Below are 57,110 nucleotides of genomic sequence, written 5' to 3' on the forward strand. Positions count from 1 at the left end.
CCGCGATGCGCAAGAAGGGCTGGGAAATCCCCGCCGAGCTCGCCCACATCGAAAGCTCGGGCAGCACCCGCCAGGAAGCCAGCTCACTGCTCGCGGCGCATTCCTGACCCCTATTCCAAGACCTCCCAGCCAAGGGCCGGCACCGGAGTCATCCGGTGCCGGCCCTTGGCCGTCCATCACGTAGAATTAAGGCACTATGGCGAATTCCCCTGATCCCAGCAACTCCAGCCCGGCTTCCGATGCTCCGAAGCGCGGACCTTTCTCCCGCAAGCCCAAGGCAGCAAAGGCCCAGAAGCCGAGCCGGCTGAAGCAGATCGGCGAAGTCTTCCAGATGACCCGCCGCCACGATCCCATGGTTCCGTGGCTGATGTTGCTGGCCTTCCTGGGTGTTGTTGCGGTCAGCCTCCTGGTCGGGTTCCTGCTCGAAAACTGGATCACCGGCCTGATCATCGGCATCGCGCTGGGTGCCCTTGCGGCCACGCTGATCCTGTCCCGCCGGGCCGAGCGCGCCGCGTTCGCGCAGATCGAGAACCAGCCGGGCGCTTCCGGTGCCGCACTGGGCACGCTCAAGCGCGGCTGGATCACCGAGGACCAGCCCGTCGCCGTGAACCCCCGCACCCAGGACGCCGTCTTCCGCGCCATCGGCCGTCCCGGCGTCGTGCTCGTCAGCGAAGGCCCGAGCAACCGGGTCAAGCCGCTGGTCGATGCCGAGCGCAAGCGTCTTGCCCGTATCCTCCCCAATGTCACGATCCACGTGATCGAGAGCGGCCGCGGCGAAGGCCAGGTGCCCCTCAGCCAGATCGCCAGGAAGATGAACAAGCTCAAGGGCGAGCTGACCAAGACCGAGGTCAGCGCCGTGTCCAAGCGCATTTCGTCGCTCGGCGGCCGCCTGCCCATCCCGAAGGGCATCGATCCCTACAAGGCCCGTCCGGACCGCAAGGCGGCCCGCGGACGCTAGGCCCTGCCCGCAGCGCCGCCCAGTAACGCAGAAACGCCCCGGTTCACGGCCATTCCAGGCCGCCAGCCGGGGCGTTTCCATTAGGCCCGGCATCTACCCGACGGATGCCAGGAACCAGGAGAACCGCATGACATTCCCCCCGACCGCCATCATGATCCGCATCTTCCGGGCGCTGGCGATCGCCGAAGCGTTCAGCTGGGCGGCGCTGCTGGTCGGCATGGTGCTCAAATGGGTGAGCCGGACGACGGAACTTGGCGTGGAGATCGCCGGCCCGATTCACGGCGCGATTTTCATCGGCTATGCGGTCGCGGCGTTGAGCCTGTGGGCGAAGCTTCGCTGGCCGTTCCGGGTTGCCTTGCTCTCAGGCCTGTCCGCCGTCTTCCCTTTTGCGACCGTCTGGTTTGAACGCTGGGCCGGGCGCCGCGGTCACCTCAATGCCGCCGGCGCTGCGGCAGGGACACAGGATAGCGAACAGGCCAGCGAACTGGCAGCAACACCGGACCGCGACGACGACGCGGTATCCACCAGGGTCTGACTGGGGTCTGGCCGGGCGCTGACCAGCACTTACCGGGACGGTCCTCCGCCGACTGGCGGGGAGCCGCCGCCGCGCATCGGGCGAAAGCTTCCTACATCCGGACGAGCACGGTATTCATGGCCTTGTCGTGGAGGCCGCGCTGGTCCGGGTCGAAGATGACGGCAGGGATAACGAGGCACAGCAGCACCGTGCGCACCAGGGCCGCGAGCGGGCCCGCCCGCCCTCCCCCCAGCCGGACCACGTGGATCCCCACGATCCGGTGGCCGATGCTGTAGCCGAGGGTGCCGATCAGCAGGATTTGCTCGATGGCAAACACGGCAAGAGTGGCCCAGGAATCGCCGCCGAAGGCGAAATTGCTGATCAGCAGCGCGATGCCCCAGTCAATGCAGATCGCCAGGATGCGCCGGCCGGCACGGGCGATCGATTCTGAGCCGACGTCGGGCAATCCAAGCCGCTCCCCCGGGTACCTGGAGATGCCGGATGTGTCCGGCCCGGTGAGCCATGAACCAATATCTTTGCGATCAACCACCCTCCAATCTTATCCGCTCTGGCATGTCCACAGTGTGGGCGGCAGGGTGTCACACTGTGGACCGTATAGGCCGCAGTGTGGACCGACGGCTAGCGTTTACGTGTCAGGGCATTCTGTAACCTCCCCGAAACAATGCGGACACTGCGGGGAAATCCCACGTCCTTAGGGTGGTAACAGTTGCTAGCGACTGCGAAGCGGGGAACTTTTTTGCCTTCCCCGCTTGTTGGACTGCGCTGGACCAATGTGCCTGACGGCCAGATCTTTCATATGCGTAAGGAGCATAGATGTTCAAGACTGCGGACGAAGTCCTCAAGTTCATCAAAGACGAAGACATCAAATTCGTCGATATCCGCTTCACCGATCTCCCGGGCGTTCAGCAGCACTTCAACGTGCCCGCTAAGAGCGTTGACGCCGACTTCTTCGTCAACGGCCAGCTGTTCGACGGATCTTCCATCCGCGGCTTCCAGGGCATCGCCGAGTCTGACATGCAGCTCATCCCGGACGTCACGACGGCGTTCATCGACACGTTCCGCATGGAGAAGACCCTTGCGCTGAACTTCTCGATCGTGAACCCGCGTACCGGTGACCCGTACCACCGCGACCCCCGCGGCGTGGCCGAGAAGGCAGAGGCCTACTTGGCTTCCACCGGCATCGCCGACACCGCGTTCTTCGCCCCCGAGGCCGAGTTCTTCGTCTTCGACAACGTCCAGTACCAGTCCTCGCCCCAGGGCAGCTTCTACAAGATCGACTCCGAGGAAGCGCACTGGAACAGCGGCCGTGAAGAAGAGGGCGGAAACCTCGGCTACAAGACCCCGGTCAAGGGCGGTTACTTCCCGGTCTCCCCCACCGACAAGCAGGCCGACCTGCGCGACGCCATGTGTGTTGCCCTGGACGAGGCCGGCCTTGAGGTCGAGCGCAGCCACCACGAGGTCGGCTCCGCCGGCCAGGCCGAGATCAACTACAAGTTCACCACCCTGACCCACGCGGCTGATGACCTGCAGAAGTTCAAGTACGTCATCAAGAACACCGCCGACGCCTGGGGCAAGTCTGTGACCTTCATGCCGAAGCCGGTCTTCGGTGACAACGGCTCGGGCATGCACTGCCACCAGTCGCTGTGGACCGGTGGCGAGCCGCTGTTCTACGACGAGAAGGGCTACGCCGGCCTGTCCGACACCGCCCGCTGGTACATCGGCGGCCTGCTGAAGCACTCCTCCGCCGTCCTGGCCTTCACCAACCCGACGGTGAACTCCTACCGCCGCCTGGTCAAGGGCTTCGAAGCTCCGGTCAACATGGTCTACTCGCAGGGCAACCGCTCCGCCGGTATCCGCATCCCGATCACGGGCTCCAACCCGAAGGCCAAGCGCATCGAGTTCCGCGCACCGGACCCCTCCTCCAACCCGTACCTGGCGTTCGCCGCCCAGCTGATGGCCGGCATCGACGGCATCCGCAACCGGATCGAACCCCCGGCTCCGATCGACAAGGACCTCTACGAGCTCCCCGCCGAAGAAGCCAAGGACATCCCCAAGGCTCCGGGCACCCTCGAGGAGGCCCTGGATGCACTGGCCGAGGACAACGAGTTCCTCCAGGCCGGCGGCGTCTTCACCCAGGACCTGATCGACACCTGGATCGAGTACAAGTACGAGAACGAGATCCGTCCGCTCTCACTGCGCCCGAACCCGTTCGAGTTCGAGCTCTACTACGGCGTCTAGCCAGGTCAGGTCCTAAAAGACCTGCACGACGGCGGCTCCCACCTCGCGGTGGGGGCCGCTCGTCTTTAAGCCGGCTCCTTTTGGCCGGCGCGGCCGGACCCGCACTGCCGCGAAGGCTCAGCGCTTCCCGTACTTCCGCGGCGTCAACGAAAGTTGACCCTCGTGCCCATCATGAAGTTTCCGGGGCACCTTCGAGGAGCCGGCGCAACGCACCCGCCGGGTCAGGAATCTCCGCCCCGTGGCCGACGAGCATCCGGTCGGGCTCCAGCAGGCTCAGTTTCCGGAGCGACTCCTCGGCCTGCACAGGGTCTGCCGTAAATGCCCCCGGCGGCCGTTTCAATGCACCCGCATCGGTGAACACCGCGTCTCCTGCGAACAGGATCCCGTCCTCGAGCAACAGGCAGATGTGCCCCGCAGTGTGCCCGGGGGCCGCCACGACCTGAAGATTGCGGACGTGGTCTCCGTCCGCCAGCGCGCGGAGCGGCACGGTGGACGTTATGTCCTTGCAGTCCGCGGCACCCGCCCAGACCACCGCCCCTGGACAGCGGGCAGCGACGTCCGCAAGGCCGCTGACATGGTCCGGATGGGAATGCGTCAGGACGACGTCGGTGACGTCACCCCAGCCTGCCCCGACGCGGTCCAGTGCTGCCCCTATGGCATCGGCGCTGCCCGGACCGGTATCGATCAACAGCAGCCCGGCCGGATGGGACACGAGGAAACAACGTACGTCCATCGTCACCTCGTCCGGCCCGGCAATCCCGGCCGGAATGCGGAGCTCCTGGACGACCGGTTCTACCAACATCTCGGAGTGGACCATCGTCGTGCACCTTTCTCAAAGGCGAATCAGAACCCAATATCGGCGCCCCGGCCGCCCCAGTCAAGATGCGGGGTTTCAGAAGGCCCGGTACATGGTCCGTTGCGGGCCGGAGCCGCCGCCGAGGTACTGCCCCCGGTCCTCGAAACCGGCCTTGCTGTAGGCAGCCTGTCCGGCTGGATTGCCTTCGTTGACGGAAAGCACCACGCCGGCCTGGCCGCTGCCCAGGCCCGCCGTCAGTTTGGCTGCCTCCCGCACTGCGGCCTCCGCGGCGAGGGTGCCGAGGCCGTTGCCCTGCTGGCGCCGGTCGATCAGGAACCCCCGCAGGAGCCAGGCGGTGTCGTCGTCGGGCCAGCCGGCCAGGGTCGCGGCACCGGCCTGGAGCGTCAGCACGCCGACGGCGGTGCCGTTCTCATCCACGGCGAACGGGTGTCGGGACTCCTCTTCGAGCGCGATCAGCATCATTCGCAGCGGCTCGCCAACGAACTTCTGCTGCCCCTCACCGCGTTCCAGCAACGCGATCTCCCCAAGCTTGACGGCCCGGGCGTCGTCGTCGATGTTCTTCAAGGGCAGCAGCCACACGTGTCCAGACATGTAGACAGCGTACCCGCGCCGGCGGCGGCTGCCGCCAAGAGGAAAGGGGCTAGAGCGCAGCGTCCTTGGGCGGCCCAGCCGGATCCATCCAGAAGACTTCCCAGAGGTGGCCGTCCGGGTCCTGGAAGCTGTGCGTGTACATGAAGCCGTAGTCCTGGGCCTCCTCCGATGCCGTTCCCCCGGAGGTCAGTGCGGTGCGGATGACCTCGTCCACGGCTTCGCGGCTCTCCAGTGAGAAGGACATGATGGCCTCGGCGGTGTCAGCCGTAGCGGCGACGGACTTCGACGTGAAGGTCTTGAAGTAGGACTCGACGAGCAGCATCACGAACGCGCCGTCATTGACGATCATGCAGGTGGCGTTCTCATCAGTGAAGTCAGGGTTGAAGGAGAACCCCAACGCCGTGAAGAACTCAACGGTCTTATCGAGATTTCGGACGGGGAGGTTCACAAAAAGTTGCCTGGCCATCCGCCCAAGGTAGCACCGCGCGGCGGCACGTGTCAGTAGGGCGTTTCAGTAGCCGGTTGGCAGCCGCCGGGCGCTACTGGCCGTAGAAGACCCGCTCGAAAACTGCCCGGGCACGCCGGCTGAGCCGCAGGTAGTCCTCTTCCAGCGCCGCGGCGTTGCCCTGTCCGTAGCCGCACCAGCGGGCCACCGCCTCAAGGTCGCGGCGGGAGGAGGGCAGCAGGTCCGAGGACCGGCCGGTCCAGATGACGTTGGCCGAACGGATCCGGCTCGCCAGCCGCCAGGCCCGGAGCAGGATTACGGTGTCCTCAGCGTCCATCAGTTCCAGGGCCGTGGCCGCCTCGAGGGCCTCCACGGTGGACGTGGTCCGCAGCTCCGGATGCTGGCCGGCGTGCTGAAGCTGGAGCAGCTGGGCCAGCCATTCGACGTCGCTCAGCCCGCCCCGGCCAAGTTTCAGGTGCCGGGCGGGATCGGCCCCGCGCGGCAGGCGTTCCGCCTCGACCCTGGCCTTGACCCGCCGGACCTCCCGCACGTCCTGGTCAGATAACGACTCCGGGTACCGGATTGTATCGATCAGGGCCACAAAATCCTCTGCCAGGGCATCGTCGCCGGCCATTGGTCGTGCCCGCAGCAGCGCCTGGGCCTCCCATACGAGGGACCAACGGCGGTAGTACTCGGCATAAGACTCCAGGGACCGCACCATGGGCCCGCTCTTGCCCTCGGGGCGCAGGTCGGCGTCCACTGCCAGCACCCGTTCGGCCAGGATCGCCGGTTTGAGCGGCTGGGTCAGCAGGCTGGAGAGCTTGCCTACTATCTGCAAGGCCTGCGCCTGCGCCTCCTCTTCCGGCACGCCGGGGAGTCCGCGGTGGACGTACATGACGTCGGCGTCCGAGCCGTAGCCGATCTCCCGGCCGCCCTGGCGGCCCATCGCAACCACCAGCACGTGCGTCTTCAGCGGTTCCTCGGCGGTGATGATCGTCTCCGCCACGCGCAGCGCCCCCAGGACGGCTGCCCGGTCCGTATCGGCGAGAGCTGCGCCCACCTGGTCCTGGTCCAGCAGGCCCTCACTGTCCGCAATGGCGACCCGCAGGATTTCCCGGCGCCGGATCAGCCGGATCAGCCGCATGGCGCTTTCCGGGTCCGCGTGCCGGGACATCTTCGAGGTGATCTCAAGCCATTGGGATTTGAAGCTAAGCGGCACCAATTCCTTGTCCGTGCCCAGCCAGGCCACGGACTCGGGCGAAACCTCCAGCAGGTCCGCGATCAGCCGGGAGTTGGCGAGCACGTGGCAGAGCCGCTCGGCCGCTGCCGTCGAATCCCGGAGCATGCCCAGGTACCAGTGTGTCGTGCCAAGGGCCTCGCTGACGCGCCGGAAGGCGAGCAACCCGGCGTCGGGGTCCACGCCGTCGGCGAGCCAGTCCAGCAGGATGGGCAGGAGCTGGCGCTGGAGTGCGGCGCGCCGGCTCACGCCGCCGGTGAGTGCCTCGATGTGCCGCATGGCGCCGCGAGGATCGAGGTAGCCCAGGGCCGCGAGGCGGCCTTGGGCGGCTTCCGGGGTCAGGCGCGCCTCTTCGCTGCTCAGGGTGGCGACGGTATTGAGCACCGGGCGGTAGAAAATGCGTTCGTGGAGTTCCCGCACGGAGCGCTTGGTCTTTCGCCAGGCGGCGACCAGGGCATCCGGCTTGGGCCGCTCGGCGGAGAACGGTCCCAGGACGGCCTTGGCGAGGGAGCGCAACGACGCTTCGTTGACCGGCATGAGGTGGGTCCGGCGTAGCTGGAACAGCTGGATCCGGTGTTCGAGCAGGCGCAGGTAGCGGTAGTCGCGGTCGAACTCGGCGGCGTCCGAGCGGCCGATGTACCCGCCGGCGGACAGTGCGGCGATGGCCGAGGTGGTGTCCCGGCAGCGCAGCGATTCATCGGACTTGCCGTGCACGAGCTGGAGCAGCTGGACGGTGAATTCGACGTCGCGCAGTCCGCCGCGGCCCAGCTTGATCTGCCGCTGTTCCTCATCGGCTGGAATGTGCTCGGTGACGCGGCGGCGCATGGCGCGGACGGATTCGACAAAGCCTTCCCGTCCGGCCGAGGACCAGATCAAGGGCATCACGGCTGCTTCGTAGCGGGCCCCCAGGGCGGTGTCGCCGGCAATGGTCCGGGCCTTCAGGAGGGCCTGGAATTCCCAGCTCTCGGCCCAGCGCGCGTAATAGCTTTCGTGTGAGGCGAGGGTCCGGACCAGCGGCCCGGACTTTCCCTCGGGCCGGAGGTTCGCATCCACTTCCCACAGCCCGGGTTCGCGGCTCGTGGACATGATCGCCCGCGAGATGCCGGAAGCCAGGACCGTGCCGATGGTAGTGGCCAGGGTCTCCTCCAGCGCGCCGGAATCGATCACGTAGATGACGTCGACGTCGGAAATGTAGTTCAGTTCGCGGGCACCGCACTTGCCCATGCCGATCACGGCGAGACCGACGTCGGCCACCTCCGCGGCGTCGAACTTCTCCGCCGCCTCGGCCCTGGACACGGCGAGGGCCGCTTCGAGGGCGGCGCCGGCGAGATCGGCCAGTTCCGCACCCGCAGCCGGCATGAAGTCCAGCGGATCGGCTGCGCACAGGTCCTTGATGGCGAGTTCCACGAGCCCGCGCCTGTAGGCGGTCCGCAGGGCGGCGTAGGCAACCTGACCGCTAAGGGCCGCCACCGGCCGGGCAGACGTGGGGTCGGCCCGCACCGACTGCAGCAGCCGGGCCCTCAGGGCCACGGCGTCCGCGGCCAGCGGTTCCGGGCTGACCCGCACCTCGAAGGCGTCGAGGTGCTCGGGGTGGCGGATGAGGAACTCACCCAGCGCTTCGGAGGCCCCCAGGACCCGGTACAGCGGTTCGCTGCTTTCCGGGTCCGCGACGGCAAGCTTGCGCAGCTCCGGGTGCTTCTCGATCAGCCGGACCAGGGACTGCAGGGCCGTGTCCGGGTTTGCCGCCAGCTGCAGCCCCGTGAACAGGGCGTCCTGGTCGAGCCCCTCCAGTTCCCGGGCCGCCAGGAACCGCTCGCCCTTGTCGAGATCACTGAAGCCGGCGGCAATGAGGCGTCGTGCCAGGCTCATTGGGGCAGTCTACAGAATGCCGAGATTGCGTTGCAGCTCGTAGGGCGTCACCTGGAGGCGGTAGTCCTGCCATTCTGCACGCTTGTTGCGCAGGAAGTGCTCGAACACCTGCTCGCCGAGGATCTGCGGCATGAGTTCGGAATCCTCCATGGTCCGGATTGCGTCGTGCAGGCTCGCCGGCAGCGGGTCGTGGCCCATGGCGCGCCGTTCCGCCGAGCTCAGCGACCAGATGTCGTCCTCCGCCGCCGCCGGGAGTTGGTAGCCCTCCTCGATGCCCTTGAGCCCAGCGCCAAGGAGCACGGCGTAGGCCAGGTAGGGGTTGGCGGCGGAGTCGATGCCACGGTATTCGATCCGCGCGGACTGGCCCTTGCCGGGCTTGTACAGCGGGACGCGGACCAGCGCGGAGCGGTTGTTGTGGCCCCAGCTCAGGTAGCTCGGCGCCTCTCCCCCGCCCCAGAGCCGCTTGTAGGAGTTCACGAACTGGTTGGTCACTGCCGTGAATTCGGGTGCGTGCTTGAGGATGCCGGCAATGAACTGGCGCGCCGTCTCTGAAAGCTGGAACTCTGCGCCGGCCTCGTAGAAGGCGTTGGTGTCTCCTTCAAAGAGCGAGAAGTGCGTGTGCATGCCGGAGCCCGGGTGGGCGGTGAAGGGCTTGGGCATGAACGTGGCGTAGGCGCCCTGCTGCAGCGCGACTTCCTTGATGACAGTCCGGAACGTCATGATGTTGTCCGCGGTCTGCAGCGCGTCCGCGTAGCGCAGGTCGATCTCGTTCTGGCCGGGGCCGGCCTCGTGGTGGCTGAATTCCACGGAGATCCCCACCGATTCGAGCATGGTCACGGCGGTCCGGCGGAAGTCCTGCGCCACGCCGCCCGGGACGTGGTCAAAGTAGCCGCCCTCGTCCACGGGGATGGGTGATCCGTCCGGGCCAGGCTCCTGGGACTTGAGCAGGTAGAACTCGATCTCGGGGTGGGTGTAGCACGTGAAGCCCATGTCAGCGGCTTTGGACAGGGTGCGTTTGAGGACGTTGCGCGGATCGGCGGAGGAGGGTTCGCCGTCGGGCGTCAGGATGTCGCAGAACATCCGCGAGGTGGCCTCGGTCTCGCCGCGCCACGGCAGGATCTGGAACGTGGCCGGATCCGGCTGGGCGAGCATGTCGGATTCAAAGACGCGGGCCAGGCCCTCGATCGATGATCCGTCGAATCCGAGTCCTTCCTCGAAGGCGCCTTCCACCTCGGCTGGGGCCAGGGCCACGGACTTGAGCGATCCCACGACGTCGGTGAACCAAAGGCGCACGAACCGCACATCGCGCTCTTCGATCGTCCGCAGGACAAACTCTTGCTGGCGGTCCATACTGGCCTCTTTCCGGTTCTTCCATCCGCCCCAGGCCCGCCTTTCATGGGCCCCGCGGTTGCTCACGGTTCACTTTACTAAGCATTCCCACCGATTGCTGAAGCCGGACCCCCGCGTAACACACCGTTAACACAAAGGCGGACGATTTCGCGGCGTACGGCGGCGCTGCGCTGTCATATGGCCCGCACCTGTGACGTGATTCACTGGCAACGGGGGCGTTCCCCGGTAGCTGCGGCACTTCGTATCGCATTACGCTCGTGGCATGGCCACACGTAACAGCTCTGATTCCAGCACGCCCGCAGAACTTGCGGCCCCCTACGGTAACGGCCCCGCGGCTTCCGCGGCGGACGGCACGGGGAACAGTGCGGGGCCGGCGGATGCGTCCCGGAAACCGGCGGCCAGGATCCGCACGCATCATCTGCACCAGGCCAAGGTCAACGGTGAGCGCTTCGCGATGCTCACCGCCTATGACCAGTACACCGCCGAGATTTTTGACCAGGCAGGCATCGAGGTGCTCCTGGTGGGCGATTCGGCCTCCAATAACGTCTTCGGCAACGAGACCAGCCTTCCCGTGACGGTGGACGAGCTCCTTCCGCTGTGCCGGGCCGTCGCCCGCTCCGCGCGGCGGGCCCTGGTGGTCGCTGACCTGCCCTTCGGCAGCTACGAGGTCTCAGCCCAGCAGGCGGTTGCCACCGGCGTGCGGTTCCTCAAAGAGGGCCTGGCTCACGCGGTCAAGATCGAAGGCGGAAAATTCTACGCCGAGACCGTCCGCGCCATGGTCCAGGCCGGCATCCCCGTCATGGCGCACATTGGCTTCACCCCGCAGAGCGAGCACGCCCTCGGCGGCTACCGCGTCCAGGGCCGCGGCGATGACGCCCAGCGGTTGATCGACGACGCCGTCGCGCTGGCCGGCGCCGGCGCGTTCTGCGTGCTCATGGAAATGGTCCCGGCCGCCACGGCGGCCGCGGTGGATGCCGCCGTCGAGGTTCCCACCGTCGGCATCGGCGCCGGCAGCGCCACCACAGGACAGGTCCTGGTGTGGCAGGACATGGCGGGCCTGCGCGGTGGAAAGATGGCGAAATTCGTCAAGCAGTACGCGGACCTGCGCACCTCGCTCGGCGACGCCGCGAAGGCCTACGGCGAGGACGTGCGATCCGGCCAGTTCCCCGGCCCGGAGCACTCCTTCTAGCGGCGCCTGCGGGCCTCGGTCCCTCCGGATCCGGGAAACAGCCCGTCGGCCGGCGCCCCCACCTCATCCTTCGCGGGCGATGCGTTGCGGCGTCAGTGCGGGCAGGCTGACCATTAAGGTCTGCATTAGGACCTCAAGATGTTCCGCCGGCCCGGACGGTTTCATGCGCTAAGCGTTGGGTCCGGCTCCGGCGGACACGATTCGAGGAGTATCGATGAACACGAATAGCTTCTGGGACGTCCTGCTGTGGAGTTTCTGGTTCTTCATCTGGATCGCCGCGCTGATGGTGTGGTTCCGCTGCCTGATGGACTTGTTCGGCGACCACACGCTCAGCGGCTGGGGCAAGGCCGGCTGGGTTATTTTGCTGATCTTCGTTCCCTGGCTCGGCGCCCTCATCTACCTGATCGCCCGGGGCCGCAGCATGGGCGAACGTCAGATGAAGGCACTGGCCGAGCAGCAGGCTGCCCAGCAGGAGTACATCAAGCAGGCCGCGGGCACGACGTCCAGTCCCGCCGGCCAGATCGCCGATGCCAGGGCGCTCCTCGATTCCGGAGCCATCAACCAGACCGAGTTTGATTCCCTGAAGGCAAAGGCCTTGGCCTGACGCGACAAGGCTGCGCCCGGCATGAGAATCACCTGGCTTGGTCACTCCACGGTGGTTCTGGATCTCGACGGCGTTCGGGTCCTGACCGATCCGTTGCTTCGTCCCCATGCCGGGCTGCTGCGGCGTCTGGCACCGCGGCCGGACCCGGCGTCGTGGAGCCGGCCGGACGTGGTGCTCCTCTCCCACCTGCACCACGACCACGCCGAGTTGCGCTCCCTGCGCATGCTGCGCGGGGCAGCGCTGATGAGCGCTCCGGCGAACGCTGCCTGGTTGCGTCGCCGAAAGCTGATGCACACAGTTCCCTTGGGCGACGACTGGACCCCGGCAGGCAGCGGGGTCCAGGTCCGCCAGGTCCCGGCCGAGCACCGTAGCCGCCCCATGCCGCACCGTCCCAACGACGCCAATGGCCAGCTCGTGCGGGGCCCATCGGGCATCGTCTGGATCGCCGGTGACACGGGGTTGTTTCCGGAGATGGCCGCGATCCCGGCCATGGCGGGAGGGCCTATCGATGTCGCCCTGGTGCCGGTCTGGGGGTGGGGACCGAGGCTCTCGGCGGGACACCTGTCTCCGGAGAGCGCCGCCCGGGCCGTCGCGATGAGCGGCGCGCGATTCGCCGTACCGGTGCACTGGGGAACGCTGCACCCCCCATTCGTCACACACTTTGCCCGCAGCTGGTTCGAGCAGCCTGGGCACCGGTTTGCCGACGCGGTGGCGGAGCAGGCCCCTGGCTGCACGGCAATCGTCCTCGCTCCCGGCCAGTCCTGGGTGGCGCCGCCCGCGTAAGTCACTCTCAACCCAATCGCTCAACCACCCAATCGCTCAACCGCGGGACGCCGTCGTGGCTCGCTGGCCGCAGGACTCGAGCATCGCCACCAGCACCCGGTGGAGTTCTCCGGCGCCTTCGATCCGCTCGGGCAGCCCCACCATGAGGTCGGTCGGGCCGATCAGCACGGCGCGGTCCTGCCAACCGCCGAGGCCCCCGTGGGAGCCGACGAGGCCTTCAAACGCTGAGACGTCGTCGGTGACGGGATCGACCGTGCTGTTGACGTATAGATCCGGCGCCTCCGGGTGCAGCAGCGCACGGGCGAGCAGCCGCGCCGCGTGGGACCCGAAGCTGGCCAGCGGATCGGTGCCTTCAACCGCCCCGCTTGCGATGTTGAGGCGCCCACCGCTTCCGATCGCCCACGCCCGGCCCTCTTCATCAATGCCCGCGACAAACCCGACGCCGGGATGGCTTGCCAGGCCGGGGATCAGGGCTGGCCACTGGCTCTCGAGCGCTTGGAGCGTCAAGCGCCGGTCACCCCGCACGTAGACCAGGCCCAGATTGCCTGAGCCCAACACGACCACCGGATCCTCGGCGTCACCGGGAGCCGACGTCTGCTGTGCCTTGGTCAGCACCTTGTCGGCACGGCCGGCCAGTTTCCCGGTCATCCCGCCAGTCGAGATGTCGCCGGCGATGGAGTCCGCGCGCCCGAGCCCTTCGACGGACGCGTCCACGTTCTGAACGTTTTCGTTCATGAGTTCCGCGCACAGATCGCCGAGCGTCTGGCCATACCGGTCGGCGAACGGGGTGCCTTGGGACTGGCCGTGGTCCGAAAGCACCACCAGCCGATAGCGGCGCGGCGCGGACCCGGCGAGCTGGGCCAAGGATCCGAGCGTGCGGTCCAGGCCATCCAGGGCGGCGAGCGATTCGGGCCGGAACATGCCTGCGTGGTGGGCGATCTCGTCGTAGTCAACGTAGTCGACATAGATGCTTTTCGTGCCACGACGCAGCTCCTCCGCCACCAAGGCCGTGTTCAGGTCCCGCAGCAGGCCGTTGGTGACTGCTCGCAGCAGGGCGAAGGTCCAGTCTCGATGCACACGCGGGTTGAGGTCGCGCTTGACCTGCCTCCGGGCCTGCCAACGCTCCTTGAGGATCTCCCCGACTGTCCGCGTGAAGCTGCGCATGAATCCGTTCGGCGAAGCGAAAAACCAAGCGAACGCACGACGGGTTTCGGTGGAGCCGCGCCGGACCTCCACCCGGCTCATCGTCAATAGCGATCGGGGCGCGTCACCGGTGAACAGGTTCGAAATGGAGACGCCGTCGTCGCAGAGCAGGCCTTGGCCCGTGCTGTGCCTTTCCTCGATCACCCGGGCGTCTGCCGGACGGTTGGCCACCAGGACCCGTTTGAGCTCACGGTCATACCACCGGAAGGCAGGGATCCCGTCTACGGTGCCGTGCAGAATACCCAGCTGGCTCGCCGGCGTGGTGCATGGCAACTGCGGAGTCCATTCACGGAACTGGTAATCCCCCGAAGTCAGCCAGCGCCGGATATGGGGTAGTGCCCCGGACTGCACCGCCCACTGCAGCACCGGGAAGGGGACGCCGTCGAGCTGCACGAACAGGACGCCATCAACCTCCGGATCGGTCACCGTTTCCTGCCGGCGTGCCCTTCCGGCCAGCGAGGTGATGAGTCCGTCATCAGTTCCGGCCGTGGTAGCCCACGAGATGAGCGTGCCTACGACGGCACTGACCCAGGTTGCGACAAAAGCGGTCCATGCCGTCGACTCGATGCCGGGCACCAGGCGGATGGCGACATACATGATCAGGGCCTGCCCGATCAGAGCGATAAGAAGCACCGCCAGCCAGCCCACCCTGGCGGAGATCTCGACCAGCGCGGGGCGGAGGACCAGACCCACGATGCCGGCCACCGCTGCAACGGCGGCGTAAGCCCACCAACTCGTTGCTGAGAACCCCGGCAGCAGTTCGCCGGTGATAATGAGGGCCACAGTCGAGGCAGCCCAGGCAACGGCCAGCCTGGCCAGGTCGGTGACTCGGGCACCGCGGGTGGGGACAACGCTCGTCGGCATTTTCTCAGTATGGCTGTCCGTAACCGGCTGGCACTCACCCGCACAGGGTGAGAATGACAGTGAGAAGATCAGTCCCCGTGCGGGGTGTCCGGTCCGCGATTGCCAGGAGATGCCCACACTGGCGCGGCAGGCGGAACGGGCCTAGTCGTCCTCGTCCTTTTCCCACGCCTCGTTACGCGCCTTGACCTTTTCCAGGGCGTGTTCGGCTTCCTCGCGGGTCTTATACGGTCCGATCAACTGACTCCAGTCGGACATCGCGTCTTCCTCGATCTCGTGAGTGTTGACGTTGTACCAGTATTCGGGCATCGGGGTTCCTTCACTGTTTGTCCGGCCGTTTTCCTGCGGTTTTTCCTGCTGTTTCCGGATGTATTTTCCGGGCCCTCTTTTCCGGCTCGGTTTTCCGGGCTCTGTTTTCCGGCTCTGTTTTCCGGCTCGGTTTTCCGGGCAAAGCCCAGCAGCTTATATGATCAATCTATGCCTTCTCTAGCCTCAACTGCACCCATCGGCACGCTTGTCCCGGGGACAGTGAGCCCGCAGCTTCCCGTACCGCCGTCCATCCCGCGTCCGGAATATGTGGGCAAGCCGGCTCCGGCAAAGTTCACAGGCTCAGAGGTCAAGTCGGCGGAGATCATTGAAAAGATCCGGATCGCCTCCAAAATAGCTGCCCAGGCCATCGTGGAGGTCGGCAACCACATCGAACCAGGCGTCACCACCGACCATCTGGACCGGGTAGGCCACGAGTACCTGCTGGACCACAACGCGTACCCTTCCACCCTCGGATACCGGGGCTTTCCGAAGTCCCTGTGTTCCTCCCTCAACGAGGTCATCTGCCACGGGATCCCGGACAACACGGTGGTCCAGGACGGCGACATCCTCAACATCGACATCACGGCCTTCGTCGGCGGCGTTCATGGCGACACGAACTACACGTTCCTGGTCGGTGATGTCGACGAGGAATCCCGCCTCCTCGTCGAGCGCACCCGGGAATCGCTGAACCGCGCTATCCGGGCCGTAGCTCCGGGACGGGAAATCAACGTGATCGGCCGGACCATTGAGTCCTATGCCAAGCGCTTCGGCTACGGCGTGGTCCGCGACTTTACCGGACACGGAGTCGGCGAAGCTTTCCACACCGGGCTGATCATTCCGCACTACGACGCCGCGCCCGCATACAACACCACCATGGAAACCGGTATGGTGTTCACGATCGAGCCAATGCTGACCCTGGGAACCGTTGACTGGGACATGTGGGCCGATGAATGGACCGTCGTGACCCGCGACCGGAAGCGCACTGCCCAGTTCGAGCACACCTTGCTCGTCACGGAGTCCGGCGCCGAGGTCCTCACGCTGCCCTGACCGACCGCTCCACATGCTATTTCGCTGAACATCCCGCTCTTTCACCCGCCGGCCCGTCCGGTCACCACAGCCCGCCCCTGCCACGAACGGAACGACATTGGCCAAGAAGGACGAAAAGTCGAAGAAGAATGCACCCCTGATCGGCATTGACATCGGCGGAACCGGTATCAAGGGCGGGATCGTGGACCTGAAGAAGGGGAAGCTGATCGGCGACCGCGTGCGCTTCCCCACGCCGCAGCCCTCCACCCCCGAGTCCGTGGCCGAAGTCGTCGCCCAGGTTGTCGCCGAGCTCACGGCACGTCACGACGCCCCCGACGCCAGCAGCCCCGTGGGAGTCACCTTCCCCGGCATCATTAAGCACGGCGTGGTCCACTCGGCCGCGAACGTGGACAAGTCCTGGCTGGAAGCCGACATCGACGCCATGCTTACGGCACGTCTGGGCCGCCCCGTAGAGGTTATCAACGACGCCGACGCCGCCGGCCTCGCCGAGGCCCGCTTCGGTGCCGGCGAGGGGATCGACGGCACCGTCCTGGTAATCACCCTTGGCACCGGCATCGGTTCAGCCTTCATCTTCGACGGCAAGCTGGTCCCCAACGCCGAACTCGGCCACCTGGAGATCGACGGCTTCGACGCCGAGACCAAGGCCTCGGCCGTGGCTCGTGAGCGCGAGGGCCTCAGCTGGGAACAGTACAGCGTGCTGCTGCAGCGCTACTTCTCCCACGTGGAGTTCCTGTTCTCCCCCGAACTCTTCATCGTCGGCGGCGGCATCTCCAAGCGCTCCGACGAGTACCTGCCGCACATGAAGCTGCGCACTCCGATCGTCCCGGCCGAGCTGAAGAATGACGCCGGGATCGTGGGCGCGGCCATTGAGATTGCGCTGAAGCACAAGCTGGCCAAATAAAGGCCCATTGAGCCGTAAAAGCCAATTGAGCTATCACTCCGGGTCGTTCTGAACGCTGGGAACGACCCGGAGTGATAGCTCAACTTTTTTGGTGGAGCCGGTGGTGGCCGCGGCTTCCCCTCCGCTGCCACCACCGGAGTCTGTGGTGGACCCTAGGACACAGTAACTAGGACAAAGAATCACAAAAACTACGACGGCGCCTGAAGCGGGCGCTTGTCCGGGCTCTTGCCGTCCCGGCCCTTGGACTCGGCCTCATGGCGAAGCAGGGAAATCGCCGATTCGAAGTCCTCCAGCGATTCGAAGGCCTGGTAGACGCTCGCGAACCGCAGGTAGGCGACCTCGTCGAGACGCTGCAGCGGCTCCAGGATCGCCAGCCCGACTTCGTGGGCATCGATTTCGGCGGCGCCCGAGCCCCGGATCGTCTCCTCGACTTCCTGCGCCAGCAGGGCGAGATCGTCTTCGGTGACCGGACGGCCCTGGCAGGCCTTGCGGACGCCGTTGATGACTTTGCTGCGGCTGAATGGCTCGCCGACGCCAGAGCGCTTGATGACGGTCAGGCTGGTGGTTTCCACTGTGGTGAACCGCCGGCCACATTCGGGGCACTGGCGGCGGCGCCGGATGGCGGAGCCGTCGTCGGCGATCCGGCTGTCCACCACGCGCGAATCAGGGTTTCGGCAGAACGGGCAATACATGTCGGTTCCTCCCCTGTCGCAATCCGCCGTGTCAGTGCTGTATTCGTTCAGTATTAGTGCAGTGCTGTATGAGTGCAGTGCTGACTTTAACGCAGTCAGCGCTGCCCTGTGTCCCCAGTTTACGACTAGATGTAGCTGAATAACAAGCCTGTAATTACTACATGTAGTGGTCTGGCCCCCGGCTACCGGGCGGCGAACCGCACCGTGACAGCCTCGCCGTGTGCGGGCAGGTCCTCCGCGCCGGAGAGGCTGACGATGTGGCCGCTGACCTGCTCCAACGCGGAGCGGGTGTAGTTGATGACCTGGATGGCGCGCAGGAAGGTGGTCACGTTCAATCCGGAAGAGAAAGCCGCCGTGCCGCTGGTGGGCAGTACATGGTTGGAGCCGGCGCAGTAGTCGCCCAGGCTCACGGGGCTGTAGTCCCCCACGAAGATCGCGCCGGCGCTGCGGATCCGGCCGGCCACCCGGGCGGCATCGGCGGTCATGATCTCAAGGTGTTCCGCGGCGTAGGCGTCGCAGGCGGCGATGCCCTGCTCCAGGTCCTCGACCAGCACCACTCCGGACTGCGGGCCAGAGAGTGCCTCGCGGACGCGGCTGGAGTGCTTCGTGGCAGCTGCCTGTCGCTCAAGCTCCACGCGGACGTCGGCGGCGAGGACCTCGGAGTCGGTGAACAGAACCGATGCCGCCTTGGGGTCGTGCTCTGCCTGGCTGATGAGGTCCGCGGCCACGAGGGCGGGACTGGCGGTGGAGTCGGCGAGGATCGCAATCTCCGTGGTGCCGGCCTCGGAATCGATCCCCACAACCCCCTTGACCAGCCGCTTGGCAGTCGCCACGAAGATATTGCCCGGACCGGTCACGACATCCACGGGGTCGATCCCGGGGAGATTGCCGCCGCCGGACGCGTCCGCCGGGATGCCGTAGGCGAAGGCGGCGATGGCCTGCGCCCCGCCGATCGCGTAGACCTCCTCGATGCCCAGCAGGCAGGCTGCCGCCAGGATTGTGGGGTGCGGGAGGCCGCCGAAGTCCTTTTGCGGCGGCGAGGCCAGGGCAATCGATTCGACGCCGGCGGCCAGGGCCGGGACCACGTTCATGATCACCGAGGACGGGTAGACGGCCAGGCCGCCCGGGACGTAGAGCCCGACACGCGCCACCGGCACCCAGTTCTGGCTGACGACGGCGCCTTCGCCGAGTTCGACGTCGATGTTCGCCGGGCGCTGGGCGTCAGCGAACGCGCGGGCCCGCTTGATGGACTCCTCGAGTGCCGCGCGCACGGCGGGATCCAGGCCCTCAAGGGCCGCACGCAACGCCCCGGCCGGGACGCGGGGATGCGCCTGCTCGACGCCGTCGAAGGCCAGGGCCAGCTCCCGGAGTGCGCCGAAGCCGCGCGTGCGGACGGCGGAGATGATGTCCAGAACCTTGCCCTCGGCGTCCGCCACGGTGCCGGACTGCGCCCGGGGCACGGCCGCACGGAGTCCGGCGAGGGACAGTTGCGCACCGCGCACGTCCACCGTGCGGAAGTTAAGGGCGGCGGTCATCGGGGTCACGGGGCTGTCAGGAGTTAGGCTCACCCAATCATTTTACGTGCCCTGCCGCGGCGGGCCGCACAGGCGTCAGCGGCGGGATTTGCCGCCGGAGCCCGGGAAGAGGCTGTTCAGGAAGACGGCCAGGGCGATCGCCGCAGGCCAGATGGCGAGGACCGCATAGGAGCGCAGTGAGAAGGCGACGCTGGCGCTGGCCGAGGTATCCGCCGGCGCTCCCCACCATTGGGCGCTGAGCACGCCGGTCCACCACGCGATGAGCGCGCCGGCAACGCCGGCCAGGACCACCAGGATGACGGTGCCGGGGCCGGGCTGGTGGTGCTTGGTTCCGGCGACGAACGACCCGGCGATGCACCCTGCGAGCAGGCACAGCCCTGCCAGCACCAGGTCCCTGGGCAGCCAGGTTGCGGTGTTGGTGCCGGCGGCGAGGTCCGGGTCTCCCGTCAGGAGATTCAGGCCCGACGGCGCCAGAAGCCACCAGAGCAATCCCACCGGGACGCCTGCGGCCGCGATGACCGCGGCCTTCCGCCACAGGGTCCCGCCGGGCCCGGGCTGCTGCTCGGGATAAGCGGGTCGTACCGGCTGCGCGGACTCCCCGGCGTGGTGGGCGGGGCCGTCTATTGCGGGCTGTGTCATGCAACAAACGGTAACAAGGATTCCGCCGGCACATGACGCAGCCCGGCGGCACATGACAGCGGGAGTAATCAAAATGCCGTACTCGATTCCCCTGCGCAATACGCTGGCAGAGTAGGAACTACGACACGCACGTGCAGCAGGGAGTTGAATCGCAGTGGCCACAGATGAAGGAGCCTTCGAGGGGACGTTCAAGGAAATGTTCCGCCGGCACGCGGCGGGCGTGGCCATCATCACGGCCAACTACAACGGCGTCCCGTTCGGATTCACGGCAACCTCAGTGGCCTCGCTGTCCGCCAAGCCGCCGCGCTTCACGTTCAACATGGCCAGGACCTCCAGCTCCTGGCCGGCCGTGGCGAACACGACCTACATTGGCGTGCACATGCTCGGGCTGGAAAACCAGGAGCTCGCCGACCGCTTCGCCCGGGCCGGCAACCGGTTCGACGGCGACCACTGGGAGCTCGGACCCCACGAGGTGCCCGTGCTCAAGGGAGTCAGCGGCTGGCTGATCGGCAAGGTCCAGATGCGGCTCTCCTTCGAGAACAACGCCGTTGTGGTGGTCGAGGTGGTGGAGGGCCAGGTCGGCGACGACGGCACTCCCCTGCTCTACCACTCCGGGGCTTACAGCCAGCCCGTTCCGCTCGACTACGAGATCTAGGGACGGCCGACCGGCCCGCCACTGGTGACCGGGGCTAGTGGCCCGCACCAGCGGCCGGCGCTAGCTGCCCGCACTAGTAGCCCGCGCTAGTTATCCAGGCACGTCGGGCCGAGCAGCACCTTCAAATCGCCGAACAGCGACGGGCTCGGGTTGACGCGCAAATGCACCGGCAGGCCCATGACCTCCACCCGGGTGTCGCCTTGCAGGTGCAGGCGGACCTCGGAGTTTCCGCGGTGGGTGCGCAGCACGTCGCCCAGCTCAGTGACCACGGCCTCGGTGGCCTTGTGCGTGGCCATGGTGATCACCACGGGGCCGTTCTGGCTGTCGCTGAGGTCCGGCACGGACAATTCCATGCAGTTCAAGGTCACGGCGCCGTCGTCGCGCCGTTGCAGGCGCCCCTTGACCACCACGATCAGGTCCTCCGCGAGCACCGAGGCGATGGGGCCATAGACCTGGCCGAAGAACATGACCTCCATGGAACCGGCGAGGTCCTCGATCTCGGCACGGGCGTAGGCGTTGCCGCTTGCCTTGGCGATCCTTCGGCTGAGCGAGGTGATCATGCCCGCGATGGTCACGATCGCGCCGTCCTGCGGGCCGTCTTCGGCGATGATGGAGGTGATCGACCGGTCGGCGTGCTGGCTCAGGAGCCCTTCCAGCCCTTGCAGCGGGTGGTCGGAGACGTAGAGGCCGAGCATGTCGCGCTCGAACGCCAGCTTGTCCTTCTTCTCCCATTCCGGCAGGTCCGGGATTTCCGTGCTGAGCGAAGCCTCGGGCTCCTGGTCCTCAAAGCCGGCGAAGAGGTCGAACTGGCCGATCGCTTCGTTGCGTTTGAGGGTGATGACGGAGTCGATCGCCTCTTCATGGATCATGGCCAGGGCGCGGCGGTGATGGCCCAGCGAGTCGAAGGCACCGGCCTTGATCAGGGATTCGATGGTGCGCTTGTTGCAGACCACCGCGGGGACCTTCAGGAGGTAGTCCTTGAAGGAGGTGTAGGCGCCTTCTTTTTCGCGCGCCACCACCATGGCTTCGACGGCGTTCACGCCGACGTTGCGGATGGCGCCCATGCCGAAGCGGATGTCGTTGCCAACAGGGGTGAAGTTGAGGGCGGACTCATTGACGTCGGGCGGCAGCACCGTGATGCCCATCCGCCGGCATTCGTTGAGGTAGATCGCCGACTTGTCCTTGTCGTCGCCCACCGAGGTCAGCAGGGCAGCCATATACTCCGGCGCGTAGTGCGCCTTCAGGTACGCGGTCCAGTAGGAGATCACGCCGTAGGCGGCCGAGTGCGCCTTGTTGAAGGCGTAGTCGGAGAAGGGCAGCAGGATGTCCCAGAGGGTCTTGACCGCGGCCATGGAATAGCCGTTGTCCTGCATGCCCTGGGAGAAGCCGGCGAACTGCTTGTCCAGCTCGGATTTCTTCTTCTTGCCCATGGCGCGGCGCAGGATGTCGGCCTGGCCCAGGGTATAGCCGGCGAGCTTCTGCGCCACGGCCATGACCTGCTCCTGGTACACGATCAGCCCGTAGGTCCCGCCGAGGATTTCGGACAGCGGTTCCTCGAGTTCCGGGTGGATCGGGATGACCTCTTGGATCTTGTTCTTGCGCAGCGCGTAGTCGGTGTGCGCGTTGGCGCCCATGGGTCCGGGCCGGTAGAGGGCCAGCACGGCGGAGATGTCTTCGAAGTTGTCAGGCTTCATCAGCTTGAGCAGCGAGCGCATGGGTCCGCCGTCGAGCTGGAAAACGCCCAGCGTGTCTCCCCGGGCCAGCAGCTCGTAGGACGCCACGTCATCCAACTCAAGGGTTTCAAGGTCGAGGTCGATGCCGCGGTTCATCTTGATGTTTTCCAGGGCATCGGAAATGATCGTCAGGTTTCGCAGACCAAGGAAGTCCATCTTGATCAGGCCGAGGCCTTCGGACGTTGGGTAGTCGAACTGGGTGATGACCTGGCCGTCCTGGAAGCGGCGCATGATCGGAATCACGTCGATGATGGGGTCCGAGGACATGATGACGCCGGCGGCGTGCACGCCCCATTGCCGCTTCAGGCCCTCAATGCCCAGCGCCGTCTCGAAGACCTTGGCGGCCTCCGGGTCAGTGCTGATCAGCTGGCGGAAGTCCCCCGCCTCGCTGTAGCGCTTGGACTGGGGGTTCTGAATGTCGGCCAACGGAATATCCTTGGCCATCACGGCCGGCGGAAGGGCCTTGGTTAGCTGCTCGCCCATGCTGAACGGGTAGCCCAGCACGCGCGAAGAGTCTTTGAGGGCCTGTTTGGTCTTGATGGTGCCGTACGTGACGATCATCGCCACTCGTTCGTCGCCGTACTTGCGCGTGACGTAGTCGATCACTTCGGAGCGGCGCCGGTCATCGAAGTCGACGTCGAAGTCAGGCATGGAAACGCGGTCCGGGTTGAGGAAGCGCTCGAAGATCAGGCCGTGGTGCAACGGGTCAAGGTCGGTGATGCGCATGGCATACGCCACCATGGAGCCAGCACCGGAGCCACGCCCGGGACCCACCCGGATGCCGTTGTTCTTGGCCCAGTTGATGAAGTCGGCCACCACGAGGAAGTAGCCCGGGAAGCCCATGGAGGTGATGACTTCCAGCTCATAGTCGGCCTGCTTGCGGACCTTGTCCGGGATGCCCTGGGGATAACGGTATTGGAGTCCCTTGTCGACTTCCTTGACCAGCCAGGAGGTTTCGTCCTCCCCCTCCGGGCAGGGGAACCGGGGCATGTAGTTGGCGCCGGTGTTGAACGAGACTTCGCAGCGCTCGGCGATCAGGAGCGTGTTGTCGCACGCCTCCGGGTGGTCGCGGAACAGCTCCCGCATTTCCTGCGGTGACTTCAGGTAGTAGCCGCTGCCGGAGAAGGCAAAGCGCGAGCCGCCGTTGTCGTAGGTCGGCTCCAGGAGGGTGGAACCGGACTGGATGGCCAGCAGGGCCTCATGCGCCTTTGCGTCGTGCTCGTGGGTGTAGTGCAGGTCGTTGGTGGCCACGAGCGGCAGGTTCAGGTCCTTGGCCAGGCGCAGCAGGTCGCCGGTGACGCGCCGCTCGATGTCCAGGCCGTGGTCCATGAGCTCGCAGAAATAGTTCTCCGCGCCAAAGATGTCGCGGAACTCGGCCGCGGCCTCAAGCGCTTCGCGGTACTGGCCCAGCCGCAGCCGGGTCTGGACTTCGCCGGACGGGCAGCCGGTGGTGGCGATGAGCCCCTCCGAGTACGTGTTCAGCAGCTCACGGTCCAGCCGGGGCCATTTGCCGAAGACCGAGTCGAGAGAGGCGATCGAGGAGGCCCGGAAAAGATTCCGCATGCCCACGTTGTTGTAGCTGAGCAGGGTCATGTGCGTGTAGGAGCCACCGCCGGAAATGTCATCCTTGCGCTGGTGCTCCTCGCCCCACCGCACACGGGTCTTGTCCGTGCGTGCGGTCCCGGGAGTCACATACGCTTCGACGCCGATGATGGGCCTGATGCCCTGGTCGGTTGCCCGCTTCCAGAAGTCGAAGGCGCCGAACAGGTAGCCGTGGTCCGTCGTGGCGAGGGCCGGCATGCCGAGCCGCTCGGTTTCGTCGAACAGCTCACCGAGCCGGGCGGCACCGTCCAGCATCGAGTACTCGGTGTGGTTGTGGAGATGGACAAACGAGTCGTTGCTGGAAGTCACCGCACCATTCTAGTGCCGAGCCACGACGGCGGCGTGCAACCACGACGACGGGAACGGAACCCGCCGGACAGACCGGCGGGATCCGGCGGCCGCAACCAGGAGCAAGACTAAGAGCCGGAGTGGATCTGGCCGCCCCGGGCCGGACGGCTCAGGCGTTCCCGGACTCCAGGACCTCGAGCGCATACCGCAGGTCCTGCGGGTACTCGCTGGTTACGGTAACGCGCTCCCCCGTCCGCGGGTGGTCGAAGGAGAGTTCCCGGGCGTGCAGCCACTGCCGGGTCAGTCCGAGGGTGGCGGCCAGCCGCGGGTCTGCGCCATAGGTGAGGTCACCGGCGCAGGGGTGCCGCAGGGCCGCAAAGTGCACACGGATCTGGTGGGTGCGGCCTGTTTCGAGGTGTACCTCTACCAGTGAGGCTTTTCCGAAGGCTTCCAGGACCTCGTAGTGCGTCACCGAATCACGGCCGTCCTCGATCACGGCGAACCGCCAGTCGTGGCCCGGGTGGCGGCCAATAGGCGCGTCGATGGTGCCCGCCAGGGGATCGGGAAGGCCCTGGACGACGGCGTGGTAGACCTTGTCCACGGTGCGTTCCTTGAAGGCCCGCTTGAGCACGGTGTAGGCGTTTTCGGTCTTGGCGACTACCATGACGCCGGAGGTCCCGACGTCGAGCCGGTGGACGATGCCGGCGCGCTCGGGGGCGCCCGACGTCGAAATCCGGTAACCGAGACCGGCGAGGCCACCCACCACTGTGGGCCCCACCCAGCCTGGCGAGGGGTGGGCTGCCACGCCCACCGGTTTGTCGATGACAACAAACTCGTCATCGTCCAGCAGGATCAACAGGTCGTCCACTACTTCCTCCACGATTTCCAGGGGGTCCCTGCGGTCGGGCACTACGACCTCGAGCACGGTTCCGGGGGTGAGCTTGAGAGACTTCCCGACCTGCTTGGCATTGCTGGTGACGTTGCCCTCGGCGATCAGGGCGGCCGCCTGGGAGCGCGAGATGTCCATCAGCCTGGCCAGGCCGGCGTCCACGCGGGAGCCGGCAAGGTCCTCCGGGACGGTGAAGCGCCGGTTCCCGGCAGTTGTAGCGCCAGCTTCGCCGGCAGCATCTGCCGCCACGTCCTCGGCAACGTCGTCTTCGATGCTGTCAGCGACGTCCGACGCCAGCCCCTGCGGCAATTCCTCCGCGCGTCCTACGGCGTTTCCTGGGGTAGTTTCAGACATCTTTGGCCACCGTATCCTTCGTGTGGCGCGAGCCGTCCAGGGAGATTCCGCGGAGGGTGAGCAGGCAGATAATCACGACGGCGGAGACGACGGCGGAGTCGGCGATGTTGAAGATCGCGAAGTTTGGGAGCTGGATGAAGTCCACCACGTGGCCCATCGCGAACGACGGCTCGCGGAACAGCCGGTCCGTCAGATTGCCGAGGGCGCCGCCGAGCAGCAGCCCCAGCGCCAACGCCCACCAGAGCGAGCCGAGCTTGCGCAGCTGCAGCAGGATCGCGACGGACACGGCCGCCATGATGATCGTGAACACCCACGTGACGTTCTCGCCGATCGAGAACGCCGCCCCGGAGTTGCGGATGTAGAACCAGTGCAGCAGCGGCGGAAAAACGGGGATCCGTTCGCCCTCGGTCATGGTGCTCGTGACCCAGAGCTTGGTCAGCTGGTCGAACACGTAGGCGACCACCGCGAAGGCAGCGAACAGGGCAAACAGCTTCGCCCGGCGCGGCCGGGCGTGCACGGGCTGTGCCGCCTCGACAGGCTGCATGGCGTCTGGTGATGGTGCGTCAGTCATAGGGCTTTCGTTCGGGAGCCAGTGCGGAGACCGGGGTCGGGTACCCGGCGGGCGCCGGGCACGGGACCCGTGGCGCACGTTACGGGAAAATGAAAAGCCGGCGGCCGAGGAAACCTCAGCCACCGACTTTCAGAATACTTGGCTTTTTGCCTAGCTATTGGCTTCGACCTCAGGGGCCGCAACGGAGCCGCGGGCATCGAGGTCACGGAGCTGGCCTTCGATGTAGGCCTTCAGGCGTGAACGGTAGTCACGCTCGAAGCCGCGAAGCTGCTCGACCTTGCGTTCCAGGACGGAGCGCTGCTGCTCGAGGGCACCAAGGATCTTGCGGGACTTTTCCTGCGCATCGTTGACGAGGCTGCTGGCCTCGATCTGGGCTTCGGCGATGATCTTGTCCCGCTGCTGCTCGCCGTCGGCGACGTGCTTGTCGTGCATCTGCTGCGCCATGGCAAGCAGGCCGGCGGCGGACTCGGAAGCCGGGGTGGCTTCGGTACGTGCCGGTTCGACTGCCTGGGCCTTGGCAGCCTGCTCGGCTTCCTTCTTCTTGGCAGCTTCTGCGGCCGCCTTTGCCTTGGCCTCGGCCTCGGCCTTGGCGGTGTCTTCCTTCTCGGCCTTGACGGGCGCCGGGACCTTTTCCACCACGGGTGCGGCGGCTGCGGAGCTGGCAGGCGTGCCGGCGCCGGATTCGGCGAGCTTCTTGCGGAGCTCGTCGTTCTCCTGGTTCAGGCGCCGAAGCTCGACGACGATCTCGTCCAGGAAGTCATCAACCTCGTCCTGGTCGTAGCCTTCGCGGAACTTGGTCGGCTGAAAGCGCTTGTTGACAACGTCTTCTGGCGTCAAAGCCATCTGGTCACCTCGTTGGTCTAGTTAGTCAGTAGGCCTTCCGGCCGTCAAAACTACGGTACCTAAATATGGTCTGGTTCCTCTAATTCAACACCGCAGTGTCAAACCGGAGTTTCTTTCGGTCTGGCCCCGGGGCTGGGCCCGGGCAGGCCGGCTGCGGCGGCTCATGCTGCGATCGGCTGGGCGTACACCAGGCCCTTGACCACCCACATCGCCACACTGACGGCCACGAACAGCAGCAGGAAGCCGATGTCCAGCGACATTCCGCCCAACCGCAGCGGCGGTATGAGCCGGCGGAGCAGCTTGAGGGGCTTGTCCGTGATCGAGTACACAGCATGGGCCGTCACGAGTGCCACACCGCGCGGCCGCCAGCTTCGGGCAAACATCTGCACCCAGTCGTAGACCAGGCGGATGATCAACGCCACGAAAAAGAGCAACAGAGCGATATAGACGAGCCCGAAAACAATTCCCATGAGCTAACTCATATCTCCATGTTCATTCCGGATACCGCAGTGTCCTAAGGAAAGTGTCACTTCTATTTCAACACGGATAATTCGGCACGGATGCCAGGCAGGTGTCCCCGCCTGGCATCCGTACCGAATTTTCGGGCCTAGCTTTGGTTGAAGAAACTTGCCTGAGTCTCGCTGACCTTCTTATCATCGCCAATGACCTCGATGTACGACGGCGAGAGCAGGAAAACCTTGTTCGTCACCCGTTCGATGCTGCCGCGGAGGCCGAAAACGAGTCCGGCGGAGAAGTCCACGAGGCGCTTGGCGTCAGCCTCGCCCATGTCGGTGACGTTCATGATGACGGGGATGCCATCGCGGAAGCTTTCACCAATGAGTTTGGCGTCGTTGTACGACCGCGGATGGATGGTAGTGATCTGCCGGAGTCCGGTGGTCTCTTCGCGGCTCGATGCCGCACGCTTGATGGGTGTCACAGGTGCGCGATATTCCTCTTCAGCGGCGTGAGGCTCTTCCCGGGGGACCTCGCGGACGGGCGCCGGCGCACGTCGTTCCTCGCGGTCCTGCTCCATGGATTCGTCCTCATCCTTGTGCGGTGTGGGGTGCTCAGACTCGTAGTGTTCGTCGCCGTCGGCGAGCCCAAGATAGATCATTGTCTTGCGCAGAGCGCCAGCCATGGTCGACTCCTAATCTTGTCCGTAAGCGGGCCGCTTAGTGACTAGACAGCCTTGGAATCCCCGCCATTACCTTCCAATACGTCGAACTTACCGCAGGGCCGGACGCGGACCGAGAATATCGGAGCCAATGCGCAGGTGTGTCGCCCCGAAGCGTACGGCCTCTTCGAGGTCCTGGCTCATTCCGGCGGATATCCCCGAGGCGTCCGGAAATTGTTCAGTCAGCCGCCCGGAAATGCCTGCCAGCTTTTCGAAGGCAGCGGCCGGATCCACCCCGAGCGGGGCCACGGCCATGACGCCGGCGAGCCTCAGCCCGGCAGCGCCGGCCAGCTGTTCGGCCAGCGCGGGGACCTCGTCGGGGGCTGCGCCGCCGCGGTGGGCCCCGGCGTCCTCGTCCAGGCTGACCTGGATGAAACAGTCCAGGGGCGGGCGCCCGGTGCGTTCGCTTTCGGCGGCCATCGCTTTGGCGAGTGCGGAAGCCAGGGCCTCCCGGTCCACGGAGTGCACGGACGCGGCGTACTTCACCACGGACTTGGCCTTCTTGCTTTGGAGCTGGCCGATGAAGTGCCAGCTCAGGCCGAGGTCTTCGAGGTGCGCCGCTTTGTCCGCGGCCTCCTGGTCCCGGTTTTCGCCGACGTCGGTGACGCCCAGCGACGCCAGCCGCCGGACGTCCTGCGCCGGATGGAACTTGGTGACGACGATCAGGCGTGGTGGCGTCGCCTGGCGGCCGGCGGCGGCCACGGCGGCGTCGATCCTGCGGCGGACGGCCGAGAGGTTCGCGTCCAGCTGGGCAAGCCGCGGGCCCTCCAGCGCGCCCTCCCGGTTCTCCCCCGGCACCTTGACCGGCTTGATCGTCCCTGTCTCCGGTACGTTCACCGGCTCAGTCATGGCTGTGCGCCCTGGCCCCATGCGTCCCGTTCGTCCATACCAGCCCGGCGAAGCGGCCGGTGTGGCCGTCACGGCGGTAGGAGAAGAGGGTGCCGTCCTCGAGGGTGCAGCCTCCGGAGTATTCGATCACGACGCCGGCTGCTTCCAGCTGGCTCCGGACACCTGCGGGCAGGTCCAGGCCGGGGGCGCCGGTGGACGTGGTGCACCAGGTGGCCGGTACGGCGGCGGCAACGTCTGCGCGCAGGTCTTCGGGGACCTCGTAGCAGCGGCCGCAGACCGAGGGGCCAACCCAGGCGCTGATGCTGTCCGCGCCGAGCTCCCGCAGGCGGGCCACGGCGGCCGGCACCACTTCGGCGGCAACGCCGGGCCGTCCGGCGTGGACGACGCCGATGACAGGCGCCCCGGCCGCGTCCTCGCCGACCAGTACCACCGGTACACAGTCCGCCACGAGGACGGCCAGCGGCTCGGTCAGGGAGACCAGGGCATCGGCCGTGGGGGCAGCAGGCACGTGGCCCGCGGCGTCCGCCGCCGCTGTCGCCGTCGTGGCCCCTGTCGCCGTCGCGGAGCCAACGATGGTGGCGACGTCATTGCCGTGGACCTGGTTCATGTACCGGAAGGAGCGCCCGCCGAGCCCGGCGGCCGCTTCGAGCCCCGCGCGCCGGCGGCGGACCGCCGCGGGGTCATCGCCAACATGCAGTGCCAGGTTCCCGGCTCCGGCGTCGGTGAAGGCCACCCACACGCCCGGCCGGACTTCAGACCGCCAGCAAAACAATCACAACACCGCCATCGACATGTCCGGGATATCTACGTTCATACAATCCACCGTAACCCGCCGCAAAGCAGCATGGCACCGCCGGACGGCGGTGCCATGCTGAAGCGGAACGATTTACTTGAGGAAGTCCGGGACATCCAGGTCATCGGAGTGCCGGCCGGACAGGTCCGGCTCCACGACGGCCGGGAGGTCGACGTCGAAGCCCGAGTCGGCCGGAACTGCAGAGGGACGCTGCTGGCCCCAGCCGCCGTAGCCGGAGGCGCCGACGGCGGCGTGCAGCGGCTGGACCGGGGCGGAGGCGGGCGCCTGCGCCGGAGCGGGGGCGGCGGACGCGGGCCGCGGCGGCGCGGCCGGCAGGGACTGGTCCATGGACGGCGAGGTGGCCTTGACGTCGTCGAAGCCGGCGGCGATGACGGTGACGCGCGCCTCGTCGCCGAGGGCGTCGTCGATCACGGCGCCGAAGATGATGTTGGCCTCCGGGTGGGCGACTTCCTGGACCAGGCGGGCTGCCTCATTGATTTCGAACAGGCCCAGGTCCGAGCCGCCCTGGATGGAGAGCAGCACGCCGTGGGCGCCGTCGATCGATGCTTCCAGCAGCGGGGAGGCGATGGCCAGTTCCGCGGCCTTCACGGCACGGTCTTCGCCGCGGGCAGAACCGATGCCCATCAGCGCGGAACCGGCACCCTGCATGACGGACTTGACGTCGGCGAAGTCGAGGTTGATCAGACCGGGGGTCGTGATGAGGTCCGTGATGCCCTGGACGCCGGAGAGCAGCACCTGGTCGGCGGAACGGAACGCATCCAGGACCGAGACGTTGCGGTCGCTGATGGAGAGCAGGCGGTCGTTCGGGATCACGATCAGGGTGTCGACTTCATCGCGCAGGGCGTCGATGCCGGCCTCGGCAGAGCCTGCCCGGCGGCGGCCTTCGAAGGTGAAGGGACGCGTCACGACGCCGATGGTCAGGGCGCCGAGGGAACGGGCGATCCGGGCGACGACGGGGGCGCCGCCTGTACCGGTTCCGCCGCCTTCGCCGGCGGTAACGAAGACCATGTCTGCGCCCCGGATGACCTCTTCGATTTCGTCGGCGTGGTCCTCAGCGGCCTGTCGGCCTACCTCAGGGTTCGCGCCAGCACCGAGACCACGGGTCAGCTCCCGCCCGACGTCGAGCTTGACGTCGGCATCGCTCATCAACAATGCCTGGGCATCGGTGTTGATGGCGATGAATTCGACGCCGCGAAGACCGACCTCGATCATCCGGTTGACTGCGTTCACGCCACCGCCGCCGATGCCGACGACCTTGATGACGGCCAAGTAATTCTGCGGAGCTGCCACGTTACGTGTCCCTTGTTCGTGTACTAATGCGAAAACTGATCGAGTCCTGCTTGAAGCTTTGAACCTTAACCTTCGACTTGAAGGTTATAGTTATGTCAAGTAACTCATGTCTGTGACGGTATTTCCTATGCGGGGGACATTCAATAACCGGCGCCGCGTGTCGCGCGAATACCGGGCAAATAGCCCCTACATGTCCTCCCGCGGGCCATTGGCCGTCCCGTGGTCGTCCCTCTGGGGCGCGCGGACGGATCCGCGTGCCTGACGCCGCAACGTCCGCAGTCCCGGAGCGCGGCGGAGGTGGGCCGCAGCTACCGGGTGACAGGATGCCGGGGCACGCTGACATCGTAGACGTTCACGGGGTTCTTCGGGTCGGCCGGGACCTTCAAGAGGGCCGAAAGAACCCGCGCCTTCAGCTCCTTCTCCCCCGCGTTGCCCCAGACGATTCTCTGCCCGTCGACGAGTTTGAGTTCGACGGCGTCGGCGGAGGCGGCAGAGGCGTTTGAGAGCCGCGCCAGCACATCCGCCGGCAATGCCCCCAGCACCGCAGTGATGGCCTGGAACAGGTCCTTCGGAAGCGTCCCGCTGCCCCCGTCGATCACCGGGAGCGGTACCGAGGCGGCATCAGCGGTGGTGCTGAGCTGGACACCGTCGACGTCCACCAGCTGGAATGTCTTGCCCTGCTTGACCAGGGCCACGGGAATGCGTTCGGTGACGTGCACCTGCAAGGTGGCAGGCGGGAGCGCCTTCGCGGTGACGTCCTTGACCTGGACCAGTGGCTTGAGCAGGGCCTTGACCTCCTCCTCGCTGATCTGCGGCAGTGGCTTGCCCTGAAGGGGCGCGAGGGCGGCCTGAACCTGATCCGGTTTCAGCATCTTCGTGCCCGCAACCGTGACCGTTCGAAGGGCGAGCACCGGCGAGTAGACGGCGGCCGCTACGATTCCCGCCATCAGCACGGCCACGATGGCGATGGTGCTGAGCAGGATGCGCCTGCGGCGTTTGCCCTTGGGCTCGGGGAAGGACAGCACATTACCGGGCCCGGTATCCGATGTGCCCTGCGGGTTCTGCTTGTTCTGCGCATTGCCGCTGGCGGTGTCCGCGGCATTCTTGGACGCCGAAATGGCATCCGTGCCCGTTCCGCCGGACGGCGGCCGGGAGCCGGTTCCGGAAGCGTTGGATCCGCCCCGGTAGGTGGGGCGCCTGGTGCTAGGCACCGGCGGCCTCGATCGTGAGGGCGTCGACAATCAGCGGCCCGTAGGCCGTGACGTCGCCTGCGCCGGCGGTGAGCACGATGTCCCCGGGTCCGGCGTCCGCCAGCAGTGCCTGTACAGCTTCCCCGCCGGGTCCGACGAGGCGGCCGCCGGAGCCCAGGTGCTCGGCGATCAGCCCGCTGGTGACGCCGGGAATGGGATCTTCGCGGGCAGGGTAGATGTCCAGGACCAGGGCCGTGTCAGCCGTGTTGAGGGCTTCGGCGAACTCGCGGGCAAATTCGCGGGTCCGGGAAAACAGGTGGGGCTGGAAGAGTACATGCACCTTGTGCTGCCCGGCGACCGCCCGTGCCGCGGACAGGGCGGCCCGGACTTCCGTGGGGTGGTGGGCATAGTCGTCGTAGACGCGGACGCCGCGCCCTTCCCCCTTGAACTCGAAACGGCGCGAGGCGCCGGAGAAGTGGGCCAGTGCCGCCGCCGCGGCCTCTGGCGCGACGCCGAGTTCGACCGCCACGGCGAAGGCGGCGGCAGCGTTGAGCGCGTTGTGCCGGCCCGGAACCTGGAGTTCGACGCCGAAGGTGCCGGCCGTCGTCGAGATCCCCATCCGGCCCGGCCCGGCGTCGTGCAGCCGGATGGCGGCGTCGGCCGCCGTCCCGTACAAGACCACGCGGGTGTTGCCGCGGGCCAGGGTGCGCTCGGCGAGGGCCCTGGCCCCTGGGTCGTCCGCGCAGGCCACTAGGACGCCGTCCGGCGGGAGCAGGGCCGTGAAGCTGTCGAAGGAGGCGTAGACGGCGTCTGCGGTGCCGTAGAAGTCCAGGTGGTCCGGCTCGACGTTGGTCACTACGGCGATCATGGGGCGGTAGTTCAGGAAGGAGCCATCGGACTCGTCGGCCTCCGCGACGAAGATCCCCGAGGTGCCGTGGGCCGCGTTGACGCCGAGCGCCGGGACGTTGGCGCCGATGGCGAAGGACGGGTCCAGTCCGGCGCCCTGCAGCAGCACCGTGATCATGGAGGTAGTGGTGGACTTGCCGTGCGTTCCGGCGACTGCCACCACGGTGTCATCCGCCATGGTGGCGGCCAGCGCCTCGGAGCGGTGCAGCACCGGTAGCCCAGCGGCGCGCGCCGCTGCGAGCTCGGGGTTGTCGGGCCGGATCGCCGAGCCGGCAACCACCGTCTGGGCGTCGCCGAGGTTGCCGGGAACATAGCCGACGGCGATCCGTGCCCCGGCGGCTGCGAGGTCCGCCATGACGGGCAGCGACTTGGCATCGGAGCCGCTCACCGGGACGCCGCGGGCCACCATGATGCGGGCAACGGCGGACATGCCGACGCCGCCGATGCCGATGAAGTGGACGCGGCCGAGGGATTCCAGGGAACGCGTGCCGTGTTGGGGCTGGGTCATTGCTTTACTGCTTCCTGCCGTGCTGGTTCCTGCTGGACTGGTTTGGGGACGCGACTTCGAGGATGAGATCGGCCATGCGCCGGTCCGCGTTCCGGATGCCGAGCTGTTCGGAGCTGGCGGCCATCCGCGCCAGACTGTCCGTGTCCAGCAGCAGGGGAATGATGTTCTCGCGGATCCAGTCAGCGGAGAAGGCCTTGTCGTCGACAATCAAGGCGCCGCCTGCGGCGACGAGGCCCGCAGCGTTCAGCGCCTGCTCGCCGTTGCCGATGGGCAGGGGGACGAAGACGGCGGGCACGCCCACCGCGGCCACCTCGCAGACCGTGGCGGCTCCGGCACGGGCCAGCAGCAGGTCCGCGGCGGCGTAAACGGTTTCCATGCCGTCCACGTATTCCACCTGCCGGTACCCCGGCGCGGCGAGCGGCTTGCCGTCGGCGTCGTGCACGGACTTGCCGCGGCCGGTGATGTGCAGGGTCTGCACGCCGGCGTCGGCCAGGGCTCCCACGGCCGCGGCGAGGGACCGGTTGATGCTTTGGGCGCCGGAGGAGCCGCCCGTGACGATCAGCGTCGGTTTGTCCGCGCCCAGTCCGAGCGCCTGCCGCGCTCCGGCCTGGGAGGCCGCGCGGTCGAGGCCGGAAATTTCGGGGCGCATCGGCATGCCCACGTGCCGCGCGCGGCCCAGTTTGGTTGCGGCGAAGGCGACGGCCACATGGGCGCCGAGGCCCGCGCCGACACGGTTCGCCAGGCCGGGGCGGGTGTTGGCCTCATGGACCACGATCGGGATCTTCCGGCGCCGGGCCGCGAGGTACATCGGCGTGCACACATAGCCGCCGACTCCCACCAGCACGTCGGCTGCTGCCTCATCAAGGATGGAGCCCGCCTGCTTCACCGCGCCTGCCATCCGGCCCGGAAGCCGGAGCAGGTCCGCGGAAGGTTTGCGCGGGAGCGGGACCTTGCTGATGGTGGCGAGGTCCAGCCCGGCCGCCGGGACCAGCCGCGCTTCCATCCCCCCTGGGGTCCCCACAGCCAGGAGTCGCACTCCGGGTCGGGACTGCCGGAGGGCGCCGGCGATGGCCAGCATCGGGCTGATATGACCGGCGGTTCCGCCGCCGGCAAGGACCACGGACAAGGGCGTCTCGGTGTTCATGAAGGGCTGTTTACGCTTTCGTCCGGTTCTTGGAGGCGGAGTTCTTGCTGGCGGGGATTTTGACGGCTGAGTTCTTGTTGGTGGGGATCTTGGCCGATGAATTGTTGGCCGCATTCCGGGTCGGGTTCCCGGATCCGTTCCCGGCGCCCTTGGCGGCGGGACGGGAGGCTGGGCGGGCGGCGGATCGGCTGGCTGCACTGCTGGCGGTCCGGGCAGCGCGGGCGCGCCGCACGGAATTCGCGAACGCGGCCGGGCCGAACCTGAGCATCTTCTTTGGCTGCATGCCCGGGTCCATCTGGGCGCGGGCCAAGGACAGGACGACGCCGATTGCACACAGCGACATCAGCAGGGCCGAGCCGCCGTAGGAAATGAAGGGCAACGGGACGCCGATCACCGGTGCCAGCCCGGTGACCACGGCCATGTTGACGCTGGCCTGGCCCAGTAGCCAGACCATGATCGCGCCGGCCAGGACGCGGTGGAAGACATCGTGCTGGGCGACGACGACGCGGTAGATAGCGGTGCCGAGGATGGCGAAGAGGATCAGGACGACGAGCGTCCCCACCAGTCCGAGTTCCTCGCCGATGATCGCGAAGATGAAGTCGTTGTGCGCTTCCGGGATCCAGCTGTACTTCTGCCGGCTCTGGCCCAGTCCGACGCCGAACCACCCACCGGACGCGAGCCCGTACAGACCATTGGTGGACTGGTAGTTCAGGTCGGAGCCATCGGCGCAGGTCTGGCCCGACCATGACAGGATGCGGCACATCCGGTTCGGGCTCGTGACGGCGAGGACGGTCGCGCCAATGGCCAGTAACGCCCCGGCAATGCCGAAGAAGGAGAGCCGGACGCCGGCGAAGAACAGCGCGGCGGCCACGATGATCATCACAATCATGGCCGTGCCGAGGTCGTTTCCGGCGAGAATGAGCCCCAGTACGGCAGCAGCGCCCGGGAACACGACCGGAATGAGCGCGTGGCGCCACCCCTGGAGGAGCTTCGCTTTGCGGTCCAGCACCGTGGCCATCCAGAGCGCGAGGGCAAGCTTGGCGGCTTCGGAGGGCTGGAAGGTGAACGGGCCGACGTCGATCCAGTTCTGGTTACCCAGGGCGCTGCGTCCAACGAGAAGGACCAGCCCGAGCAGCGCAATGGCCAGGAACATGAGCGGCCAGGCGACCCGCCTGAGCCAGACGACGTTGACGCGTGAGAGGACAAACATCGCGAAGACGCCAATCGCGGCGAATCCGCCCTGTTTCAGGGCGGCGGAGTACGGCGACTCCCCCGCCGCGATGGCTTCTACGCTGGAGGCGGAGAGGACCATCATGATGCCGATTGCCGTCAAGGCCAGGGTGGAGCCAAGGATCAGATAGTACGTGGATCCATTGCGGGACTTGCCGGTGCCTTCGAGCGCGGACCAGAATCCGCGGTTCCAGGCACGCACCCGGGCTGCCGGAGTGACGGCGGGCCGGCCGGCCGTTGACGCGGCCGCCGAAGGCGTCCTGGTGCCCGCGGTCCTGTTGCCGGCGGACTTGCCGCTGGCGGTTCGTGCCGCCGACGTACGTGTGGGCGTGCTGACCATTGTTACTCCTCGCTGGTCTGAGCCTGCCCTTCCACGAGCTCGCGGACAGCTTCGATGAAGGCATCGCCACGGTGAGCATAGGAAGAGAACTGATCCATGGAAGCAGCCGCCGGGGCCAGCAGCACAGTGTCCCCGGAGGCGGCCAGCTGCGCCGCCGAGGCAACCGCCGCGGCCATCACAGTCTCGCCGAAAATCGGCGAAGGGCCTGCGTCGGCTTTGGCCGTTCCGGCAGTCTGCACGTCCTCAGTCTCGCCCTTGGCCGGCAAGATCACGGGGACATCGGGCGCGTGTCGCTTTAGTGCGGCCTGCAGATCACTGGAGTCCGCGCCGATCAGGACCACGGCTTTGAGCCGGTTGCCCTGTTCCTGGATCAGGGAGTCGTAATTCACGCCCTTGGACAGGCCTCCGGCGATCCACACCACGTTCTGGAACGCGGACAAAGCGGCGGCCGCGGCGTGGGGGTTGGTGGCCTTGGAATCGTTTACCCAGAGCACACCCTCGTGGCGGGCCACGGGCTGGATCCTGTGGTCTCCCGGGAGGTAGTCCAGCAGGCCCTTACGGACCGCCGACGGCTCCAGCCCGTAAGCCCGGACCAAGGCGGCCGCTGCCAGCGCGTTCGCCACCATGTGGCGGGGTGCCGCCGACCCCAAGTCAGCAATCGAGGCGAGTTCGGCCGCGCTGTCCTTGCGTTCGGCGATAAACGCGCGATCCACCAGCAGCCCCTCCACGACGCCGAGCATGCTGATGGCCGGCATCAGTGTGGTGAAGCCCACTGCCCGGCAGCCTTCCACCACGTCCGCGTCCTCGACCATGCGTTCGGTCTCGATTTGCTCGGCGTTGTAGATGCAGGCCTTCTGCGTGTTCGCGTAGACCTTGGCTTTGTCAGCCAGGTAGGACGCGTAGGAACCATGCCAGTCCACGTGGTCTTCAGCGACGTTGAGGCACACGCTGGCCACCGGGGACACCGAGTGGCTCCAATGCAGCTGAAAACTGGAGAGCTCCACCGCGAAAACGTCGTAGTCCACCGGGTCGCGCAGGGCGTCCAGGATCGGGGTCCCGACGTTGCCTACGGCGATCGCCTTGAGCCCGGCGGCCTGGAGCATGGACTCGGTCAGGCCAACCGTGGTGGTCTTGCCGTTGGTGCCGGTAATGGTCAGCCAGTCGGCGGTCTTGCGGCCCTTGCGTTCGCGGAGCCGCCATGCGAGCTCGACGTCGCCCCACACCGGAATGTGCGCCCGCGCCGCAGCGGCGAGCAAGGCCTGATCCGGGCGCCAACCCGGGGACGTTACCACCAAATCGGGCTTGTGCCCGTCAATCTTCGGAATGGACTCCACCGCTTCTTCGCCCAGCAGGACGTCCACGGCGCCGACGATCCGGAGCGTGTCGGCCTGGGCCAGCGCCCTGGCGCTGGTGGCGGAGTCCACCACCACCACCCGGGCACCGAGTTCAATCAGGGTATCGGCGGCGGCGAAGCCCGAGACGCCGATGCCGGTGACCACGACGCGCAGGCCGGACCAGTCAGAGTCCCAGGTGGTGAGTCCCTGCAGCCGGGGTGAGGTGGTGAGCGGGGCGGGGATAGGTCCGGTCACAGGAGCACCACCCATTCGGCGTAAAAGATGCCCAGGCCGGCGGCGACAAACAACCCGGACAGGATCCAGAACCGGACCACCACCGTGACTTCGGCCCAGCCTTTGAGTTCAAAGTGGTGCTGCAGCGGTGCCATCTTGAAGAACCGTTTGCCCTTGGTGGCTTTGAAGTAGCCCACTTGGATGATGACCGAGAGCGTGATGAGGACGAAGAGCCCGCCGATGAAGGCCAGCAGCAGTTCGGTGCGGGACAGGATGGCGAAAGCTGCGACGGCGCCGCCGATGGCAAGGGAGCCGGTGTCGCCCATGAAGATCTTCGCGGGCGAGGTGTTCCACCACAGGAACCCGACCATCGCCGCGCTCAGGATGGCGGCCAACAGGGCCAGGTCAAGAGGGTCGCGGACCGAGTAGCAGCCGCCGCCGGCCTGCCGCGGGGACCCGCAAGCCTGGTTGCTTTGCCAGATGCCCATGAGCGTGTACGCCCCGAACACCATGACCGATGCGCCGGCCGCGAGGCCGTCAAGGCCGTCAGTGAGGTTCACGCCGTTGGTCGCGGCCGTGACGATCAGGTTGGACCACAGCACAAACAGGATGGCACCGAGCACGGTTCCGGCGAAGGCCAAGTTAAGCCACGGAATATCGCGCACCAGCGAGATCTGGGTGGAAGCCGGGGTCAGGCCGGCGGCATTGGGGAACCTCAGCGCCAGCACGGCGAAAATGATGCCAACGGCGCCCTGGAGGATCAGCTTGGCCTTGGCATCCAGCCCCAGGCTGCGCTGCTTGGAGATCTTGATGAAGTCGTCCAGGAATCCGACCAGCCCCATACCCACCATAAGGAACAGCAGGAGTACCCCCGACGCGCTTGGTCCCGGGGAGTGCGGGTTCATCATCCACATGAACAGGTGCGTGAGCCCGTAGCTGACGAGGACCGCCAGGACCACAACGGTGCCGCCCATTGTGGGCGTACCGCGCTTGGTGTGGTGGGAGGTGGGTCCGTCGTCCCTGATGAATTGTCCGTAGCCCTTGCGGACCAGGAACCGGACAAACAGCGGGGTGCCCACAAACGCCAGGAGCAGCGCCATTCCGGCGCCCATCAGCAGTGCAATCACAGCTGTGTACTCCCTTCGGTGGCGGTTGCGGCAGTTCCCTCAGCAGATCGCTCGGGAGAGTCCTTGGTGGCATGTGGGGGTAATGCTATCCGATCCCCCAAGTGGCGCAGCCCGATGCCGTTCGATGACTTGAACAGGACCAGGTCGCCGGGTTGGAGCTCGGCTTGAAGAAGCTCGTAGGCCTCGTCAGCAGTCTCGGCGAAAACACATTCGTCGCCCCAGGAGCCCTCGTTGACGGCCGAGACATACAGCGACCGGGCCTCCCGGCCCACCACGACGAGCCGGGAGATGTTGAGCCGCACCACCTGGGTGCCGACTGCCATGTGCTCGCGGATGGAATCCGGGCCAAGTTCCAGCATGGCGCCCAGGACTGCCCAGGTGCGGCGGCCGCGGCCCAGCTCGGCCAGCGTCCGCAGTGCCGCCCGCATGGACTCCGGGTTGGCATTGTAGGCATCGTTGATGACGGTCACGCCGTCGGGACGCTCCGTGCGTTCCATCCGCCAGCGGCTGGCGGCGGCCTGCGCGCTGAGCGTGGCCGCGATCTGCGCGCCGGGGATGCCGGCCGCGTGCGCCGCTGCCGCAGCCGCGAGGAGGTTGGCCATGTGATGGGCACCGATCAGCTTGGCGGCAACGCGGTACCGGGTTGATCCCTGCTGGGTTGTCCCGTCCGGGGGTGTTCCGTGCTGGGTCGCCCCGTCACCGGGCAGGTAGAGCTCAAATTCGGGATGGCCTTCGGCGTTCAGTTCCACACCCTCGGCCCTAACCAGATCGGCTTGGGCCACGTCCGCCTGGACGCTGTTGTCCTGGCCTATGCCGGCCGGGCGGGAGGTATACCCGAGCACGCGGGCCCGGGTCCGGGCGGCCATCGCGGCGACGCGGGAGTCGTCCAGGTTCAGCACGGCGGTGCCGCCGGCCGGGAGCGCCTCCACGAGTTCGCCTTTGGCGACCGCGATGTTGTCGACGCCGCCGAATTCTCCGGCATGGGCGGAGCCGACGCCGAGAACGACGCCGATCTCCGGCCGGACCATGTCCGCGAGGTATTCGATGTGGCCGATGCCCGTGGCGCCCATCTCGATGACGAGGTAGCGGGTGTCGAAATCGGCTTTGAAGACGGTGAGCGGGACGCCGATCTCGCCGTTGTAGGACCCCTGCGGCGCAACGGTGGCGCCTTCGGTGCCAGCGGTCGCGAAGATTCCGGCGAGCAGGTCCTTCGTGGTGGTCTTGCCGGCGGAACCGGTGATGCCGATCACGGTGAACGCGGCGCCGGCTGCTGCGCGGCTGGCCCGGATCCGGCGGACGGATTCGGCGGCCAGTGCGCCCATGGCGAGGACAGCGTCCTCAACGACGACGGCGGGATAGTTCGTTCCGGCGGCGTCGGCGACCTGGCGCTCCACGAGTGCCAGGACGGCGCCCCGGTCAAAGGCGGCGCCCACGAAGTCGTGCCCGTCGGCGTTCTCCCCCGGTTTGGCCACATAGAGGGAACCCGCCGTGGCCTCGCGGGAGTCGGTCACCACGGATGCGGGGGTAATTCCCGGTTCCGCGGCGAGCCGGCCGTTGGTTATGTCGGCGATTTCCGCCGCTGTAAATGCAATCATCTCGGTTTAGGACTCTATCCGGTGGTCTTCGAGAACGGTGAATCCCCGTGCTGTCAAGGCGTTCCGAAGCTCCACCCGGTCATCCAGGGCCAGGTTGACTCCCTTGACTTCCTGCCACACCTCGTGCCCGCGCCCGGCCACAAGGATGGTGTCCCCGGCTCCGGCGAGCTCTACGGCCTTCAGGATGGCGGCGTCGCGCGGGAAGACTTCCAGGACCGTGCAGTCCAGGCCCTCGTCGTCCTTGGCCGCCAGTGCCCCGGCAAGGACGTCCGCGCGGATGGCCGCCGCGTCCTCATCGTGGGGATCGTCGTCGCTGACAATTACGGTGTCCGCCAGCCGGGCCGCGATGGCCCCCATGGCGGGGCGCTTGCTCTGGTCGCGCTGTCCGGTGGCGCCGAAAACGATAATCACCTTGGATCCGGGTTCCGGGGACCGAACCGCTTCGAGGGCACGCTCCAAGGCGTCGGGGTTGTGCGCGAAATCCACCACGGCCGCCGGGGCCGTAGACACAAGCTGCATCCGGCCGGGCACAGCGACGGTGAAGGGGTCCGCGGCGTCGAGGGCGGCCTGCACGGCGGCAGGCTCGTGGCCGCCGGCGAGCACCATCACCGTGGCCAGCGCGGCGTTGGCGACGTTGAAGCCTCCCGGCAGGCCGGTGTGGACGCGCAGCTCTGCGCCGTCGCGGTGCCGGAGTACGAAGTCGGAGCCGAGGCCCCGCGGAGCAGTCCGGGCCACAGTCCAGTCCGCGGTCCAGTCCGCGTCAGCCTTCCCGCTGCCGGTGGCCCCGGCCGCGGCCAGGGTTGTCACCGGGATTTCGGCGGTGGCCGCGAGTTTCCGGCCCCAGGCATCATCGATTGTCACCACAGCGGCGCGGGCGCGTTCCGGGGTGAACAGCCGGGCCTTGGTCTGGAAGTATTCCTCCATGGTCCCGTGCAGGTCCAGGTGGTCCTGGGTGAGGTTCGTGAATCCGGCGACGTCGAACACCACGGCGTCCACGCGGTGGAAGGACACGGCGTGCGAGGAAACCTCCATGGAGGCGGCATCGAGCCCGCGTTCGCGCATGAGCGCCAGCAGGGCGTGCACATCCGTGGATTCCGGGGTGGTCAGCAGGCTCGGGATCGGCTCGCCGCCGGCCAGGATCTCAATCGTTCCGATCAGCCCGGTCCGTTTGCCCAGCGCCCGAAGGAGGGCATTGATGAAGTAGGTGGTGGTGGTCTTGCCGTTGGTGCCTGTCACACCGAAGAGGGCCGGTGCCCCGGCGCCGTCGGGCCGGCTCTGGTAAATGAGTGCGGACAGCCGGCCGACTACGCTGCGCGGCTGATGGGTCAGCAGCACCGGAACGGGGATGTCATTGGCCAGTGCCAGCAGGCGCGCTCCGGCGTCGTCTGTCAGGACCGCCACGGCGCCGGCGTCGACGGCCTGGGACACGAAGTCTGCCCCGTGCCGGGTGGCGCCGGGCAGGGCCACGTAGAGGTCCCCCGGGCGGACCGACCGCGAGTTCAGGGAGATCCCGGTGACCGGGACGGAGCTGGATGCCCCGGGAACGGCGACGCCGATCGCCGCACCGATGGCCGCCAGCGGCACTGCGGCGACCGCAGTGGGCCGGAAGCCCGGGGTGGAGTCTTGGCCGGACGGCGCGGAAGCATCGGGGTCGGTGAGCTCTGACAAGTGGATCTCCATGTGGTGCTAGTGGATCGGGCCCTGAACGAATCGGGCATTGTTGAATCGGGACTTAATGAATCGGGCACTGTTGAATCGGGACCTGGCATGGAGACATGCTCCGGCGCACAGGCACTGGGCAGTGGCGCCGGCTAATGACTTCCGGGTGCCAGGTGGAACAGGCGCTACTTGGCGTACTGCGGCAGCCGTACGGGTTCGCCGGTGGAGGGCTCGACGTTGAACGTGCGCAGCGTCTGGCTCATCACCGAACGGAACACCGGTCCGTTGGTGATTCCGTAGATGCTTCCCTTGGGCCGTTGCAGGACCACCTCAACAATAAACCGCGGATTGTCCATGGGCGCCATCCCGATGATCGAAGCGGTGTAGCCGCAGAAACCGGATTTTCCGTCGTCGCATGGGGATTCGGAGGTGCCCGTCTTGGCGCCCACGCGGTACCCGTCGATCGCGGCCTCCTTGATCTCGCCCTCGGTCACCGCACTCTCCAGGATGTCGCGCACCTGCTTGGCGGTCTCCTTGGAAACGATCTGCTGCGGCGTCTTGGTCGGGACTTTTTCCTCGGTGCCGTCCGGGTTGATGTAGCTGTCGATCAGCCGCGGCTGGAGCATCACCCCGTCGTTGGCGATGCTCTGGTAGGCCCGGACGGTTTGGAGAGTGGATTGGGCCACGCCCTGGCCAAAGAGGACGGTGTACTGCTGGCGGCCATCCCACTGGTCGGCCGGGGTCAGGATGCCCTTGGATTCGGCCGGGAGCCCTATGTCGGGGGCCTCGCCGATGCCGAACTTCCGCAGCCAGTCATAGCGCTGGTCCTTGCTCAGGCGCTGGCCCACCATGACCGTGCCGGTGTTCATGGAATAGCCCACGATTCCGGCGAGCGTCCGGTGCTCGGTGCCGTGTTCGAACGCGTCGCTGAAGGTCTGGCCGTCCACGGTGTAGGTCGGCGGAATGGTGAAGGTGTCCAGGGGGCTGGATTTGCCCTCTTGGATCACGGCCGCGGCCGTAATCATCTTCTCCACCGAGCCGGGCTCGTAGGAGGCGGTGACGGCCCGGACCCCGCGGTCCTCGGCGGCAACCTTGCCGGGGTCGTTAGGATCAGGGGCGTCGGTATCGGCCATGGCGATGATGTTGCCGGTCTTGGTGTCGGAGACCACAATCACACCCCACTCGGCGCCGAGCTTGTCCTTCTGGCTTTGGATCGCCTGCTGGGAAAAATACTGCAGGTCCGAATTCAGCGTGAGCTTGATGTCCTTGCCGTTAATCGCCGGCGTCAACTCGTCCACGCCCACGGGGATGCGCAGTCCGTCGGCGCCGATTTCGAACACGCGCTTGCCAGGGGTTCCTTTGAGGATCTCGTCCTGGGTCTGCTCGAGCCCTGCCTGGCCCGTAGTGCCGTCCTTGAGGAACCCGACAATCCCGCCGGCCACGGAGCCGTCGGGATAGACCCGCTTGCTGGTTCCTTCAGTGACAATGCCCGGAATCTGCAGCTTGGAGACCTGGTCTTCGACGTCAGGTTTCAGGTCCTTGGCCACGATGTAGTAGCGCTGGGTTCCGGTCAGGGCATCGCGCAGGGCGTCGCGGTCCATGCCGAGCACGCCGGCCAGTTCTGAGATGCCCTGATCCCGGGTAACTTTGACGAGTTCGTCCTTGCCATTGATGGTTTCGAGCCGGCGGAAGGAATCGGTCTTGGTGTTGACGGTCTGGTCCACCACGATGTTGTAGCGGATGACGCTGCTGGCCAGGACCGTGCCGGAGGAATCGAGAATACTGCCGCGCTCCGCGGGCAGCACTATGGGCGTGAGCCGGTTGTTGAGGGCGGCCTCCGCCATGCCCCCGATGTCCAGGCCCTGGACCATGAACAGCTTGCCGCCGACCACCAGCAGGAGCGCCAGCATGATGCCGAGTCCCCAACGGAGCCGCCGGGTGGCGTTTGGGGCTTTCGCCTTGCTTGCCTTGCCGGAGTTCTTCGCCACGGTGAGTCCTTGCTGCTTGCCTTGCTGGTGGTCAGTGAACGTTACTGCCCGGGTGTCTTCTGTGCGGGGGCGGGAACCGATCCGCCGTGGAGCTCCACGGCGGGGGCTGCGGGCGGCGCTGGGGCGGGAGGTGCCGGAGCCGGCTTGGTGTCGGCCGGTTTGGTGTCGGCCGGCGCGGTGTCTGTTTGTGTCGTTTTGCGCTGGGCGAGCGGTTCATTCTCCGTGACCGGCGGGACGACGTTGATCGCTCCGGCAAGGGCCGGTGCGGCGATGACGGCGCCCGGGCCATCACCCTTGACGGCCGGCTTAGCCTTGCCGGTGACGCTGAGGGTGGAGAGATCGATCTGGCCCTTGGAGAGGGAAGCCACCATGCCCAGTTCCGTGGCCTTGGCTGCGAGATTCTGCGGGGCGTCGAAGTTCTGGACCTGCTGGGTGAGGTCCTGGTTCTGCTTGGTCAGGGTGGTCTGTGTACTGCGGAGCTGGACCAGCTGGTACTGGGCGGAGGAGACGGAGATGTTCAGGACCAGCACGGCCATGAGGGCAATCGCCAGGAGGCCGAAGCAGAGGACCACGAATGGTGCGCGGCGCTTGCGGGGCACGGAGCGGACAACAGAAAGCGGAGTGCGCGCTTTCCGGGTCTGTTCAATGCCGGGGGCAGCGCCGGGGCGGAGGCCGGGCAGGGCACGGGCGGTGGCGCCCTGGGCAACGGGGTAGCTGTTGACGGCGGCGGTGCTCATGCGGCTCTCCTGGCTTTGATGCGTTCGACGGCGCGCAGCCGGGCGGAGGCTGCGCGGGGGTTTTCGGCGATTTCAGCGGCGGTCGGCACCTCGGTGCCCTTCGTCAGGGTCTTGAGTTCGGCTTTGTGCTCTTCGAGCTCGACCGGGAAGCCGAGCGGGGCCGAGGACTTCGATCCGGCCTGGAAGAAGCCCTTGACGATCTTGTCTTCCAGGGAGTGGTAGGACATGACCACCACGCGGCCACCGAGGGCGATGGCCTCGATGGCTGCCGGGATGGCGCGTTCCAGGACATCCAGTTCCTCGTTGACCTCGATCCGCAGTGCCTGGAAAGTGCGCTTCGCGGGGTGGCCGCCGGACTTGGCGGCGCCGGCGGGCACCACGGACCGGATCTGTTCGACGAGTTCGCCGGTGGTGGTGAAGGGCTTTTCGGCGCGCGCGGCCACGATCCTGTTCGCGATGCGGCCGGCGAACTTCTCCTCGCCCCATTTCCGGATGATCCGGACGAGTTCTTCTTCGCTGTAGTTGTTGACGACGTCGGCGGCAGTCTGGCCGCGGCTGGTGTCCATCCGCATGTCCAGGGGCGCGTCGAAGGAGTAGGCGAAGCCGCGCTCACGCTCGTCCAGCTGGAGGGACGAGACGCCAAGGTCCATCAGCACACCGTGGACTTCGGTGAAGCCCAGGTCCGCGAGGACGTCCGGGATCTCGTCGTAGACGGCGTGAACGAGGTCGGTCCGGTTCGCGAAGGGCGCCAGGCGCGCCCCCGCCAGCGCCAGGGCTTCCTCGTCGCGGTCGATGCCGATCAAGTGGAGGTCGGGAAAGCGCTGGAGGAGGGCCTCGGAGTGGCCGCCCATGCCGAGCGTCGCGTCGATCACCACGGGGGTCTCGCCGCGGCTCCGGGCAGCTTCGAAGCCAGGGGCCAACAAATTGATGCACCGGTCCTTGAGGACCGGTACATGGCGTTCGGACGTAGGCTTCGCCTGGTCGGGATCCGTCATGCCTTCGTCCTTTCGTCGCGGGAGTTTGCTGGTTGCGGGTGGTTGCAGCTCTTACGCAACGTTCCTTGGTCCAGATCCCCATCCGCGCCTACCCTGCGCCGGCCTGGCTCCGGGGAAGTGAGCCAGGACAACAACCGGATGGGCGGCTGGAGATCTCGATCAAGGAACGTTGTGTGCCTGTGGAGTGGGGGTTCAAAGAATCCCCGGAATAGCGTCGTCTGTTTCCGAGAAGGCGGTTTCCTTTTCGGCCAGGTACTCGTTCCAAGCCTGGGCGTCCCAGATCTCCGCGCGGGATCCTGCGCCAATGACGGCGAGTTCCCGGCCAAGACCTGCGTACTCCCGGAGCGCCGGCGGAATCGTCACGCGCCCCTGCTTGTCAGGTACCTCGTCCGAGGCTCCAGAGAGGAAAACACGGATGTAGTCACGTGCCTGCTTGGAGGAAATTGGAGCCTCCCGCATCTGCTCGTGAACCCGGCCGAATTCCGCCTCACTGAAGACGTAGATGCAACGCTCCTGACCCCTTGTGAGAACCAGCCCGCTTGCAAGTTCCTCGCGGAACTTCGCGGGGAGGATAATTCGACCTTTTTCGTCCAGACGCGGCGAATGTGTGCCGAGAAACACGGCCCACCGCCCGTCTGTTCTAGAAAGTCCAACGTCCCCTGTGCTGCCACTACCCTCTTACGTCCTCCACATTACTCCACATCGCTCCACAGTCAACGACACGCCCGGGAAGTTTGGACAAATTTGCGGATGTTTATCCCCTTTCTTCCCAGCATTTGCAGGGAAACAGGATTAATGGGGGAAAGTGGAGCGATTTTGCCTGCTTGCCTCACTCGCCGCCGCCGGTTCACGGCGCGGACCGGCGCCAGGGTGAAACAATTCGAGGGCGACACCCCTTTTATGTCCCCACCGCAGCAAGATTTCAGCTTTAAATGGCGAAAGACCCGCCGAAGCGGGTCTCGCGCCGTCCCCCGTTGTACCGGTGGCGGAAAGTGGAGGGCCTAAGGGGCCATCACGGATTAATTCAGGATTCGCCCCCGTGCCGTTCGTCCCAGCGCTGCTCAAGGTTGCTCATGAACGAACTCCTGGGTTTGCCCTGCTTGCGGCCGCCAGCTGCCCGGGCCCTGCCGACAGCCGAACTGCGCATCGTGGCGAAGTAGACGCCGGCGCCCATCACTACAAAGCCCACAACCCCGACGATGATGATTTGCGTCGACACTCCGACCAATAACAGCAGCACGCCCGCGAGAGTCGCGAGCACGCCCATAACCAGGTGGCGCGTGGACCAAGAGCGCCCGGGGACCGATCCCATCGAGCTTGCAAACTTTGGGTCGTCCTCATGCAGCTGCTTCTCCAGTTGCTCCAGCAACTTCTGTTCGTGCTCCGAGAGCGGCATCACGACCTCCTCATGTCTGCCAACGTCCGGGCGTGACGTGGCCATTGCCCTAATCCCCTAACGCCCGGGATTCCGAAGTGGTTCCCACTCACCGCCCTTGGTGAAAGGGGCCATTCCAAGTCCCGTGCCGGTCGTGGCTGGCCGGGTCGCCCGAACGGTCAATCCAGTAGTCCTAAACCTAGGTATTAATAAGGATAGGTTGTTGCGGCCTGTTCTGAAAGACAGTCTTAAGGCCCTGTCCCGTGCCCGGAACCACTGGCTGGAGCCCCTGCCGGGGCGGCACCGCCAATCCCTGTGCCTGGCTCATTCGAGGGGGTCCCCGGGATCCAGGAGCCGCGCCGGTAAAACCGATTTATTGCCGAATTTCCGGGTGACAGCGTCAAGGGCTTGTTCGGCAGCCCGCCAGTTGTCGTCCCGGCGGTCCAGGCTGAGCTGGAGCGGGGCGTGGGCAGCCTCTTCCAGCTGTTCGGCCCGGATGCCCACGAGCCGGACTGTCATGGGCCTCTCTCCTACCGATTCCAGGAGCTGGACCGCCACTGCGTAAAGGAGTTGGGCGCTGTCAATCGGGGTGCTGACGGTGCGGCTGCGGGTGATGGTGGAAAAGTCCGCGTAGCGCAGCTTGAGCGCCACGGTGCGGGCGTGCATGCCGGCGCCGCGGAGGCGCTCCGCCGTCCGGTGCGAAAGCCGCAGCAGCTCGCGGTGCAGCAGGGCCTCATCCGCGGTGTCAGTGGCGAACGTCTCCTCGGCTCCAATGCTCTTTTCCAGCCGGACCGGCGTCACGGGCCGCGGATCGATGCCCCAGGAGAGCCGGTGGACATGTTCCCCCGAGGCGCCCAGCAGCTTCCGCAGCGAGGGCAGCGGCGAGGCGGCGACGTCCGCCACCGTCCGGATACCCCTTCGGGCAAGCACTTCGACGGTCTTGCCGCCGACACCCCAAAGCGCACTGACAGGGAGGCTGTGCAGGTACGGGACGGTCTCCTCAGGCCTGATCAGCAGCAGCCCGTCGGGTTTGCACCGGGTGGAAGCGATCTTGGCCACAAACTTGCTGGCGGCAATGCCCACCGACGCCGTGATTCCCAATTCCCGGAAGACGCGGGCCCGGATCAGTTCTCCAATCTCACGGGGCGGACCGAGCCTCCGGATGGCGCCCCCGACGTCCAGGAATGCCTCGTCCACGCTGAGCGGCTCGACGAGGTCCGTGATGGAACCAAAGATTTCCATGATCTGGCCGGAGACTTCGTAGTAGAGCTTGTGGCGGGGTTCGATGATGACAGCCGATGGGCACATGCGTGCCGCCACCACCATGGGCATCGCTGACCTGACGCCGAACGCCCGGGCCTCGTAAGACGCGGAGAGCACCACCGAACGGTCCGCCGGATAGCCCACAATCACGGGCTTTCCCTTCAGCTCGGGACGGCTGCGCAGCTCCACCGAGACAAAGAACGCGTCCATGTCCACGTGCATGATGCTGCTGCGCCGAAGTTCCAGCAGGGATTCCCCGCTGAGGCGGCCGGGAGGCTGGATGTGGGGCTGCGCATTCGGCAGCCCCTGAGGGCGCACATTCGTCTGCACTCTCTGCTGATTGTCTGCGTCCGGCCCCACGTCTTCAATCCTATGCCCGGGGACTGACTAAACTGGAGGCTGATTCCGCTTCAACACCAGGAGGAAAGTCCCTGTGAAGGTATTTGGACAGCGCAAACGTGCCGCAGCGGCCATCGCGGCGGCGGGCGCGTTATTGGCCTTGGCCGCATGCACGCCGGCCGGCACCGGGAGCCCAGCGACGTCGTCGGCGTCGAACCCGGCCGCATCTGCGCAGTCCTCCACCACGGCTCCCCCGAGCCCTTCCGCGGAGCCCGGCACGTCGGCCACGGTCGGCGCCCTGGTTCCCGGCTTCCCGCAGAAGCTCCTGCCGCAAATGCCCGGAGCCAAGGTGGTGTCCAGCAGCTTCGATAAGACCACCGCACCGGCAACCGTGGCACTGGTCGGCAGCATCACGGCCCCTGCTGCCGATGTCCTGGCCTACTACACCAAGGCCCTGGCGGCACAGGGCTTCAAGCCCGTACCCGGTGAAACCGTCGGCGCCCTGCCTTCCAAGGACTTCCTGCGCGGGGACAACGAAACCGTGAACATCTCCGTCATGCAGACAACAGATGTATCCACGTTCACGATCGGTGCGAACGTCGCTGCCGAGTCCGTCAAGTGAGCCTCGCAGAACAGCTGCGGCTCGAGCAGACGGATTACGTGGCCGCCGTCGCCGGGAAGCTCACGGAGTTCCTGACCAGCCGTCAGGCCGTCATGTCCTCGATCTCCCAGGACATCGATCCGCTCATGGGCTCGATCTCAAACCTGGTCACGGGCGGAAAGCGCCTGCGGGCACTCATGTGCTACTGGGGGTGGCGTGGCGCCGGCGGGGAGGCCGGCGCGGACGAGGTGGTCACGGCCGGCTCGGCCCTGGAGCTGTTCCAGGCCGCCGCCCTGATCCACGATGACATCATTGACCGCTCGGATACCCGCCGGGGCGGTCCCAGCGTCCACCGTCGGTTCGTCGAACTGCATGAGGCCCAGGGCTGGGCGCTGGACAGCGAGCGGTTCGGCCACGCGGCTGCGATCCTGACCGGGGATCTCTGCCTGTCCTTCAGCGAGGAATCCTTCACGGAAATCGGACACCGCGCCGCCTCCGGCAGCCCGGCACGGCTGATCTTCAACTTGATGCGCTCCGAAGTGATGGCCGGGCAGTACCTGGACATCCTGGAAGAGGTCGCCGGGCCCAGGCGGGACCGCGCCGGGGCAGTCAGCCGGGCCCAGTCCATCATCCGGTTCAAGTCGGCCAAGTACTCCACCGAACACCCGCTCGCTCTGGGCGGCGCCCTGGCCGGCGCCGGCGACGAACTGCTGCGTGGCTATTCCGCCTTCGCCCTGCCGCTCGGCGAGGCGTTCCAGCTGCGGGACGATGTCCTTGGCGTCTTCGGCGACCCCATCACCACGGGCAAACCTGCCGGAGACGATCTCCGCGAGGGCAAGCGCACGGTCCTGGTGGCTTTCGCCCTTGACCAGGCCACGGCGGCCGAATCAGAGTTCATCGACGCCAAGCTGGGCAGCCCCGATCTCAGCGACGCGGACATCGAGGAGATCCGGCGGATCATCGTGGACTGCGGTGCGCTCCAGGCCACCGAAGTACTCATCGATGAGTTCGGCAAGGCGGCCTTCGCCGCCCTGGACCTCCTGCCGCTTCAGGAGCTGCCCAAGACCGCGCTCCGCAGGCTGGCAGAGGCCACGGTCAGCCGCGCCGCCTAGCCCGGCCCTTCCAGGTTAAGGTGCCTGGGAAAAGCGGGCGGGCCGTGCACAGCGGCTTGCGCAGTGCACGGCCCCTCATGGCACGTCTTAGGGATGCCGCCGGCCAATTGATGCTGCCAGCAGGCTACTACCAGGCCAGTGACTGCGCCCTGCGGCGGATTTCGGTCTTGCGCCCTTCCCGAAGGGCGTCGATCGGCCGGCCGCGGAGGGATTCGTCCGGGGTAAAGAGCCAGTTGATCAGTTCCTCATCGGAGTATCCGGCGTCCGAGAGCACAACAATGGTGCCCTTCAGGCTCTCCACTGCATGCCCGTCCTGGATGAAATCCGCAGGCACGGACCGGATGCGCCGGTCGCCGATTCTCACGGCCGCCAGCGCACGCTCGTCCAGAAGTGCATGGACCTTTGTAATAGATACGTTCAGAAGCTGTGCGACATCGGGCAGGGGCAGCCATTCGCCCACAAGGCTTTCTACATTACTCACGGATAAAGATTGCCACGGCGGGTGCCCCGCCGCCTAGTCGGCATGGGCAGAAAATGACGGCCGCGGCCATGGCCCGTCCCGCCCACCACAATGCCGCCCGGGTTCACACCGGCCCCCTCAGGGACGGCGTTTGGCCGACACTCCGCCGGAGTCTGGTTTGCGGAATGTCAAAGGGTTCTTGTGCTAATTGCCAATTCATGAGACATTCACATAGATCACATTTGTAACAGAAATAACATTTGTCACACTGGTAACACCAGTTCTACCGGCCTGACCGCAGCGTTGCCGCTGAGAAGAGGATCTTTCCAATGACAACCTCACGTTCGCCACAGCTCCGTCCGGGGCGCAGCCTGCCGCTAATAGCGGCGACGACGGCGGCGCTTCCCGCCGTCGTGCTTTCCTCCCTGGCGATCGCCCAGCCTGCCGCAGCCGAATCGCGCGCCCGCTCGGTCCCGGCAACCCTCGCGGCCGCCATGCGTGCCCAGGCAACGGCGGGCGCGGCGACGTCCCTCAAGGCGGCACTCATCCCCGCCGCCTCTGTCCCGGCAACGCTGCCAAGCGCCATGCGGCCCGCAAAGTCCGCGGTTCCCGCCGTCTACACGATCGCCCGCGGCGACACCATCAGTGCCGTTGCCGGCCGCTACGGCCTGGACACCTTCGCCGTGCTGAAGCTGAACAACCTGAAGGCGAACACCGTCATCTACCCGGGGCAGAAGATCAAGCTCACGGGCTCGAAGCCGGCCCGGGCAGCCACTCCGGCCGCCCCGGCCTCTTCAACTTCCGCCCGTTCAACTTCCGCCTCTGTCACTTCAGCCCCGGGCGCTGGCCGCGTTTACGTCGTGAAGGCAGGCGACACGCTGAGCGGCATCGCCGCACGCCACGGCGTTGGGCTTTCCGAGGTCTTCAAGTGGAACGGGCTCGGCATGGGCTCAGTGATCTATCCCGGCCAGAAGGTCAAGGTCGGCGGCGGTTCCAGCACTCAGGCTCCCGCCGCTCCCGCCGCGACAAAGCCTGCGTCGTCGGCGCCCGCGCCGGCCAAGTCGGGCTCCTACACCATCAAGGCCGGCGATACCCTTTCCGGCATCGCGGCCCGCAACGGCGTCAGGCTCTCGGACGTCCTGTCGGCCAACCGGCTGACGATGTCGAGCATCATCTACCCGGGCCAGAAGCTCGTCATCCCCGGCGCGTCGACGATCGCACCGGCCTCGAGCAAGCCTGCGGCAACCACCCCCCTCGTGCCCAGCACGTTCCTCGGGTTCAGCTACCCGGCCGCCGTGGTCAGCTCGGCCAACCAGAACAAGGCGCTGCTCAACGCCGCTCCGGTGCCCAGCCGTGAGCAGATGAAGTCGATCGTGGCGGACACGGCACGGCGCATGGGCGTGGATGCCAGCCTCGCCCTGGCCTTTGCCTACCAGGAATCGGGCTTCAACCAGCGTGCTGTGTCACCGGCCAATGCGATCGGCACCATGCAGGTCATCCCGTCGTCCGGCCAGTGGGCCTCCGATCTCGTGGGCCGCAAGCTGAACCTCCTGGATCCGTACGACAACGCCACGGCCGGCATCGCGATCATCCGCCAGCTGGTCCGCACGAGCCCTGATCTGGACAGTGCGATCGCCGGCTACTACCAGGGTCAGTACTCGGTGAGCCAGAATGGCATGTTCGAGGACACCAAGGGGTACGTCGCCGCCATCAAGGCCAACCAGCGCCTGTTCGGCTAAATACAGACTCCAGCACAGGCTCCCTTACAACGGAGCTTGACGCTACGGGCCCGAATCGCATGTTGATTCGGGCCCGTTTCTGTCCAGCGACTACGATTGTAAAGTGCAGGAATACGTGTCGGACGCTCTCGTAGGGAACCTGGTGGACAACCGCTACCAGGTTCAATCCAGGCTTGCCCGCGGCGGGATGTCCACCGTGTACCTCGCCACGGACCAGCGCCTCGATCGCGATGTCGCGCTGAAAGTGCTGCATCCCCATCTGGCCGATGACCCCCAGTTCCTTGACCGGCTGGGGCGCGAAGCCAAGGCTGCCGCCCGGCTTTCCCATCCTCACGTGGTGGGCGTCCTGGACCAGGGCGAGGACGGCCGGCTCGCCTATCTGGTCATGGAGTTCATCAAGGGCCATACCCTGCGGGACGTCCTCAATGACAAGGGCGCCCTGCCGCCGCGGCTGGCCCTGGCGCTGATCGATCCGGTCGTCGAAGGGCTCGGCGCCGCGCACGCCGCCGGAATGATCCACCGGGACATCAAGCCGGAAAACGTCCTGATCGCCGACGACGGGCGGATCAAGCTCGGCGACTTCGGCCTGGCACGCGCTATCTCCACATCCACGAGCACCGGCGCCCTGATCGGGACTGTCGCCTACCTCTCCCCCGAACTTGTCCTGGGTAAACAGGCAGACGCCCGAAGCGACATCTATTCGGTAGGGATCATGCTCTACGAAATGATCACGGGCCGGCAGCCGTTCGACGGCGACGTGCCCATCCAGGTCGCCTACCAGCACGTCAATTCCACCGTGGCAGCACCCTCCCTGGAGGTGCCCGGGCTGGCCACGGAGATCGACGAACTCGTCCAGTGGTGCACGGACCGGGACCCGGACAAACGCCCCGTCGACGGGAGCGCACTGTTGTCCGAGCTCCGGCACATCAGGACCAATCTCAGCGACGCCGAACTCGACCTCCAGCCGCCGGCGGCTGTCCGCAGCCCGCTGCCGGCCGTGGCCGCACCGCCTAACCGGCCGCCCGGCGGTACCGGCCTGGCGTCGGACGCGCAGGATACGGCCTACGTGCAGCCGCCCACCGAAATGCCCACCGAGACGTACGGCAGCCTCCAACGGCCCACCGAGACGATCTCCCGCACCAGCGGCAACCCGACCACCGTGATGTCCAGTGCCCCGCGGCGTCCGGCCTACGGACCGTTGTCCACTCCGGACGAGGCGGCCTACGACGGCGCCGCCGGGTACGACGATCCGGCGGAAATTGCGGTTGCCCCCAGCAAGCGCGCCCAGCGCAAGCTGGACCGGGACGAGGAGAAGGCGCGCCAGCGCGCCGCGGCCACGCCCACCAAGACCCTGCACGAGGGGAACCCGCGACGCCGCGGGCTGCTGTGGATCGTCCTGCTCGTCGTCGCGGCGCTGCTCGCCGCCGTCGCCGGCTGGTTCTTCGGCATGGGTCCGGGCTCGCCCGGAACGGTCCCCCCGGTGGCGAACAAGACCGTTGCCCAGGCCCAGGACCTGCTTCGCACCGCCGGTTTCCAATCCACCGTCAAGGATGTCTTCAACGACGACGTCTCACCGGGCCTGGTGGTCGGCTCGGAGCCGAACGCCGGCGCGGTCATCCGCAAGTTCCAGCCCGTGTCCCTTGCCGTTTCCAAGGGCCCGGAACTGTTCCCGCTGCCGGAACTGACCGGCAAGACCCTGGATGAGGCCAAGGCCACCCTCAACTCCGCCAAAATGGCCCTGGGACCGATTACCGGGACGTTCGATGAAAAGGCGCCTGCCGGGACTGTCCTTGCGATGGCCCCGCGCAGCGGCAACCCGGTGCGGCACGGCACGCCCGTGGGCCTCACGGTCTCGAAGGGCCCGCAGCCCATTCCGGTACCGGATGTCCGCGGCCAGGAGCAGCGTGCCGCCGTGGACGCGCTCGAAGCCGCAGGGCTGAAGGCCGTGGTCGCCCCCGAGACCGTCAACGACAAGAATGTACCCAAGGGCGCCGTGGTGGCGCAGGACCCGGCCTCCGGCAACCTGACCAGAGGCGGTACCGTCACCCTGACCATCTCGAAGGGCCCGAAGCTCGTCGAGGTACCCAGCTTCATCGGGAAACAGGCCAAGGAAGCCAAGGAAGCCCTCGAACAGCTCGGCTTCAAGGTCCAGGTCGATGAGATCCTGGGCGGATTCTTCGGAACAGTCCGCGACCAGTATCCGGTGGACACGAGCGTCCCCGAAGGCTCGCTAGTCACCCTGACCGTGGTCTGACCGCACCCGGCTCGCGGCCGGCCCACTCCACAGAAAAGCTCCGCCCGGCTGCATCAGCCGGGCGGAGCTTGTCTGTCAACGTGCTTGGATGTCGATCAGTGCCCCGGATCAGCGCTTGGCGAGGGCACCGGCCACAAGGAACGCCATTTCGAGCGACTGCATGTGGTTCAGGCGCGGATCGCAGACCGACTCGTAGCGGTCCAGGAAGGCTTCCTGGTCGATCGGGTCCGCTCCGCCGAGGCATTCGGCGACGTCGTCGCCCGTCATTTCCACGTGCAGTCCGCCGGGAACGGTGCCGAGCGCGTGGTGGACTTCGAAGAATCCGCGCACTTCGTCGATGACGTCGTCGAAATTGCGGGTCTTGTAGCCGTTGGGCGAGGTGACCGTGTTGCCGTGCATGGGATCGGTGACCCACAGGACCTGGGCCCCGGAAGCGGTGACGCGCTCGACGATCGCCGGCAGCTTCTCGCGAATGTTGCTGGCGCCCATACGGGTGATGAAGGTGAGCCGGCCGGGCTCCCGGTCCGGATCCAGCTTGTCGATCAGGCGCAGGGCGTCATCGCCACTCGTGGACGGGCCGAGCTTCACGCCGATCGGGTTGCGGACGCGGGATAGGAAATCAACGTGTGCATGGTCCAGCTCGCGGGTACGCTCCCCGATCCACAGGAAGTGCGCCGAGGTGTCGTAGGGCAGCCCGGTGCGCGAATCGATGCGGGTCAGGGCGCGCTCGTAGTCCAGCAGCAGCGCCTCGTGGCTGGCGTAGAACTCCACGCGCCTGAGTGCCTCGAAGTCTGCGCCGCAGGAGGACATGAACTTGATGGCGCGGTCGATGTCCCGGGCCAGTGACTCGTAGCGGGCGTGGGCCGGGTTTTCGGTGAAACCCTTGTTCCACTGGTGCACCAGGCGCAGGTCCGCGAAGCCGCCCTGGGTGAAGGCACGGATCAGGTTCAGCGTCGAGGCGGAGGTGTGGTAAGCCTTCAGCATCCGGCCGGCGTCATGGGCGCGGGATTCGGGTGTGAAGTCGTAGCCGTTGACTATGTCGCCCCGGTAGGCCGGCAAGGTGACGCCGTCGCGCGTTTCATCATTGGAGGAGCGGGGCTTGGCGAACTGGCCAGCCATGCGGCCCATCTTGATGACGGGCATCGCCGCACCGTAGGTCAGAACGACAGCCATCTGCAGGATGGTCCGGACGCGGGCGCTAATCCTGTCCGCCGTCGCCGCTTCAAAGGTCTCGGCGCAGTCGCCGCCCTGGAGCACGAACGCCTTGCCCTGCGCGGCGTCGGCGAGCCGTTGGCGAAGGATGTCCACTTCGCCGGCGAACACGAGGGGCGGGAGGACGGAAAGTTCCTTGACGGACGCCTCAAACACAGCCGGGTCCGACCATGTGGGCTGCTGCGAGGCCCGGAGCTCCCGCCAGTTGTCCAGTCCGGGATAGTTGGCAGCTCCGCTCTGGGCGGTGCTGGTCAGCGGGGAAACTGGTTTCTCAGATAGCTCGGTCACCCTCTAAGGATAGTTGCCCCATCGAGGTTCGGCGGCCCGGCCTGTCATTGACAGCTCCGTGGCCGTCATATGGCACCCGTGGCGCCGCTCAGGCGGTCCCGGGGACCTCGGGGCCATCTTCCGCGGCCGCCGTCGGCGCGCCGGGGTTGTGTGCATTGTCTGGGGTTTTGTCGGGTGTTTTGTCGGCGCCCGCTTCCTGCACCGCATCGGGGCCAGCGGAGTCTTTGTCCGGCGCTGCTTCCTGCGCTTTGCCCGCCAGGCGGAGCTTCACAACGGCGGCGTACTCGTCCACGTATTCCTGACCGGACAGCCGCATGAGTTCATACATGATCTCGTCGGTCACCGAACGCTGGACCAGCCGGTCATCCTCCATACCGTAGTAGCGGCTGAAGTCGAGCGGTTCCCCGAAGATCATGCCGATGCGGCGGATGTTGGGCACGCGCTTGCCGATCGGCTGGACTTTGTCCGTTCCGATCATCGCCACTGGGATGACCGGGACCCGCGCCTGCAGGGCGAGGCGTGCAACGCCCACTTTGCCCCGGTAGAGGCGCGCGTCGGGGCTGCGTGTCCCCTCGGGATAGATGCCCATGAGCGAGCCGTTCCTGAGCACGTCCA

At 66.6% G+C, this 57,110-nt stretch carries 50 protein-coding genes and 1 pseudogene (1 of these 51 running past the window's edge); 14 read left to right on the top strand and 37 right to left on the bottom strand.

Annotated features, from left to right (window positions below):
• From BLQ10_RS22845 to BLQ10_RS17725, 3 genes and pseudogenes are all read left to right on the top strand, one after another.
• Window positions 1–107, top strand: a pseudogene (locus tag BLQ10_RS22845) (lipoyl synthase); the annotation flags it as partial.
• 89 nt (window positions 108–196) lie between these two features.
• Window positions 197–958: a DUF4191 domain-containing protein gene (locus BLQ10_RS17720; RefSeq protein ID WP_091564319.1), complete on the top strand. Its 762-nt coding sequence runs from the start codon at window positions 197–199 to the stop codon at window positions 956–958.
• 127 nt (window positions 959–1,085) lie between these two features.
• A complete protein-coding gene (locus BLQ10_RS17725) occupies window positions 1,086–1,493 on the top strand; it encodes a DUF3817 domain-containing protein (protein WP_091564321.1) in 408 nt (135 codons plus the stop codon).
• Window positions 1,494–1,584: 91 nt separating this feature from the next.
• Here BLQ10_RS17725 and BLQ10_RS17730 read toward each other — a convergent pair whose 3' ends face one another.
• Window positions 1,585–2,022: an RDD family protein gene (locus tag BLQ10_RS17730; protein WP_091564322.1), complete on the bottom strand. Its 438-nt coding sequence runs from the start codon at window positions 2,020–2,022 to the stop codon at window positions 1,585–1,587.
• Window positions 2,023–2,306: 284 nt separating this feature from the next.
• On the opposite strand from BLQ10_RS17730, the gene glnA (BLQ10_RS17735) reads away from it, so the two are divergent.
• Window positions 2,307–3,731, top strand: coding sequence for a type I glutamate--ammonia ligase (gene glnA / locus BLQ10_RS17735; RefSeq protein WP_091564324.1), 1,425 nt, complete (start codon window positions 2,307–2,309; stop codon window positions 3,729–3,731).
• Between the two features lie 169 nt (window positions 3,732–3,900).
• Here glnA (BLQ10_RS17735) and BLQ10_RS17740 read toward each other — a convergent pair whose 3' ends face one another.
• From BLQ10_RS17740 to glnA (BLQ10_RS17760), 5 genes are all read right to left on the bottom strand, one after another.
• Window positions 3,901–4,548: an MBL fold metallo-hydrolase gene (locus BLQ10_RS17740; RefSeq protein ID WP_091564325.1), complete on the bottom strand. Its 648-nt coding sequence runs from the start codon at window positions 4,546–4,548 to the stop codon at window positions 3,901–3,903.
• A gap of 75 nt (window positions 4,549–4,623) precedes the next feature.
• On the bottom strand, window positions 4,624–5,139 hold the full coding sequence (locus BLQ10_RS17745; protein ID WP_091564327.1) for a GNAT family N-acetyltransferase: 516 nt from the start codon (window positions 5,137–5,139) through the stop codon (window positions 4,624–4,626).
• Between the two features lie 49 nt (window positions 5,140–5,188).
• Window positions 5,189–5,605, bottom strand: coding sequence for a VOC family protein (locus BLQ10_RS17750; protein WP_091564329.1), 417 nt, complete (start codon window positions 5,603–5,605; stop codon window positions 5,189–5,191).
• Window positions 5,606–5,678: 73 nt separating this feature from the next.
• A complete protein-coding gene (locus BLQ10_RS17755) occupies window positions 5,679–8,690 on the bottom strand; it encodes a bifunctional [glutamine synthetase] adenylyltransferase/[glutamine synthetase]-adenylyl-L-tyrosine phosphorylase (RefSeq protein WP_091564331.1) in 3,012 nt (1,003 codons plus the stop codon).
• Window positions 8,691–8,699: 9 nt separating this feature from the next.
• Complete coding sequence (gene glnA, locus BLQ10_RS17760) at window positions 8,700–10,040, bottom strand: type I glutamate--ammonia ligase (protein WP_091564332.1); 1,341 nt, start codon at window positions 10,038–10,040, stop codon at window positions 8,700–8,702.
• A gap of 262 nt (window positions 10,041–10,302) precedes the next feature.
• On the opposite strand from glnA (BLQ10_RS17760), the gene panB reads away from it, so the two are divergent.
• The 3 genes from panB to BLQ10_RS17775 all read left to right on the top strand — a co-directional run bounded on the left by panB (window position 10,303) and on the right by BLQ10_RS17775 (window position 12,616).
• The gene (gene panB / locus BLQ10_RS17765; RefSeq protein ID WP_091564334.1) at window positions 10,303–11,229 is read left to right on the top strand and encodes a 3-methyl-2-oxobutanoate hydroxymethyltransferase; all 927 of its coding nucleotides are present in this window, start codon (window positions 10,303–10,305) and stop codon (window positions 11,227–11,229) included.
• A 214-nt stretch (window positions 11,230–11,443) separates the two neighbouring features.
• On the top strand, window positions 11,444–11,833 hold the full coding sequence (locus BLQ10_RS17770; RefSeq protein ID WP_091564335.1) for an SHOCT domain-containing protein: 390 nt from the start codon (window positions 11,444–11,446) through the stop codon (window positions 11,831–11,833).
• Between the two features lie 21 nt (window positions 11,834–11,854).
• Window positions 11,855–12,616 carry an MBL fold metallo-hydrolase gene (locus tag BLQ10_RS17775; protein ID WP_091564337.1) on the top strand — a complete coding sequence of 254 codons (762 nt, stop codon included), beginning with the start codon at window positions 11,855–11,857 and terminating at the stop codon, window positions 12,614–12,616.
• 36 nt (window positions 12,617–12,652) lie between these two features.
• Here the strand turns inward: BLQ10_RS17775 and BLQ10_RS17780 are convergent, their stop codons facing one another.
• Window positions 12,653–14,683, bottom strand: coding sequence for a phage holin family protein (locus BLQ10_RS17780; RefSeq protein ID WP_091564338.1), 2,031 nt, complete (start codon window positions 14,681–14,683; stop codon window positions 12,653–12,655).
• Window positions 14,684–14,824: 141 nt separating this feature from the next.
• Window positions 14,825–14,989, bottom strand: coding sequence for an SPOR domain-containing protein (locus BLQ10_RS22145; RefSeq protein ID WP_139164280.1), 165 nt, complete (start codon window positions 14,987–14,989; stop codon window positions 14,825–14,827).
• A gap of 168 nt (window positions 14,990–15,157) precedes the next feature.
• On the opposite strand from BLQ10_RS22145, the gene map reads away from it, so the two are divergent.
• Both map and ppgK read left to right on the top strand, forming a co-directional pair.
• Window positions 15,158–16,036 carry a type I methionyl aminopeptidase gene (map, locus tag BLQ10_RS17785; RefSeq protein ID WP_091564340.1) on the top strand — a complete coding sequence of 293 codons (879 nt, stop codon included), beginning with the start codon at window positions 15,158–15,160 and terminating at the stop codon, window positions 16,034–16,036.
• Window positions 16,037–16,133: 97 nt separating this feature from the next.
• Complete coding sequence (gene ppgK, locus BLQ10_RS17790; protein WP_091564342.1) at window positions 16,134–16,937, top strand: polyphosphate--glucose phosphotransferase; 804 nt, start codon at window positions 16,134–16,136, stop codon at window positions 16,935–16,937.
• 188 nt (window positions 16,938–17,125) lie between these two features.
• On the opposite strand, the gene nrdR is transcribed toward ppgK, so the two are convergent.
• The 3 genes from nrdR to BLQ10_RS17805 all read right to left on the bottom strand — a co-directional run bounded on the left by nrdR (window position 17,126) and on the right by BLQ10_RS17805 (window position 19,803).
• Window positions 17,126–17,629, bottom strand: a complete 504-nt coding sequence (gene nrdR, locus BLQ10_RS17795; protein WP_091564343.1) for a transcriptional regulator NrdR — start codon at window positions 17,627–17,629, stop codon at window positions 17,126–17,128.
• Between the two features lie 182 nt (window positions 17,630–17,811).
• The gene (hisD, locus tag BLQ10_RS17800; protein ID WP_254785650.1) at window positions 17,812–19,197 is read right to left on the bottom strand and encodes a histidinol dehydrogenase; all 1,386 of its coding nucleotides are present in this window, start codon (window positions 19,195–19,197) and stop codon (window positions 17,812–17,814) included.
• Window positions 19,198–19,239: 42 nt separating this feature from the next.
• Window positions 19,240–19,803: a hypothetical protein gene (locus BLQ10_RS17805; RefSeq protein ID WP_091564345.1), complete on the bottom strand. Its 564-nt coding sequence runs from the start codon at window positions 19,801–19,803 to the stop codon at window positions 19,240–19,242.
• A gap of 196 nt (window positions 19,804–19,999) precedes the next feature.
• Here BLQ10_RS17805 and BLQ10_RS17810 point away from each other — a divergent pair, with 196 nt between their 5' ends.
• Window positions 20,000–20,458, top strand: coding sequence for a flavin reductase family protein (locus tag BLQ10_RS17810; RefSeq protein WP_091564454.1), 459 nt, complete (start codon window positions 20,000–20,002; stop codon window positions 20,456–20,458).
• A gap of 86 nt (window positions 20,459–20,544) precedes the next feature.
• Here the strand turns inward: BLQ10_RS17810 and dnaE are convergent, their stop codons facing one another.
• From dnaE to dinB, 23 genes are all read right to left on the bottom strand, one after another.
• The gene (dnaE, locus tag BLQ10_RS17815; protein ID WP_091564346.1) at window positions 20,545–24,102 is read right to left on the bottom strand and encodes a DNA polymerase III subunit alpha; all 3,558 of its coding nucleotides are present in this window, start codon (window positions 24,100–24,102) and stop codon (window positions 20,545–20,547) included.
• Between the two features lie 148 nt (window positions 24,103–24,250).
• Window positions 24,251–25,219, bottom strand: coding sequence for an RluA family pseudouridine synthase (locus BLQ10_RS17820; RefSeq protein ID WP_091564455.1), 969 nt, complete (start codon window positions 25,217–25,219; stop codon window positions 24,251–24,253).
• A 97-nt stretch (window positions 25,220–25,316) separates the two neighbouring features.
• Window positions 25,317–25,895 (bottom strand): signal peptidase II, encoded by a 579-nt coding sequence (gene lspA, locus BLQ10_RS17825; RefSeq protein WP_091564348.1) that lies wholly within the window; start codon window positions 25,893–25,895, stop codon window positions 25,317–25,319.
• Window positions 25,896–26,045: 150 nt separating this feature from the next.
• Entirely contained in the window at window positions 26,046–26,738 is a 693-nt protein-coding gene (locus tag BLQ10_RS17830) for a DivIVA domain-containing protein (RefSeq protein WP_091564349.1), read from the bottom strand.
• A 161-nt stretch (window positions 26,739–26,899) separates the two neighbouring features.
• Window positions 26,900–27,208 carry a YggT family protein gene (locus BLQ10_RS17835; RefSeq protein ID WP_091564351.1) on the bottom strand — a complete coding sequence of 103 codons (309 nt, stop codon included), beginning with the start codon at window positions 27,206–27,208 and terminating at the stop codon, window positions 26,900–26,902.
• A gap of 137 nt (window positions 27,209–27,345) precedes the next feature.
• On the bottom strand, window positions 27,346–27,876 hold the full coding sequence (locus BLQ10_RS17840) for a cell division protein SepF (RefSeq protein WP_026266243.1): 531 nt from the start codon (window positions 27,874–27,876) through the stop codon (window positions 27,346–27,348).
• Window positions 27,877–27,963: 87 nt separating this feature from the next.
• Window positions 27,964–28,761, bottom strand: coding sequence for a YggS family pyridoxal phosphate-dependent enzyme (locus BLQ10_RS17845; protein WP_091564352.1), 798 nt, complete (start codon window positions 28,759–28,761; stop codon window positions 27,964–27,966).
• Window positions 28,754–29,533: a purine nucleoside phosphorylase YfiH/LACC1 family protein gene (locus tag BLQ10_RS17850; RefSeq protein ID WP_091564354.1), complete on the bottom strand. Its 780-nt coding sequence runs from the start codon at window positions 29,531–29,533 to the stop codon at window positions 28,754–28,756. The genes BLQ10_RS17845 and BLQ10_RS17850 overlap by 8 nt, the downstream gene beginning before the upstream one ends.
• A gap of 114 nt (window positions 29,534–29,647) precedes the next feature.
• Window positions 29,648–30,865 carry a cell division protein FtsZ gene (gene ftsZ / locus BLQ10_RS17855; protein ID WP_091564355.1) on the bottom strand — a complete coding sequence of 406 codons (1,218 nt, stop codon included), beginning with the start codon at window positions 30,863–30,865 and terminating at the stop codon, window positions 29,648–29,650.
• A gap of 308 nt (window positions 30,866–31,173) precedes the next feature.
• Window positions 31,174–32,076, bottom strand: coding sequence for a cell division protein FtsQ/DivIB (locus tag BLQ10_RS17860; protein WP_091564357.1), 903 nt, complete (start codon window positions 32,074–32,076; stop codon window positions 31,174–31,176).
• Window positions 32,069–33,469 carry a UDP-N-acetylmuramate--L-alanine ligase gene (gene murC / locus BLQ10_RS17865; protein WP_091564359.1) on the bottom strand — a complete coding sequence of 467 codons (1,401 nt, stop codon included), beginning with the start codon at window positions 33,467–33,469 and terminating at the stop codon, window positions 32,069–32,071. Before murC ends, BLQ10_RS17860 begins: the two co-directional genes overlap by 8 nt.
• 4 nt (window positions 33,470–33,473) lie before the next feature.
• Entirely contained in the window at window positions 33,474–34,613 is a 1,140-nt protein-coding gene (locus BLQ10_RS17870; protein ID WP_091564361.1) for a UDP-N-acetylglucosamine--N-acetylmuramyl-(pentapeptide) pyrophosphoryl-undecaprenol N-acetylglucosamine transferase, read from the bottom strand.
• A gap of 10 nt (window positions 34,614–34,623) precedes the next feature.
• The gene (gene ftsW / locus BLQ10_RS17875; RefSeq protein WP_091564362.1) at window positions 34,624–36,183 is read right to left on the bottom strand and encodes a putative lipid II flippase FtsW; all 1,560 of its coding nucleotides are present in this window, start codon (window positions 36,181–36,183) and stop codon (window positions 34,624–34,626) included.
• A 2-nt stretch (window positions 36,184–36,185) separates the two neighbouring features.
• The gene (gene murD, locus BLQ10_RS17880) at window positions 36,186–37,772 is read right to left on the bottom strand and encodes a UDP-N-acetylmuramoyl-L-alanine--D-glutamate ligase (RefSeq protein WP_175558681.1); all 1,587 of its coding nucleotides are present in this window, start codon (window positions 37,770–37,772) and stop codon (window positions 36,186–36,188) included.
• Window positions 37,769–38,878 (bottom strand): phospho-N-acetylmuramoyl-pentapeptide-transferase, encoded by a 1,110-nt coding sequence (gene mraY, locus BLQ10_RS17885; RefSeq protein WP_091564366.1) that lies wholly within the window; start codon window positions 38,876–38,878, stop codon window positions 37,769–37,771. Before mraY ends, murD begins: the two co-directional genes overlap by 4 nt.
• On the bottom strand, window positions 38,875–40,473 hold the full coding sequence (gene murF, locus BLQ10_RS17890) for a UDP-N-acetylmuramoyl-tripeptide--D-alanyl-D-alanine ligase (protein WP_091564368.1): 1,599 nt from the start codon (window positions 40,471–40,473) through the stop codon (window positions 38,875–38,877). Before murF ends, mraY begins: the two co-directional genes overlap by 4 nt.
• Window positions 40,474–40,479: 6 nt before the next feature.
• Window positions 40,480–42,141, bottom strand: coding sequence for a UDP-N-acetylmuramoyl-L-alanyl-D-glutamate--2,6-diaminopimelate ligase (locus tag BLQ10_RS17895; protein WP_091564370.1), 1,662 nt, complete (start codon window positions 42,139–42,141; stop codon window positions 40,480–40,482).
• Window positions 42,142–42,317: 176 nt separating this feature from the next.
• Window positions 42,318–44,120 (bottom strand): peptidoglycan D,D-transpeptidase FtsI family protein, encoded by a 1,803-nt coding sequence (locus BLQ10_RS17900; RefSeq protein ID WP_091564371.1) that lies wholly within the window; start codon window positions 44,118–44,120, stop codon window positions 42,318–42,320.
• Window positions 44,121–44,161: 41 nt separating this feature from the next.
• The gene (locus BLQ10_RS17905; RefSeq protein WP_091564373.1) at window positions 44,162–44,857 is read right to left on the bottom strand and encodes a cell division protein FtsL; all 696 of its coding nucleotides are present in this window, start codon (window positions 44,855–44,857) and stop codon (window positions 44,162–44,164) included.
• The gene (gene rsmH, locus BLQ10_RS17910) at window positions 44,854–45,852 is read right to left on the bottom strand and encodes a 16S rRNA (cytosine(1402)-N(4))-methyltransferase RsmH (RefSeq protein WP_091564374.1); all 999 of its coding nucleotides are present in this window, start codon (window positions 45,850–45,852) and stop codon (window positions 44,854–44,856) included. Before rsmH ends, BLQ10_RS17905 begins: the two co-directional genes overlap by 4 nt.
• Window positions 45,853–46,044: 192 nt before the next feature.
• Window positions 46,045–46,473: a division/cell wall cluster transcriptional repressor MraZ gene (gene mraZ / locus BLQ10_RS17915; protein ID WP_028275887.1), complete on the bottom strand. Its 429-nt coding sequence runs from the start codon at window positions 46,471–46,473 to the stop codon at window positions 46,045–46,047.
• Between the two features lie 403 nt (window positions 46,474–46,876).
• Complete coding sequence (locus tag BLQ10_RS17920; protein WP_091564376.1) at window positions 46,877–47,248, bottom strand: DUF3040 domain-containing protein; 372 nt, start codon at window positions 47,246–47,248, stop codon at window positions 46,877–46,879.
• A 303-nt stretch (window positions 47,249–47,551) separates the two neighbouring features.
• Window positions 47,552–48,712: a DNA polymerase IV gene (gene dinB, locus BLQ10_RS17925; protein WP_254785655.1), complete on the bottom strand. Its 1,161-nt coding sequence runs from the start codon at window positions 48,710–48,712 to the stop codon at window positions 47,552–47,554.
• A gap of 211 nt (window positions 48,713–48,923) precedes the next feature.
• Here dinB and BLQ10_RS17930 point away from each other — a divergent pair, with 211 nt between their 5' ends.
• Window positions 48,924–49,451, top strand: coding sequence for a hypothetical protein (locus BLQ10_RS17930; RefSeq protein ID WP_091564378.1), 528 nt, complete (start codon window positions 48,924–48,926; stop codon window positions 49,449–49,451).
• Complete coding sequence (locus BLQ10_RS17935; RefSeq protein WP_091564379.1) at window positions 49,448–50,542, top strand: polyprenyl synthetase family protein; 1,095 nt, start codon at window positions 49,448–49,450, stop codon at window positions 50,540–50,542. The genes BLQ10_RS17930 and BLQ10_RS17935 overlap by 4 nt, the downstream gene beginning before the upstream one ends.
• Window positions 50,543–50,669: 127 nt before the next feature.
• On the opposite strand, the gene BLQ10_RS17940 is transcribed toward BLQ10_RS17935, so the two are convergent.
• On the bottom strand, window positions 50,670–51,023 hold the full coding sequence (locus BLQ10_RS17940; RefSeq protein WP_091564381.1) for an Rv2175c family DNA-binding protein: 354 nt from the start codon (window positions 51,021–51,023) through the stop codon (window positions 50,670–50,672).
• A 308-nt stretch (window positions 51,024–51,331) separates the two neighbouring features.
• Between BLQ10_RS17940 and BLQ10_RS17945 the strand changes: the two genes are divergently transcribed.
• Window positions 51,332–52,741: a lytic transglycosylase domain-containing protein gene (locus tag BLQ10_RS17945; protein ID WP_091564383.1), complete on the top strand. Its 1,410-nt coding sequence runs from the start codon at window positions 51,332–51,334 to the stop codon at window positions 52,739–52,741.
• 103 nt (window positions 52,742–52,844) lie between these two features.
• Window positions 52,845–54,995: a Stk1 family PASTA domain-containing Ser/Thr kinase gene (gene pknB / locus BLQ10_RS17950; protein WP_091564384.1), complete on the top strand. Its 2,151-nt coding sequence runs from the start codon at window positions 52,845–52,847 to the stop codon at window positions 54,993–54,995.
• A gap of 108 nt (window positions 54,996–55,103) precedes the next feature.
• Here pknB and BLQ10_RS17955 read toward each other — a convergent pair whose 3' ends face one another.
• Window positions 55,104–56,495: a class II 3-deoxy-7-phosphoheptulonate synthase gene (locus BLQ10_RS17955; RefSeq protein ID WP_091564386.1), complete on the bottom strand. Its 1,392-nt coding sequence runs from the start codon at window positions 56,493–56,495 to the stop codon at window positions 55,104–55,106.
• An 88-nt stretch (window positions 56,496–56,583) separates the two neighbouring features.
• Window positions 56,584–57,110, bottom strand: the 3' portion of a protein-coding gene (locus tag BLQ10_RS17960) for a lysophospholipid acyltransferase family protein (protein ID WP_091564387.1). It continues 313 nt past the right edge of the window; 527 of the gene's 840 nt are visible here — the last part of the coding sequence; its start codon lies off the right edge, out of view — the gene reads right to left on this strand; its stop codon occupies window positions 56,584–56,586.

The sequence above is a fragment of the Arthrobacter sp. ok362 genome, assembly GCF_900102785.1.
GTDB lineage: Bacteria > Actinomycetota > Actinomycetes > Actinomycetales > Micrococcaceae > Arthrobacter.

What these genes read in the sequence shown, in the direction of transcription:
- BLQ10_RS17720 (WP_091564319.1), top strand. Translation starts at nt 197, where the DNA reads ATGGCGAATTCCCCTGATCCCAGCAACTCCAGCCCGGCTTCCGATGCT.
- BLQ10_RS17725 (WP_091564321.1), top strand. Translation starts at nt 1,086, where the DNA reads ATGACATTCCCCCCGACCGCCATCATGATCCGCATCTTCCGGGCGCTG.
- glnA (WP_091564324.1), top strand. Translation starts at nt 2,307, where the DNA reads ATGTTCAAGACTGCGGACGAAGTCCTCAAGTTCATCAAAGACGAAGAC.
- BLQ10_RS17740 (WP_091564325.1), bottom strand. Translation starts at nt 4,548, where the DNA reads ATGGTCCACTCCGAGATGTTGGTAGAACCGGTCGTCCAGGAGCTCCGC.
- BLQ10_RS17745 (WP_091564327.1), bottom strand. Translation starts at nt 5,139, where the DNA reads ATGTCTGGACACGTGTGGCTGCTGCCCTTGAAGAACATCGACGACGAC.
- BLQ10_RS17750 (WP_091564329.1), bottom strand. Translation starts at nt 5,605, where the DNA reads ATGGCCAGGCAACTTTTTGTGAACCTCCCCGTCCGAAATCTCGATAAG.
- BLQ10_RS17755 (WP_091564331.1), bottom strand. Translation starts at nt 8,690, where the DNA reads ATGAGCCTGGCACGACGCCTCATTGCCGCCGGCTTCAGTGATCTCGAC.
- glnA (WP_091564332.1), bottom strand. Translation starts at nt 10,040, where the DNA reads ATGGACCGCCAGCAAGAGTTTGTCCTGCGGACGATCGAAGAGCGCGAT.
- panB (WP_091564334.1), top strand. Translation starts at nt 10,303, where the DNA reads ATGGCCACACGTAACAGCTCTGATTCCAGCACGCCCGCAGAACTTGCG.
- BLQ10_RS17770 (WP_091564335.1), top strand. Translation starts at nt 11,444, where the DNA reads ATGAACACGAATAGCTTCTGGGACGTCCTGCTGTGGAGTTTCTGGTTC.
- BLQ10_RS17775 (WP_091564337.1), top strand. Translation starts at nt 11,855, where the DNA reads ATGAGAATCACCTGGCTTGGTCACTCCACGGTGGTTCTGGATCTCGAC.
- BLQ10_RS17780 (WP_091564338.1), bottom strand. Translation starts at nt 14,683, where the DNA reads ATGCCGACGAGCGTTGTCCCCACCCGCGGTGCCCGAGTCACCGACCTG.
- BLQ10_RS22145 (WP_139164280.1), bottom strand. Translation starts at nt 14,989, where the DNA reads ATGCCCGAATACTGGTACAACGTCAACACTCACGAGATCGAGGAAGAC.
- map (WP_091564340.1), top strand. Translation starts at nt 15,158, where the DNA reads ATGCCTTCTCTAGCCTCAACTGCACCCATCGGCACGCTTGTCCCGGGG.
- nrdR (WP_091564343.1), bottom strand. Translation starts at nt 17,629, where the DNA reads ATGTATTGCCCGTTCTGCCGAAACCCTGATTCGCGCGTGGTGGACAGC.
- BLQ10_RS17805 (WP_091564345.1), bottom strand. Translation starts at nt 19,803, where the DNA reads ATGACACAGCCCGCAATAGACGGCCCCGCCCACCACGCCGGGGAGTCC.
- BLQ10_RS17810 (WP_091564454.1), top strand. Translation starts at nt 20,000, where the DNA reads ATGTTCCGCCGGCACGCGGCGGGCGTGGCCATCATCACGGCCAACTAC.
- lspA (WP_091564348.1), bottom strand. Translation starts at nt 25,895, where the DNA reads ATGACTGACGCACCATCACCAGACGCCATGCAGCCTGTCGAGGCGGCA.
- BLQ10_RS17830 (WP_091564349.1), bottom strand. Translation starts at nt 26,738, where the DNA reads ATGGCTTTGACGCCAGAAGACGTTGTCAACAAGCGCTTTCAGCCGACC.
- BLQ10_RS17835 (WP_091564351.1), bottom strand. Translation starts at nt 27,208, where the DNA reads ATGGGAATTGTTTTCGGGCTCGTCTATATCGCTCTGTTGCTCTTTTTC.
- BLQ10_RS17840 (WP_026266243.1), bottom strand. Translation starts at nt 27,876, where the DNA reads ATGGCTGGCGCTCTGCGCAAGACAATGATCTATCTTGGGCTCGCCGAC.
- BLQ10_RS17845 (WP_091564352.1), bottom strand. Translation starts at nt 28,761, where the DNA reads ATGACTGAGCCGGTGAACGTACCGGAGACAGGGACGATCAAGCCGGTC.
- murC (WP_091564359.1), bottom strand. Translation starts at nt 33,469, where the DNA reads ATGACCCAGCCCCAACACGGCACGCGTTCCCTGGAATCCCTCGGCCGC.
- BLQ10_RS17870 (WP_091564361.1), bottom strand. Translation starts at nt 34,613, where the DNA reads ATGAACACCGAGACGCCCTTGTCCGTGGTCCTTGCCGGCGGCGGAACC.
- ftsW (WP_091564362.1), bottom strand. Translation starts at nt 36,183, where the DNA reads ATGGTCAGCACGCCCACACGTACGTCGGCGGCACGAACCGCCAGCGGC.
- murF (WP_091564368.1), bottom strand. Translation starts at nt 40,473, where the DNA reads ATGATTGCATTTACAGCGGCGGAAATCGCCGACATAACCAACGGCCGG.
- BLQ10_RS17905 (WP_091564373.1), bottom strand. Translation starts at nt 44,857, where the DNA reads ATGAGCACCGCCGCCGTCAACAGCTACCCCGTTGCCCAGGGCGCCACC.
- rsmH (WP_091564374.1), bottom strand. Translation starts at nt 45,852, where the DNA reads ATGACGGATCCCGACCAGGCGAAGCCTACGTCCGAACGCCATGTACCG.
- BLQ10_RS17920 (WP_091564376.1), bottom strand. Translation starts at nt 47,248, where the DNA reads ATGCCGCTCTCGGAGCACGAACAGAAGTTGCTGGAGCAACTGGAGAAG.
- dinB (WP_254785655.1), bottom strand. Translation starts at nt 48,712, where the DNA reads ATGCACGTGGACATGGACGCGTTCTTTGTCTCGGTGGAGCTGCGCAGC.
- BLQ10_RS17945 (WP_091564383.1), top strand. Translation starts at nt 51,332, where the DNA reads ATGACAACCTCACGTTCGCCACAGCTCCGTCCGGGGCGCAGCCTGCCG.